At 70.5% G+C, this 57,051-nt stretch carries 49 protein-coding genes and 8 pseudogenes (2 of these 57 running past the window's edge); 29 read left to right on the forward strand and 28 right to left on the reverse strand.

Features of this window, described 5'->3' with window-relative positions:
• The 8 genes and pseudogenes from RKD23_RS00565 to RKD23_RS00600 form a co-directional block, all read right to left on the reverse strand.
• On the reverse strand, positions 1–779 hold the 5' portion of the coding sequence (locus tag RKD23_RS00565; RefSeq protein WP_424858128.1) for an alpha/beta hydrolase. It extends 97 nt beyond the left edge of the window; only the first 779 of its 876 coding nucleotides appear in the window; the start codon lies at positions 777–779; its stop codon lies off the left edge, out of view.
• A gap of 451 nt (positions 780–1,230) precedes the next feature.
• Positions 1,231–1,590: a M23 family metallopeptidase gene (locus tag RKD23_RS00570; RefSeq protein ID WP_424858129.1), complete on the reverse strand. Its 360-nt coding sequence runs from the start codon at positions 1,588–1,590 to the stop codon at positions 1,231–1,233.
• 42 nt (positions 1,591–1,632) lie between these two features.
• A pseudogene (locus RKD23_RS00575) lies at positions 1,633–1,875 on the reverse strand (peptidoglycan-binding protein); the annotation flags it as partial.
• Positions 1,876–1,945: 70 nt separating this feature from the next.
• Entirely contained in the window at positions 1,946–2,815 is an 870-nt protein-coding gene (locus RKD23_RS00580; RefSeq protein WP_424851717.1) for a peptidoglycan-binding protein, read from the reverse strand.
• Positions 2,816–3,358: 543 nt separating this feature from the next.
• Positions 3,359–4,501: an NAD(P)/FAD-dependent oxidoreductase gene (locus tag RKD23_RS00585; protein WP_424851718.1), complete on the reverse strand. Its 1,143-nt coding sequence runs from the start codon at positions 4,499–4,501 to the stop codon at positions 3,359–3,361.
• A complete protein-coding gene (locus tag RKD23_RS00590) occupies positions 4,498–7,479 on the reverse strand; it encodes a LodA/GoxA family CTQ-dependent oxidase (RefSeq protein ID WP_424851719.1) in 2,982 nt (993 codons plus the stop codon). Before RKD23_RS00590 ends, RKD23_RS00585 begins: the two co-directional genes overlap by 4 nt.
• A gap of 348 nt (positions 7,480–7,827) precedes the next feature.
• On the reverse strand, positions 7,828–8,079 hold the full coding sequence (locus tag RKD23_RS00595) for a hypothetical protein (RefSeq protein ID WP_424851720.1): 252 nt from the start codon (positions 8,077–8,079) through the stop codon (positions 7,828–7,830).
• A gap of 220 nt (positions 8,080–8,299) precedes the next feature.
• Positions 8,300–8,890 (reverse strand): TetR/AcrR family transcriptional regulator, encoded by a 591-nt coding sequence (locus RKD23_RS00600; RefSeq protein ID WP_424851721.1) that lies wholly within the window; start codon positions 8,888–8,890, stop codon positions 8,300–8,302.
• 130 nt (positions 8,891–9,020) lie between these two features.
• Between RKD23_RS00600 and RKD23_RS00605 the strand changes: the two genes are divergently transcribed.
• Positions 9,021–9,866, forward strand: coding sequence for an SDR family NAD(P)-dependent oxidoreductase (locus RKD23_RS00605; RefSeq protein ID WP_424851722.1), 846 nt, complete (start codon positions 9,021–9,023; stop codon positions 9,864–9,866).
• Positions 9,867–9,983: 117 nt separating this feature from the next.
• On the forward strand, positions 9,984–10,967 hold the full coding sequence (locus tag RKD23_RS00610; protein ID WP_424851724.1) for an aldo/keto reductase: 984 nt from the start codon (positions 9,984–9,986) through the stop codon (positions 10,965–10,967).
• Here RKD23_RS00610 and RKD23_RS00615 read toward each other — a convergent pair.
• Both RKD23_RS00615 and RKD23_RS00620 read right to left on the reverse strand, forming a co-directional pair.
• Positions 10,931–11,944 carry an IS630 family transposase gene (locus tag RKD23_RS00615; RefSeq protein WP_424851725.1) on the reverse strand — a complete coding sequence of 338 codons (1,014 nt, stop codon included), beginning with the start codon at positions 11,942–11,944 and terminating at the stop codon, positions 10,931–10,933. The genes RKD23_RS00610 and RKD23_RS00615 overlap by 37 nt on opposite strands.
• 44 nt (positions 11,945–11,988) lie before the next feature.
• A complete protein-coding gene (locus tag RKD23_RS00620) occupies positions 11,989–12,891 on the reverse strand; it encodes a hypothetical protein (RefSeq protein ID WP_424851726.1) in 903 nt (300 codons plus the stop codon).
• 170 nt (positions 12,892–13,061) lie between these two features.
• Here RKD23_RS00620 and RKD23_RS00625 point away from each other — a divergent pair.
• Positions 13,062–13,292, forward strand: a pseudogene (locus RKD23_RS00625) (wyosine base formation domain-containing protein); the annotation flags it as partial.
• A 136-nt stretch (positions 13,293–13,428) separates the two neighbouring features.
• Positions 13,429–13,710: pseudogene (locus RKD23_RS00630) on the forward strand (helix-turn-helix domain-containing protein); the annotation flags it as partial.
• A gap of 172 nt (positions 13,711–13,882) precedes the next feature.
• On the opposite strand, the gene RKD23_RS00635 reads toward RKD23_RS00630, so the two are convergent.
• Positions 13,883–14,503: a hypothetical protein gene (locus RKD23_RS00635; RefSeq protein WP_424851727.1), complete on the reverse strand. Its 621-nt coding sequence runs from the start codon at positions 14,501–14,503 to the stop codon at positions 13,883–13,885.
• A gap of 159 nt (positions 14,504–14,662) precedes the next feature.
• The gene (locus tag RKD23_RS00640; RefSeq protein ID WP_424851728.1) at positions 14,663–15,142 is read right to left on the reverse strand and encodes a hypothetical protein; all 480 of its coding nucleotides are present in this window, start codon (positions 15,140–15,142) and stop codon (positions 14,663–14,665) included.
• Between the two features lie 299 nt (positions 15,143–15,441).
• Between RKD23_RS00640 and RKD23_RS00645 the strand changes: the two genes are divergently transcribed.
• Positions 15,442–16,086 (forward strand): TetR/AcrR family transcriptional regulator, encoded by a 645-nt coding sequence (locus RKD23_RS00645; RefSeq protein ID WP_424851729.1) that lies wholly within the window; start codon positions 15,442–15,444, stop codon positions 16,084–16,086.
• A gap of 169 nt (positions 16,087–16,255) precedes the next feature.
• Here RKD23_RS00645 and RKD23_RS00650 read toward each other — a convergent pair whose 3' ends face one another.
• Positions 16,256–16,645 carry a hypothetical protein gene (locus RKD23_RS00650; RefSeq protein ID WP_424851730.1) on the reverse strand — a complete coding sequence of 130 codons (390 nt, stop codon included), beginning with the start codon at positions 16,643–16,645 and terminating at the stop codon, positions 16,256–16,258.
• A 68-nt stretch (positions 16,646–16,713) separates the two neighbouring features.
• Here RKD23_RS00650 and RKD23_RS00655 point away from each other — a divergent pair.
• From RKD23_RS00655 to RKD23_RS00680, 6 genes and pseudogenes are all read left to right on the forward strand, one after another.
• Positions 16,714–17,079, forward strand: a pseudogene (locus tag RKD23_RS00655) (IS982 family transposase); the annotation flags it as partial.
• Between the two features lie 1,127 nt (positions 17,080–18,206).
• Positions 18,207–18,659, forward strand: coding sequence for a hypothetical protein (locus tag RKD23_RS00660; RefSeq protein WP_424851731.1), 453 nt, complete (start codon positions 18,207–18,209; stop codon positions 18,657–18,659).
• Positions 18,660–18,991: 332 nt separating this feature from the next.
• Positions 18,992–19,831, forward strand: a complete 840-nt coding sequence (locus RKD23_RS00665) for an alpha/beta fold hydrolase (protein WP_424851732.1) — start codon at positions 18,992–18,994, stop codon at positions 19,829–19,831.
• A 63-nt stretch (positions 19,832–19,894) separates the two neighbouring features.
• On the forward strand, positions 19,895–20,716 hold the full coding sequence (locus RKD23_RS00670; protein WP_424851733.1) for an SCO6745 family protein: 822 nt from the start codon (positions 19,895–19,897) through the stop codon (positions 20,714–20,716).
• A gap of 362 nt (positions 20,717–21,078) precedes the next feature.
• On the forward strand, positions 21,079–21,537 hold the full coding sequence (locus tag RKD23_RS00675; protein ID WP_424851734.1) for a carboxymuconolactone decarboxylase family protein: 459 nt from the start codon (positions 21,079–21,081) through the stop codon (positions 21,535–21,537).
• The gene (locus RKD23_RS00680) at positions 21,530–22,333 is read left to right on the forward strand and encodes an SDR family NAD(P)-dependent oxidoreductase (protein ID WP_424851735.1); all 804 of its coding nucleotides are present in this window, start codon (positions 21,530–21,532) and stop codon (positions 22,331–22,333) included. The genes RKD23_RS00675 and RKD23_RS00680 overlap by 8 nt, the downstream gene beginning before the upstream one ends.
• A gap of 214 nt (positions 22,334–22,547) precedes the next feature.
• Here the strand turns inward: RKD23_RS00680 and RKD23_RS00685 are convergent.
• Positions 22,548–22,774 (reverse strand): annotated as a pseudogene (locus tag RKD23_RS00685) (YciI family protein); the annotation flags it as partial.
• 108 nt (positions 22,775–22,882) lie between these two features.
• Between RKD23_RS00685 and RKD23_RS00690 the strand changes: the two are divergent.
• The gene (locus tag RKD23_RS00690) at positions 22,883–23,464 is read left to right on the forward strand and encodes an AMIN-like domain-containing (lipo)protein (RefSeq protein WP_424851736.1); all 582 of its coding nucleotides are present in this window, start codon (positions 22,883–22,885) and stop codon (positions 23,462–23,464) included.
• A gap of 12 nt (positions 23,465–23,476) precedes the next feature.
• On the opposite strand, the gene RKD23_RS00695 is transcribed toward RKD23_RS00690, so the two are convergent.
• Positions 23,477–23,599, reverse strand: a complete 123-nt coding sequence (locus tag RKD23_RS00695; RefSeq protein ID WP_424851737.1) for a hypothetical protein — start codon at positions 23,597–23,599, stop codon at positions 23,477–23,479.
• Positions 23,600–24,240: 641 nt separating this feature from the next.
• Here RKD23_RS00695 and RKD23_RS00700 point away from each other — a divergent pair.
• From RKD23_RS00700 to RKD23_RS00710, 3 genes are all read left to right on the forward strand, one after another.
• Positions 24,241–25,602: a sugar transferase gene (locus tag RKD23_RS00700; RefSeq protein ID WP_424858130.1), complete on the forward strand. Its 1,362-nt coding sequence runs from the start codon at positions 24,241–24,243 to the stop codon at positions 25,600–25,602.
• 114 nt (positions 25,603–25,716) lie between these two features.
• Positions 25,717–26,307, forward strand: a complete 591-nt coding sequence (locus tag RKD23_RS00705; RefSeq protein ID WP_424851738.1) for a putative colanic acid biosynthesis acetyltransferase — start codon at positions 25,717–25,719, stop codon at positions 26,305–26,307.
• Positions 26,304–27,515: a glycosyltransferase family 4 protein gene (locus tag RKD23_RS00710; RefSeq protein WP_424851739.1), complete on the forward strand. Its 1,212-nt coding sequence runs from the start codon at positions 26,304–26,306 to the stop codon at positions 27,513–27,515. The genes RKD23_RS00705 and RKD23_RS00710 overlap by 4 nt, the downstream gene beginning before the upstream one ends.
• Positions 27,516–28,040: 525 nt before the next feature.
• On the opposite strand, the gene RKD23_RS00715 is transcribed toward RKD23_RS00710, so the two are convergent.
• Both RKD23_RS00715 and RKD23_RS00720 read right to left on the reverse strand, forming a co-directional pair.
• Positions 28,041–29,249 carry a glycosyltransferase family 4 protein gene (locus RKD23_RS00715; RefSeq protein WP_424851740.1) on the reverse strand — a complete coding sequence of 403 codons (1,209 nt, stop codon included), beginning with the start codon at positions 29,247–29,249 and terminating at the stop codon, positions 28,041–28,043.
• A 32-nt stretch (positions 29,250–29,281) separates the two neighbouring features.
• Positions 29,282–30,262: an NAD-dependent epimerase/dehydratase family protein gene (locus tag RKD23_RS00720; RefSeq protein WP_404044762.1), complete on the reverse strand. Its 981-nt coding sequence runs from the start codon at positions 30,260–30,262 to the stop codon at positions 29,282–29,284.
• Between the two features lie 262 nt (positions 30,263–30,524).
• Here RKD23_RS00720 and RKD23_RS00725 point away from each other — a divergent pair, with 262 nt between their 5' ends.
• From RKD23_RS00725 to RKD23_RS00745, 5 genes are all read left to right on the forward strand, one after another.
• Entirely contained in the window at positions 30,525–31,994 is a 1,470-nt protein-coding gene (locus RKD23_RS00725) for a hypothetical protein (protein WP_424851741.1), read from the forward strand.
• Positions 31,991–33,577, forward strand: a complete 1,587-nt coding sequence (locus RKD23_RS00730; RefSeq protein ID WP_424851742.1) for a hypothetical protein — start codon at positions 31,991–31,993, stop codon at positions 33,575–33,577. The genes RKD23_RS00725 and RKD23_RS00730 overlap by 4 nt, the downstream gene beginning before the upstream one ends.
• Positions 33,574–35,097 (forward strand): oligosaccharide flippase family protein, encoded by a 1,524-nt coding sequence (locus RKD23_RS00735; RefSeq protein WP_424851743.1) that lies wholly within the window; start codon positions 33,574–33,576, stop codon positions 35,095–35,097. Before RKD23_RS00730 ends, RKD23_RS00735 begins: the two co-directional genes overlap by 4 nt.
• An 86-nt stretch (positions 35,098–35,183) precedes the next feature.
• The gene (locus RKD23_RS00740) at positions 35,184–36,734 is read left to right on the forward strand and encodes a fibronectin type III domain-containing protein (RefSeq protein WP_424851744.1); all 1,551 of its coding nucleotides are present in this window, start codon (positions 35,184–35,186) and stop codon (positions 36,732–36,734) included.
• Positions 36,725–37,279, forward strand: coding sequence for an adenylyltransferase/cytidyltransferase family protein (locus RKD23_RS00745; RefSeq protein WP_424851745.1), 555 nt, complete (start codon positions 36,725–36,727; stop codon positions 37,277–37,279). Before RKD23_RS00740 ends, RKD23_RS00745 begins: the two co-directional genes overlap by 10 nt.
• On the opposite strand, the gene RKD23_RS00750 is transcribed toward RKD23_RS00745, so the two are convergent.
• Complete coding sequence (locus RKD23_RS00750; RefSeq protein WP_424851746.1) at positions 37,169–37,915, reverse strand: CDP-alcohol phosphatidyltransferase family protein; 747 nt, start codon at positions 37,913–37,915, stop codon at positions 37,169–37,171. The two genes, RKD23_RS00745 and RKD23_RS00750, sit on opposite strands and share 111 nt — an antisense overlap.
• 108 nt (positions 37,916–38,023) lie before the next feature.
• Between RKD23_RS00750 and RKD23_RS00755 the strand changes: the two genes are divergently transcribed.
• The 7 genes from RKD23_RS00755 to pqqE all read left to right on the forward strand — a co-directional run bounded on the left by RKD23_RS00755 (position 38,024) and on the right by pqqE (position 44,289).
• Positions 38,024–39,400 carry a glycosyl hydrolase family 28-related protein gene (locus RKD23_RS00755; RefSeq protein WP_424851747.1) on the forward strand — a complete coding sequence of 459 codons (1,377 nt, stop codon included), beginning with the start codon at positions 38,024–38,026 and terminating at the stop codon, positions 39,398–39,400.
• Between the two features lie 377 nt (positions 39,401–39,777).
• Entirely contained in the window at positions 39,778–40,857 is a 1,080-nt protein-coding gene (locus tag RKD23_RS00760; protein ID WP_424851748.1) for a PQQ-dependent sugar dehydrogenase, read from the forward strand.
• A gap of 82 nt (positions 40,858–40,939) precedes the next feature.
• Complete coding sequence (gene pqqA, locus RKD23_RS00765; protein ID WP_424851749.1) at positions 40,940–41,080, forward strand: pyrroloquinoline quinone precursor peptide PqqA; 141 nt, start codon at positions 40,940–40,942, stop codon at positions 41,078–41,080.
• 8 nt (positions 41,081–41,088) lie between these two features.
• Positions 41,089–42,003: a pyrroloquinoline quinone biosynthesis protein PqqB gene (gene pqqB, locus RKD23_RS00770; protein WP_424851750.1), complete on the forward strand. Its 915-nt coding sequence runs from the start codon at positions 41,089–41,091 to the stop codon at positions 42,001–42,003.
• Positions 42,000–42,764, forward strand: coding sequence for a pyrroloquinoline-quinone synthase PqqC (gene pqqC / locus RKD23_RS00775; protein WP_424851751.1), 765 nt, complete (start codon positions 42,000–42,002; stop codon positions 42,762–42,764). Before pqqB ends, pqqC begins: the two co-directional genes overlap by 4 nt.
• Positions 42,764–43,033 carry a pyrroloquinoline quinone biosynthesis peptide chaperone PqqD gene (pqqD, locus tag RKD23_RS00780; RefSeq protein WP_424851752.1) on the forward strand — a complete coding sequence of 90 codons (270 nt, stop codon included), beginning with the start codon at positions 42,764–42,766 and terminating at the stop codon, positions 43,031–43,033. The genes pqqC and pqqD overlap by 1 nt, the downstream gene beginning before the upstream one ends.
• A complete protein-coding gene (gene pqqE, locus RKD23_RS00785; protein WP_424851753.1) occupies positions 43,030–44,289 on the forward strand; it encodes a pyrroloquinoline quinone biosynthesis protein PqqE in 1,260 nt (419 codons plus the stop codon). Before pqqD ends, pqqE begins: the two co-directional genes overlap by 4 nt.
• Positions 44,290–44,515: 226 nt before the next feature.
• On the opposite strand, the gene RKD23_RS00790 is transcribed toward pqqE, so the two are convergent.
• From RKD23_RS00790 to RKD23_RS00820, 7 genes and pseudogenes are all read right to left on the reverse strand, one after another.
• Complete coding sequence (locus tag RKD23_RS00790; RefSeq protein ID WP_424851754.1) at positions 44,516–46,615, reverse strand: SpoIIE family protein phosphatase; 2,100 nt, start codon at positions 46,613–46,615, stop codon at positions 44,516–44,518.
• 519 nt (positions 46,616–47,134) lie between these two features.
• Positions 47,135–49,639: an ATP-dependent Clp protease ATP-binding subunit gene (locus tag RKD23_RS00795; protein WP_424851755.1), complete on the reverse strand. Its 2,505-nt coding sequence runs from the start codon at positions 49,637–49,639 to the stop codon at positions 47,135–47,137.
• A gap of 89 nt (positions 49,640–49,728) precedes the next feature.
• Positions 49,729–50,453 (reverse strand): annotated as a pseudogene (locus RKD23_RS00800) (pyridoxal-dependent decarboxylase); the annotation flags it as partial.
• Positions 50,454–50,528: 75 nt separating this feature from the next.
• Positions 50,529–51,161: a DUF1345 domain-containing protein gene (locus RKD23_RS00805; protein WP_424851756.1), complete on the reverse strand. Its 633-nt coding sequence runs from the start codon at positions 51,159–51,161 to the stop codon at positions 50,529–50,531.
• 13 nt (positions 51,162–51,174) lie between these two features.
• Positions 51,175–51,759 (reverse strand): thioredoxin domain-containing protein, encoded by a 585-nt coding sequence (locus RKD23_RS00810; protein WP_424851757.1) that lies wholly within the window; start codon positions 51,757–51,759, stop codon positions 51,175–51,177.
• Positions 51,760–51,901: 142 nt separating this feature from the next.
• Positions 51,902–52,150: a hypothetical protein gene (locus RKD23_RS00815; protein ID WP_424851758.1), complete on the reverse strand. Its 249-nt coding sequence runs from the start codon at positions 52,148–52,150 to the stop codon at positions 51,902–51,904.
• A 1-nt stretch (position 52,151) separates the two neighbouring features.
• On the reverse strand, positions 52,152–52,529 hold the full coding sequence (locus RKD23_RS00820) for a DUF1622 domain-containing protein (RefSeq protein WP_424858131.1): 378 nt from the start codon (positions 52,527–52,529) through the stop codon (positions 52,152–52,154).
• Positions 52,530–52,737: 208 nt separating this feature from the next.
• Between RKD23_RS00820 and RKD23_RS00825 the strand changes: the two genes are divergently transcribed.
• Positions 52,738–53,256, forward strand: a complete 519-nt coding sequence (locus RKD23_RS00825) for an SRPBCC family protein (protein WP_424851759.1) — start codon at positions 52,738–52,740, stop codon at positions 53,254–53,256.
• A gap of 40 nt (positions 53,257–53,296) precedes the next feature.
• A complete protein-coding gene (locus RKD23_RS00830) occupies positions 53,297–55,609 on the forward strand; it encodes an FdhF/YdeP family oxidoreductase (RefSeq protein WP_424851760.1) in 2,313 nt (770 codons plus the stop codon).
• 113 nt (positions 55,610–55,722) lie between these two features.
• Here RKD23_RS00830 and RKD23_RS00835 read toward each other — a convergent pair whose 3' ends face one another.
• From RKD23_RS00835 to RKD23_RS00845, 3 genes and pseudogenes are all read right to left on the reverse strand, one after another.
• Positions 55,723–56,178 (reverse strand): LysR family transcriptional regulator substrate-binding protein, encoded by a 456-nt coding sequence (locus RKD23_RS00835; protein WP_424858132.1) that lies wholly within the window; start codon positions 56,176–56,178, stop codon positions 55,723–55,725.
• A 43-nt stretch (positions 56,179–56,221) separates the two neighbouring features.
• Positions 56,222–56,508 (reverse strand): annotated as a pseudogene (locus RKD23_RS00840) (transposase); the annotation flags it as partial.
• 285 nt (positions 56,509–56,793) lie between these two features.
• Positions 56,794–57,051 (reverse strand): annotated as a pseudogene (locus RKD23_RS00845) (histidine phosphatase family protein) (its annotated part continues 354 nt past the right edge of the window); the annotation flags it as partial.

The raw sequence follows: 57,051 nt of genomic DNA on the forward strand, positions 1-57,051 counted from the left end.
GTGCGCGCGGCCCAGCCGAGGCTGATGTTGTGGCCGGCGCCGGGCAGGCGGTCCACGACCACGCGCGGCGCACCGGACAGCCTGCCGACGACTTCGGCGACGTCCTCGTCCCCGTGGCGCCACCACGCCTCGTGCTCCGCGAAGGTCAGCCGGACGGGCACCCGGACCCTCGGCAGCACCTGGGTGGACAGCCTCTCCCAGCCGCCGACCGAGTCGGCCTCGCGTTGCGGCATCGGCGCCACGACCGCCGCGCTCGCCTGGAACGTGCCGGAGGGATACAGGCTCAGTGGCCCCCAGTTGAGCCGTCGTACGCCTCCGCCCTGCCGCACCTGCTCCGGCGGTACAGCGAGCCGGGTGCCGCACCCGGAGACGTCCAATCCCAGCAGCCCCTCCGGTGCCTGCTCGGCCGCGAGCAGCAAGGCCAGCTTTCCGCCGAAGGAGTGACCGAGCAGCAGCACGCCTCCACCCACGGCCCCCTCGCAGGCCAACTGCCGTACGGCGGCAGCGACATCGGCCGCCTGCTCGGCGAGCGGACGGCCGTGGGGCAGCTGGGCGGCGGACCCGCCATAGCCGGGGCGGTCGAGAGCGACGACCCGGTAGCCGAGGTGCGCGCCGAGCGACAGCAGGGACAGGTCCGGATGGGCCTGGCCGTCGAAGTATCCCGCGCTCATGCCGCCACCGTGCAGGGCGACGATGAGGGCGCGCGGCGGACTGTGCGACGGCTCGCTCTGGAGCCCTGACAAGGTGACGGTCCCCGCCGGGACGGTGATGCGGCGCACGCCCGGCGAGACCGGGACGGCCGCCTGCGTGCCGAGCGTGCTGGCCGGGGCAACGACGGCCTCGGTCATCAGGCCTTTGTCTACGGTCACGGCTCTGCACTCCTCGTGCGGTGCGGCGGATCTTGCGGCCAGCATCCTTGGGGCGGGACGGCTGTTCAAGCACCCGCCGTCGCAGGCGTGTGCTTGCACAATGTCCCGGCGTGGTCGCGTCCGTCGTGGGCGTCGGAGACGTTCCTGACCGCATGGCAGGCGCGGGCACTGCTCCATGACGACGGGGGCTCTGCGTCCGTGGCTGCTGGGCATCGCCACCACCAGCCGCCTGGCCGCTGCGGCACAGCCGCATTCCGAGCCGGACCACCAGGTTGCAGCGGGGCACCGGGGCGCCAAGGCCGGGCAGTATCCGATGCCGTTCACCTCGGCGGCCGTCAGAACCGGGGGGCTTCTTCGACAGCTACCAGGTGGGTGTCACGTCGGACCCGAAGCCGCCGCCGGCCGGGCGCTTCTCGAAGTGGAGATGAGGGCCGGTGGAGTTCCCGGTCGAGCCGACTTCCCCGATCTTCTGGCCGGAGGTGACCGAACCTCCCTTGACGGTCTGTTCGGACAGATGGCAGTACCAGTAGTCGAAATTGCCGGCACGCAGCACGAGGAAGTTCCCAAAACTGCCGTCGAACCCGCTGCGGACCATGGAACCGCTGAGCACCGCGACGCAAAGGGTGCCCTTCGGAGCCGCGTAGTCCGCGCCGGTGTGATAGCCCAGACTCCAGTGAGGTCCCTTCACCCGGTAGGCGGTTGTGACGCCGTGATGCGGCACAGGAGACGCGACTCGGCCTCCATCGGAAACGGACGACGGAGCCGGGACGCGGAGCCGGTCCCAGGAAGTCTTGCCCGGCGTGCCGTTGGCGTCGGCCCCCTTGAATCCGATCTTGCGCTGCCAGGCGGCGTACGACTCTCGGTCCGCTTCCGTCCACTCGGGGCCCGGACCCGACCGGTACTTTCCGCACCCCTCCGCCACCAGGCGTTTGCCCATCGAGGCGATCAGCTGGCTGCGCTGTCCCTTGTGGAAGAACGCCGATCCTGGAAATGGTGCAAGGGCAGGCATGTCCTTTTCCCTCCGGTAAGAAGCCGGATCACTCACAGTCGACTCCGGCCACATCACTAGGAAATCCTCAGACGCTGGGGACCTCGAGCCTGTCCCAGCTGAACCGGCCGGGGACACCGTCGGCGGCGTCTCCCACGAGACCCAGCTTCTGCTGCCAGGCGGCGTACGACCTCACATCGCCCGCTCCCCACACGTCGACGGCGGCGCCGGACGTGTAGCGGTCGCAGCCCTCGGCGACGAGCCGGCCGTGCATCGCCCCGATGACGGGCGACTTACGTCCCGTCTGGAAGAACGACGCACCGGGGAACGGCTCGAACCGGGGCTCGGCAAGGGAAGGCCCGGCCGGCTGGGACACGAACTCCGGCCAGGAACCGGGGTCGACGTGGTCGTTCTCCGGAACATGCGCATGGGCATACCACCCTCCTTGCGTCCTCCACTTCTCGGCCGGACACGTATTGCGGGACAGGGAGGTCGGGCGGCCCATGGGCCAGACGTCCGGTACGCCCCACGAGCTGATCCATGCATGAAGCTCGTCCCAGCCCCGGCAGGGAGTGTCGACCAGCCTCGCGAACACCTTGCCGTTCACTCGGCAGTGCGGGAAGAACAAGGACTCGACCTGGATGACGACCTTGCCGGCCCGGTTGGTACGCGTACCACCGGTCGCGTCGAATACGGCTTTGCTGCGGGATGTGGCGGGGAAGAACTGGGCGAACGCTCCGGTGAAAGGATCCCAGAGAATGTGCGGAGCCTTGCCGCTGCCGCTGCCGGTGAAGAAGCCCTGGAGATTGGCGAACGGAAGCAGATCCAGCGGAGCCTCGGCGGTGGCCTTCCTGTCCGCCGTGATGTGCGCTATCGCCCTTGGGGGGAATTCTGAGTCACATGGGGCGTGGTCACCGATGTCCACCTTGAGGGCTTGGGGCATCCATGGATCAGGCATGATCAAATCCTTCCTGCCTGCGGATCGGTGACGATCCGGGACATCGGCTCGAAGGCGGGGCCGCCAGCAGGGTCGTGACCTGCTCGGCCGAAGCATGAGCATGCTCGAGCGTGCACACCGCCCCGTCGTGCCCTCTTGCGTCAGGTGCCCACCGGTCCACGACCGGCTTCCGGTCAGGCCCGATCTCGATAGACGTTCTTGCAACTCGCCTACATTGCCGGCGCCGCCGAAGATCCCGACATCGGAGGCGTGCCCGATGAAGTACCACGGGCGGAACCGTCGTCGCTCGGGTGTGCCGCTCATGGGAGCTCTCCGCCCTACGCCTGGTCCGAAGATACGAAAGCTGTGTCACTGCGGCGTCATTCGGTCGTCACCGGCAGACTCCGCGCGACAGACGGGCTTCGACGCGAACGCCGAGTTCATCGCCGTCGTCGACGGCACGTGGTCGGCGTACTCGCTGCTCGCCATGCGCGAGGGGTACATCAACCGGCTCGTCGTCCTGGACCAGGCGACCATGGCCGGCACCACGTGGAACATCTCCCCTCAGGCCTGCGTGATGGCCCCGGACAGGGCCACCACCGCCGGGCGGCGCCGCGCCCAGAACGGCGACGACACCCAGCGGGCTTCGTCGGCGTAGGCCCGGGCGTGCAGGGCGAGGTAGCGCGTCGCGATCCCGTCGACGAAGGCGCGGTACGCGGCCAGGGCGCCCGGCTCGCCGCGCAGGGAGCCGTCGACGGCCGCGGCCGCGCGGGCGCCGGTGTGCAGGGCCGTGAGGATCCCCTGGGAGGAGAGCGGATCGCAGGCGAGCGCGGCATCCCCGGCGGCCACCCAGCCCGGCCCGGCCGGCGGGGCGAGGCGCTGCCCATGGGCCGGCGCCCATCGCGGTTCCGCCGGCCGCCGGGCGTCGTAGCCGCCGAGCCGGGTCTGTACGTGCCGGGTGCCGGCCACCCCCTCCAGGAACCCGGCGGCGGTGCGCAGCCGGGGCTCGACCAAGTCGAGGTCGGTGAGGTGGGCGACCAGCCGCCCGGCCGGCACCCGCGCGGTGTACCACCAGCCGCCCGGCGCCGACTCGACGAGCGTGCGCAAGTCGTCGTCGGCCGGTACGGGGTCGGTCAGCAGGGCGTACGCGGCAACGAGCCGGTCCTGCCGCAGCCGTACGGCGCCCTGCCGGGCGATCACCGCGCGCCGGCCGGTGGCGTCCACCAGCCACGCGCAGGGCAGCTCGCGCTCCACCCCGCGCTCGCGGACCACCAGCCGCCACGCCCCCGGCCGGCCGGTCCGGCGCACCGCGACGCCGCACATGGGCCGGGCCCCGGCGTCCTCCGCCGCGGCGCGCAGGAACGCGTCGAAGCGGACGCGGTCCAGGTGCCAGCCGTGGCCGTGCGGGTCCATGACGTGACCGCGCCCATGCAACTGCTCCGAGCCCCAGGCGGCGTCGATGCCGGTGCAGGGCAGGTGCCCGTCGGCGTCGAGCCCGGCCAGCAGCCCGAGGTCGCGCAGCAGAGGCCGGGCGGCGGGCGGCAGGGTCTCGCCGATCCGGTACGGGCCCGCTCGCCGCGGCCCAGGGCGGTCCCGTGGCCGGGGGTCGAGGAGCAGGACCCGGCGGCCCGCGCGGGCCAGGCACAGTGCCGCGACCGACCCGGCCGGCCCGGCGCCCGCCACGACCACGTCGCAGCCGCCCGTCACCGGCGGCCCGGGAAGCGGGTCACCTTGTTGATGAAGCCGGCCGAGACCTCCTCGTCGGGCGGCTCGGCCATCGCCACGGCCGCGGCCACGGCGTCGGCCCGTACCTCGGGATCGGCGGCCTCCGGCAAGTGCACGGTGATCAGATTGCGTTCGCGGGGCGGTGCGGGCTCCGGAGCGAAGGTCACCTCGGACTCCACCAGCATGGTCTCCGGGAGCCCAGGGGTGTCCTGCGGTCCGGGACGGCGTTCGACGATCCCGAGCTTGCCGAAGTCCCGGACCATCTCGTTGATCTGATTCTGATAGCCGGTGGACAGCCAGCGCAGCCACGCGGACCTGCGCTCGAAGGCGAGCCGGCGCTCCTCCTGAGGCCGCGCCGGGTCCATCGCGATCGTGTACTCCTCCTCGGCCAGGACGTGATTGGGCACTCTGGCGGGCCAGAACGTGGGCAGGTACGGGTCGTAGCGGGGCCCGAAGCCCTGGTCGTAGCCGGAGCGGCAGCTCGCGGTGTCGGTGTGCCAGGGGACGGCCATCCACCGGGTGAGGTGGCCGGGCCCCTGCGCGTACAGCGGGCCGTCGACCCCGAGCGCGGCCTGGGGTGTGAGGACTCGGCCGTAGGTCTGGTCGGGCAGACTCGGGTCGCGGTGTTTGATCCGGAAGGGCGCCGAGTACATCGTGGCGTGCCGCATCGGCCAGGTGAGCTCGCAGCCGGGGTGGAAGGCGTCGGCGAGGCAGAACGACAGCGCTGCCCGGTCCAGCGTCGCGGGGCGCTCGGCGAGCGGAACGTCCTCCAGCCTGGTCACCGGCGTGGCGGCCGGATCGAAGTCCTCGACGAAGGCGCCGTCCATCCAGCGCGTCAGCAGGTCATATTGCAGGGGCGAGAGGGCGAGGTGCTGGCGCGGGGAGACCGGCGGCAGATTCATGGCGTCGCCGTACACCGAGGGCCAGGGGACGGTGGACATGCCGTCGCGGTCGAGGTGCCGCAACGATGCCCAGACCTGGCGCCGCAGCTCCTTGTGGACCGGGTCCTTGCTCGCCAGCCGGGTGAGCCGCTCGGGCGCCAGCAGATGGTCGCGGCCGCCGTGGCCGAACTGGACGGCGAGTCCTTGGTTGACCCACTGCAGGTCGCACAGCCGCCGCAGCACCGGCAGCACGTCGTGGGTGAAGGAGACCTGCTGCGGGCGTGGCAGCAGCCCGGCCGTCACGTAGGTGTCGCGGAGCAGGTCGTACAGCGTGCGGACCGACTTGAGGCCGGGCGCGTAGTCAGGGGGCGCGACCACGGCCCAGGCGGGCTCGACGGGGATGCTCCGGCCGTCGATCCGGACCTCGGCCCGCACCGGCCCGTCGGCGATGTCGTCGTGCCAGCCGTCGTTGTTGGCGAAGTCGGTGGCGGGGAGGTTGTCCGCCGATGCCGCCTTGCCCCGGCCGCCGAGGAACAGCAGCCGGCCGGCCCGGTCGGTGCGCAGTTCGCCCAGGTAGACGGGGGTGCCCATGAATGTGCCGGTGTCGAACCGGAGCTCGGGCAGTCCGGCCCGGTCGCGGCCGCGCACCGACCGGGCGCCGGGGTCGATGGCCAGCCGGCTCCGGGGCCGGACGGTGGCGTTGCGCAGTCTGCTCTCCGGGGCCTGGGCGGCCTCCGGGATGTCCAAGGCGAGCTGGAACTGGTACCAGGCGGCCTTCTTGTTGGCCACGTGCACGGTCCACCGCAGGTCGGCGTTGTCCGCGGTCAGCTCGGCGACCGGCTCCCCGGCGGCGTTGAAGCCGTACACCCGGAAGCGGACCGCCTGCCGCTTCAGGGCCCCGGTCGCGTCCTTGTACGACGCCTCGGTGGGCGCGTCGTCGACCTCGGGGGCGAGGAAGAAGCCCTCGGCGCTGTCGCCGACCCGGGCCACGCCGATCGCCGGGTGGATGGCGGCGCGGACGATCCGGGTGTCGCGGCCGGGCGGCTCGGTGGAGGCCGGCCGGGCGGGGCCGGGCTCGGTCGCGGGGACGCCGTTGGCGTCGCGCCGCCGGGCGGCCGAGGCGAGGTACACGACCCGGCGGGCGTCGGCGATGCTGCCGGCCGGGCGGTGCTCGGGCAGGGAGTGCCAGGGGTTGAAGGCGAGGTTCTCGCCGTACGCGGCCTGGCCGCGGGCCTCGGTGTTCTGCTGATGCAGGGTCAGCCTGGCCACCCGCACCGGAGCGCTTGCCGCCTCCTCCCAGCGGACCGTGGCCCGGTCCAGAGGCATACCGTCCGGGTCGGTGCGCAGCTGTACGAACAGGTCGAAGGCCGCCTCCCCGGCGGCCAGCCGGTGCCGCAGGTCGCCGCGGAAGAAGGACGGGTCCTCGTCGGGCGGCACGGCCTGCGGATCGCCGTCCGGGCAGCCCGCGGGGACCAGCTTGTACTTGACGTGCCGCTGGTCCCCGAAGGCGTACGGAAGCACGCTCCAATACGTGGCGGTCAGCGTGCTCTTCTCGTCCTTGGCCATGTCCTGGAGGACCGTCCGGGTGACCGGATGGCTGTCCAGATAGGCCTGGAGGGTGTTGTCGACCACCCCGGCCCGGGTGAACTCGCACATGTCGCGGGCGGTGTCGACGAAGAACACGTCATGGTTCTGGAGCACCAGGTCCTGGGTGTCCGCGGCGCTGTCGTCCGCCAGGAGCTTCACGCCGGGCACCCCGAAGAGTTTGATCCCGATGCCGAGGGTGGTGCGCAGGTCGGACCGGGTGGGCACGGTGTCGCTGGAGAATCGCACCCAGGCGGTCAGCCCGCCCTGGGCGCGGGCGGCCTCCAGGAAGCCGACGCGCAGCTCCTCGGGCAGGTCGGCGTCGACGGTGAGGACGCCCCGGGCGGAGCCGTGGGCCTTGAGGAAGACGGGCCGCAGCGCGGGTTCCTGCCCCTGTGTGATCCGCCTGCCCTGCACGAGGTCCACGAACATGGCGCGCAGTGCGCCGGTGGGGTCGTCGGCGCAGTCGGGCAGGGGTTCCACAGGTCCGGACATGGGTGGCGGGCCTTCCGGGCGAGGTCTTTCTGCCACTGTCCGTGGGGGTCGCGAGGGCCGCCAGTCCGCCGGACCCAGGGGGGTGAGGGGCGCTTCCGCCGTGCGGGGCACGCGAGTTGCGTACATGCCGGAAAAGGGGCAGGCCGAAACATTCGGGCCTGTTCATGGCCGACTCCCCGCACCGGTTTCTTCGTCGCGTCCAACCCGGTTTCTCCGTCGCGTCCGACGCAGGCCGCTGTGCGCCCAGCCATCCCTCTCAAGGGCTTCGAGGAGTCACCATGACCACGCACACCAAGCAGTACTGCGCGTGGCTCAGCTCGGTCAGGGCCGACGTACGGAGGTACCTGCTCACCGGCCCGTCTCCAGCCGGGCCCAAACGCCGCACGCGTCGGCGGTTGCCCCGGCGAGCGGGGTCGCGAAGAGCGCGGCATCCGAGTGCAGGACACGGATGTCCACCCTGCGCATCGGCTCCGACGTACCCGCCGTGCGCAACACCCGCCACATCACCGACACCGACCGCACCGTCGCAATCGCCCACCCCGTCGTCCGCCGCGGCGACACCACTGTGGCGTACCGGCGGCGCAGGACGCGGTTGGCCATGCCCCGGCTCCCGGTGGGCGCTTCAAGGTCAGCCGTTGTCCCCCGGGTTCGACCGCCCTCCGGTGCTCACTGTTCGGCGCGGCGCGGTGGCCCGCGCCGGTCCAGCCGTGGATGTACGCCGCCGAGGGGTGCGGCCGGTCGGGAGGGAAGGGGCCGGTTCGCGAAGCGGCGTCTGGAGCCGCCCGTCATGCGGGCGGGAACCGGCCGCTCGGGACCCGGGTCACGCGGTGGACGCCGGACGGTCCGCTCCGTACCGGAGGCCGTCGAGGAGCAGGTCGAGAAGGCGGCCGGCCCGTTCCCGCTGGTCGGGGGCGCTGGTGATCAGCGCGACGCCGGCCAGGCTGAAGCCGACATCGAAGGGGTCGATGTCCGGGCGCAGGAGACCGACCTCGGCGCCTGCGTGCAGCAGGGTGGTGAGCGTCGAGCCGAGCTTGTCGAGGGTTTCGGCAAAGGGGTCCGCGCCGGATGCGACGGCGGCGCGCAGGGCGTCCGCCATGCCCTGCTTGGCAGCCACGTAGTCGATGAAGTCGTTCATCCACAGGCGGAGCGCCCGGTCGGGCGCGTTGGCGGCGAGCAGCTTGGCGGCGCTGTCGCAGACGCGGGCCAGCTCATTGCGGTAGGCCGCCTCGACGAGCGCCTCGCGGGTGGGGAAGTGGCGGTAGAGCGTGGCCGAGCCAACGCCCGCGGCCTTCGCGATCGTGTCGATCGGCACGTCCGCGCCCTTCTCGGAGAAGGCGCGCACGGCTGCTTCGAGGATGCGTTCCCGGTTGCGGCGGGCATCGGCCCGCAGCACGCTCGGCTTGGTGGTCAAGGCTGCTCCCTTCATCGCGGTGCCAGTCTAACTGGACAACCGGGGAGTCCCCCGTTTACCGTCGTCGACAACCGGGGAACTCCCCGGTTACGGGTGTCGGCCCGTTGCACCCCAGGCAAGGAAGACCCCCATGACCTCCCCCAAGACGGTTCTGATCACCGGTACGTCCTCCGGCATCGGTCTGGCCGCCGCCGTCGGCGCCGCCCGGGCGGGATGGGCGACCATCGCCACCATGCGCGACACCGGCAAGGCCGAGACCCTGCACAAGGCGGCCGCCAAGGCAGGTGTCGCGGACCGGATCCAGGTCAAGCGCCTGGATGTGACGGACCCTGCCGGTGTCACCGCCTGCCTGGACGAAGTCGTCGCCGAGCACGGCCGCCTGGATGCGCTGGTCAACAACGCGGGCGCCGCCCAGGTCGGCACCATCGAGCAGAGCAGCGTCGACGACGTCCGCGCGGCCATGGAAGTCAACTTCTTCGGAGTGGTGGCGGTGACCCGGGCCGCTCTGCCGCACCTGCGCGCGTCGAAGGGGCGGGTGATCACCGTCAGTAGCGTCGGCGGTGCCGTCGGACAGCCCTTCAACGAGGCGTACTGCGCGGCCAAGTTCGCCGTGGAGGGCTTCATGCAGTCCCTGGCGCCGGTCGCCGCCACCGTCGGCGTCGACGTCACGGTGGTCGAGCCAGGCGCGGTGGCCAGCGAGTTCGTCGCCAACCTCGGCCTGGACGTCCCGGCCCTGCTCGCCGCCGCCGGAGCCTACGCCCCGGCGCTCGAGGCCTACATCACCCGCACCCAGCAGTCGTTCGGCAACGCCCAGACGCCCGACGAGGCAGCCGCGCCGATCGTCGACGCCCTGACCGCCGCCCACCCGCCGTTCCGTGTCCAGACCTCTCAGTGGGCGCGCGACTTCGTCGCCACCACGCTCGCCGACCTCGACGGCTCCGCCGTCCGGACCCTCACCGACACCTGGGTGCGCTGACCGCCCCGCGTCCCGCAGGGCCCGCCGCCGACATCGGGCGCGGCAACAGCGGCGCCCCCACTCGGGATCGACCCGTCACCCCTCGCAGTACGCCCCGCACCAGCAAGGAAGATCACCATGGAACTCCGCACCCTCGGCAGCCAGGGCCTGACCGTCTCCGCCGAAGGACTCGGCTGCATGGGCATGAGCGCCTTCTACGGCAGCACCGACGAGACCGAGTCCCTCGCCACCATCGACCGCGCCCTCGAACTGGGCGTGACGCTGCTGGACACCGCCGAGAGCTACGGCCCGTTCATCAACGAACAGCTCCTCGGCAAGGCCCTCGCCGGCCGCCGCGAGCAGGCCGTCGTCGCCACCAAGACCGGCATCGAGTTCACCGACGACGGCACCCTCGTCGGCCACAACGGGCGTCCCGAGTACATCCGTCGTTCCCTGGACCGCTCCCTGCGCCACCTGGGCACCGACCACGTCGACCTCTACTACCTGCACCGGGTCGACCCGCAGGTGCCCATCGAGGAGACCGTCGGCGCCATGGCTGAGCTGGTGGCCACCGGCAAGGTCCGCTACATCGGCCTGTCGGAGGTCGCCCCGCACACCATTCGCCGCGCCCACTCCGTCCACCCGATCACCGCCGTCCAGACCGAGTACTCGCTCTTCGAGCGGGGCATCGAGGACGACGGGGTCCTGGCGACCCTCAACGAGCTCGGGATCGGCCTGGTCGCCTACTCGCCACTCGGACGCGGCTTCCTGTCCGGCGCGATCACCAGCCCGGACGACTTCGCCGCCGACGACTTCCGCCGCACCGACCCGCGCTTCCAGGGCGAGAACTTCGCCCGCAATCTGGCCGTGGTGGACGAGGTCCGCCGTATCGCCGCCTCCAAGGAGGTCACACCGTCCCAGCTGGCGCTCGCCTGGGTGCTGCACCAGGGCGCGGTCGCCATCCCCGGCACCAAGCGCCGCCGCTACCTGGAGGAGAACGTAGCCGCCACCGCCGTGACAATCACCGATGAAGACCTCACCGCCATCGAAGCCGTCGCCCCGCGCGGCGTCGTCTCCGGCGACCGCTACGCCCCCGAGATGATGCGGAACCTGAACGGCTGACCCTCGGGCGTGTCGGGTCGCGTCGGGGTGTGTCGGGAAAAGGTCTTGGTCCATTTGAAGGGCCTGGCATCGTCGTTCCAGACCTTGATCCACTCTTCGAGTGCGGTCTTGAGGTCGTCGAGTGAGCAGAACACCCCGCGTGTGAGGCAGCGTCGTTCCAGCTCGGCGAACCACCGTTCGACCTGGTTGATCCAGGACGAGTAGGTCGGGGTGAAGTGGAGCTGGAAGCAGGGGTGCGCGAGCAGCCACTTGTGCACCACGGGCGCCTTGCGGGCGGAGAGGTTGTCGCAGATGACGTGGACCGCAAGGCTCTTGTCGGTCTGGCGGTCGATCTCATCGAGGAAGTCGCGGAAGTCGACGGCCCGGTGTTGGGCGGACAGTTTCGTGATCACCTTGCCCGTGGCGGTGTTCAGTGCGGCGAACAGGTCGACGGTCCCGTGCCGGACGTAGTCGAAACTCCGCCGCTCGGGCACTCCCGAAATCATCGGCAGGACCGGTGCGGTCCGCTCAAGAGCCTGGATCTGTGGTTTCTCGACCTTGGCCAGCTCCCGCTTCGACCAGTGCGTCCCGCCCGGTGGCGTCTGCTCCACGGTGCGGACCACGACCTCTTCCACCTGGGCATCGGTGATGGTCCGCGGCACCCCGGGCCGCGGCTCGTCGGCGAGTCCGTCCAGTCGCCGGGCAAGGAACCGTGTGCGCCAGCGGCGCACGGTATCTCTGCCGACACCGAGTCGCACGGCGACCACGGTGTTGTTCCAGCCGTTCGTGCACGCCCGCACGATGCGTGCGCGAACGGCCAGTTCCTGGGCGGTCGAGCGGCGCTTGGCCCAGCTCTCCAGCGTCAGCCGCTCGGCCTCCGACAACACGACAGGTTCCAGCCTGGTATCGCCTATCCACGCAGCACAGCGCGAGCGCGCTACCCCCCCCCAGCAGAACGCCGCATTCTGAAAGAGGGGACGCCTCACGTGGCGACCCACGACCTCAGAACCAGATCACCAGTACGTCCTGCGAGGCGCCGTTCCTAGCGCATCAGCAGTCCCCGCATCCCCAGCCCGTAGTGCACGCGCAGCCGGTGCAGCTCCCACAGGCCCACCGCCGTGACGGAGAGCGGGGCGCCCAGGATGAACACGTACCGGATCACCGTCGGCACGCCCTCGTGGGCGCCGGTGAACATGTCGATCAGTGCCATCTCCCACGCCAACGCCATGATCAGCAGCGGCGGCACCGTCTCGTGGATGTCCGCGGTGCGGAACACGTGCTGGACGGCGAGTCCCACGCCCCAGACGACGAACGGCGTCACCCAGAAGAGGACGAAGAGGGTGAACGCGAGGATGAGGCCCTTCGTCACGGTGAAGTGGCCCTCCACGAGGGGTTCCTGGCCCTCGTAGAACCCTGAGAGCACGGTGATCGGGAAGACGGAGGCCGCCGCCATCATGGCCACGATCGCGCCGAAGCACCGCCCCGCCCGGCGCAGCAGGTCCCGTCGCGCCGCCGGAGCGGCCAGGCCGTACAGGACACCGACGACGACCGGGAGAGTCGCCGCCAGCACGAGGGCGCTGGTCCACGACTTGTCGACCTGCTCGTCCGCCGCATCGCTCAGCTTGGGGGCGAGCTTGTAGGTGTAGGACATCCACAGGAACGCGCCCACGCCGACCAGGGTCCTGATCTTCCGCATCCGCGCCACCTCAGGATCCGAGACGATGCCCGGCCGTGACGGGGTGAAGACCCTGCGCGCGGTGTGGATGGGGCCGATCCGCCGCCGCAGCCGGGTGATCGGCCCGCCCGGCGGCGGCACCGGCCGCCCCGGGTAGGGCGGCTGGGGCTGTGGCGGCACGTAGGGCTGGGGCGGATAGGGCTGAGGCGGTTGCGGCTGGTAGGGCTGCAGCCCCTGGGGCGGCTGTCCGCCCGGGTTCCAGTTGCTCATCGTTCGTCCCCCGATAGTACGAGTGTGCGCCGCGATAGGCGCGATCGCCGAGTGTATTGAGCACACAGGGTCTGCGCAGCCCTCGCCCCGGGTCGTGCACCAAACGGCCGCAATTGTGCAGCATGCCTGCTTGTTTTCTTCGGTGCTGCCATGCCCGAGGGGGACGTCCCGTGTCCGATCCGACGCCCTTGTTCGACGACCTGCGCGAGGAGAGCGAGGAACTCGACCGGCTGGTGGCCGAGTTGAGCGCCGAGCAGTGGGCGCTCGCCACCCGGCGCCCGGCTGGAGCGTCGCCCCACCATTCGGCACTGCTGGCCGCGACCGACACGGACGCCTTCCGCGTCCTGGTGGAGAAGGCGCTGGTGTCGCCGGGCTCCTTCGTCGACGACGGTGCCGAGGAGGACCGCTACGCCGGGCCCTACCTCGGCAAACGCGAACTACGCGCGCTGGTCGCCAACCCCCGCCTCCAGGTCTACGAAGACCCGAAGGAGTTCCTGACCTGCAACCACTGAGCGGCTGACGTTGCAGAACTGGGCCATGCGGCGTTCGACGGCTCAGGGGTTGGCGAATCGGGCGCGGATCGTGCTCGCCTGTGCTGCGGGCGGCGACCACACGGCCGTTGCCGCGCGACTGGGGATGGACCGCAAGACGGTGGCGCGGTGGCGTACCAGGTTCCTACGCGACTGGCTGGACGGGCTGTCTGACGAACCGCGCCCCGGGGTCCCGCGCACTATCACCGATGTCCAGGTGGAAGAGGCGGTGGTGCGCACGCTCGAAGAGGTGCCCGAGGGTGCGACCCACTGGTCGAAGCGGGAGCCGGCCCGGCGGGTGGGGATCCCACATGCTCAAGCAGTGGCGCGGCCTGGCCACTCGCTACGACAAGACCGCCGCCTTCTACCTCGCCGGACTCCACATCGCCGCGATCTTCATCTGGTCCGCGAGATGATCCGGAAGGGGCGTCCAGCGTCGATGCGCTGTGCCAGTGGCCTGCTCAGTCGTCGAACCACACGACGAGCCGCACGTTGTCGTCACCGTGCTGTTCTGCGAGCTCTTTCATAGCTTTCCAGACTGGTTGCCACTCGCCGGTCTCGGTGACAGCATCTCTGCGACAGATGGTGACAGATCTGTAGAGCGTGTCCCCAACGAGCCATTCACTCCCTTCGGGCCACTCCCGAACCTCACCAGGTTTGAGACCGACAGCCTCGGCGAATGCGCCGCCATTCCAGGACGCTTTGCCCGTCATCACCAGCCCGTTCGGCGTCTGTCGGTATCGGTGAAGCCGACTGTCGGGCTTCTCCGCGGGCTCGTCCCAGTCGACGGCCTTCACCTCGGCCCACGTGATCCACGTGGTGCCGTGAAAGCCGTCTTCGCCGCACCACTCGGTCAGCTGGGCAAACCGCGCGCTCACGGTGGTCGAGGCGTCGTCGGGAAACCCCCGGCCTGCTGCCAAGGGAAGGAAGTTCGCGTAGTTGCGGACCCCGAAGAGACAACCGAACGCATCGTAGTTACGGACATCGTTGAGAGAGTTGAGATCGTGTGCGCAGTACCAGATCGACTCCTGATCGTCCTGCGGCGCTCGGTACTCGAGGAAGCCGCTTATGTCTGTACCCATGCCAGGCATTCTCCCCATGCCGTCAAATGGGTTTGCTGCACCGGACTGACGTCGTACGCATACGTGAGCTGCCCAGCCAAGAGGCTCTGTGGTGGGAACAGCGCCCAGATGGCCCTCCCGCCACAGCACGGGCCGTAGCTCTGATCCGAAGGAAACGGCCTAGAGCCGACTTCCGCTTCGGGCAGACCGCGCCGTAGGCTCGGGGTTGGAGCAGGCAGGGGAAAGCGCAGCAGCAACTCCTGGCATACGACTGAGGCGTCCGGCTTCTTCTGAGCCGGCCCGACGAGCGTCATTGTCGCGCCCCTGCCCGCGCCCCTCCCCGACATCATCGATCTGCCGCTCGGGCGTATAACCCTGCACAACTCCGTGGTCGCGGGAAGCACCGTCAACGGTGGCCGGCGCGATGTCGATTCCGCCCCCGCCGTCGCTGGAACGGTTCTGTGTGACGGTCGAGTTGAGGATCTCTACGGTCGCCAGGCCGCGAATGTCGATGCCTCCGCCGTAGCCGGCGGAGTTCCCGGTCACGCCGACCCGACGCAGCATCAGATGATTTCCATTGGCGATGCCGCCGCCATCGGTGTACATGAAGGGCGGTTCGCGCTGCCTGGCCCTGCCCCCGGCGATCGTCACATCGGCCAAGTCAGTCTGCGCCTGCGGCGGAAGACCCGGTCCTGACCGTCTGCGTCGATGACCGTGGTCCGCGCGCCGGCGCCTGTGATCGTGGTGGGCGCTTCGACGTTCAGGTCGCCGGTCGTCGCCGCGGATGCCGTCGCCCGCGGGTCTGTAGTGTCCAGGCACCGACAGGGAGAATGGCCGAATGAGGGCGGCGGCCGTACGGGACGGTCCGCTCGGGCACCGGCAGGCGCCGGGGCGGTCTCCGCAGGGGCCGGTCAGCGAAGCGTCGGTGGCATACTGCAGGTCCGATGAACGAACCAACCGTGGCGTCCCACCGCTCCCCGACCAAACGCGACGACCAGCGGGAGGCCTCCCGCCGCAGGCTCCTGAACGCAGCGCTGGAGATCCTCGCGGAGGAGGGTTACCGCGGGCTGACGGTGAAGACGGTCGGCGAGCGCGCCGGAGTCAGCCGGGGCATGGTCAACTACCACTTCATGTCCAAGGCGGGGCTTGTCGAAGCCGTGGTGGCCGATATCCGTGAGATGTTCATCGACCGGCTCCGGGAGCAGCCCGGGTACGTCCGGATGAGCGGGCTCGACGCCGTGCTGGCCAAGCTCGACCAGTTCTTCGTCCGGCTGGCGCAGCCGGAGCCGGGGGTTCGGGCGCGGGCGTTGCTCGTGCTGCTTGTCGAGGCTGTCGGCAGCGCCGACGGGATGAAGGGCGTGATGGCCGAGCATCTCAGTCTCGTGCGGGCCGGTATCGAAGAGGACATACGACGGGGTGTCGCCGACGGGAGCATCCGGCCGGACGTCGATGTGGTCGCGCAGGCGTTCTTGGTGGAGAGCATCGCCCGGGGCGTGCTCCTGCAGTATCAACTGGACTCCGCCCGCACCCGCTTGACGGAAATCGCACGAGCCGCACGCGAGACGTTGGTACTCGGTCTCACCTCCACACGGGGCGACGTCTGAGCCGTCACAACGTGCGGGACAGCCTCCGCGACCTCCTGCGGCGGTGCCCTGGCGGCCCAACAGGATGCCCGATGTGCAGTCGTCCGCCGCCCCCACGTGCACCGGGCCCGGTGTTGCAGGAGGGCTAGATCTGGCTGCCGGCCCTGGTTGTCGAGGTGGCAGCGCTCGGTCAGGCCTCAGGGTCGACTTCGGGGTGCGTGAACCGTACGGGCTTGCCCAGCGACCGGGCGTAGGCGATCTCGGCTCGGGTGCTGTCTCCGATGTAGTCGCCGACCACGAGCACCTCATCAGCGAGCCGGATCTTCGCCCGGTGCAGATCGTCGAGTCGAACCTTCAGCGCCTCGGCCTCGACAGGATCGGACCACAGTTCGTGCGGCGACTTCATGTCACAGCCCGGTTTGACGACAATCTTTCCGGCTTTGCTCTCCCGCAGATCGGCCTCGTTCATCTCGGTCATGAAGCGGGTGGAGCCGCAGATCACGACGATACGCGGGAGGCCCAACTGCTTCTTCGCGTCGGTGAGCTTCTCCGCGGGGGTGAGCAGATGCGGCTGTGACACCGGTTCCTCCTGGTGGTGCGATCCAAGGGCGCCTGCGGAGACGAGAACGAGGTGCCCACGATCGTTTTGTGACGAACGACATGGACACCCTCGCGACAGCACTCTATGCGACGACCGACGACATGCTGAAGGAGCATCCCGACCTGGCGCCGTGGCGCCCGCCGGTCGGCATTACGCCCCGCCAGAGCGATGCCGAACTGGTCATCCTCGCCACGGTGCAGGCCATACCCGGCTACAACAAGCAGCTGCGTCGGCCACAGCGCTTCTTCTGGGGCCTGTGCCTGCCCCTGGTCCGCACCCTTCAGGGCCTGCCTATCGCCTTCGCCCTGACCGGCGCCAAGGCCGACGAACGCGACACCCTCCTTGAGCTCCTGGCAGCCGAATGTGAGCTTCTGCGAGAGCGCCCCCGTCAGACTCTCATCGGCGACACGAACCAGAGGCCGGGATGACGCACAGCGTCGTGAAGATGTCCGGGACCCGACCGCCGGGGTGGCGGGGCACGACGGCGAGCGGCTTCCGCGGCCTTGGATCGCCGTGCGCGCCGCAGGCCGGACACGCAGCGAACCGGACCTGCGATGCTCGTCGACGGCCTCCGTCCTCGGCCGCCTGCACAGGCGCATGAACACCCCGGGTTCGCGGCGAACTCGGTGTCCGCCGGCGCCTCGGCCACTGTCCGCACCGCGACCGCCGCCCGGCGCTCGGCCCGGGACCGTTCGCGGCACAGCAACGGCTGACTCACCGCTCAATTCCGCCGCGAACCGGTGAAGTCACCGGTGTTGCACCGGCCTGCGGGGCCGGCGTCACGAGGAGACGCTGGTCAGCAACTCACCGGGAATTTCGCCCTGTTCACTGCGGCGAAGACCGGTTGACAGCGGAAAGGCCGCACGCCACTCTACGGTCAGTCAAGCGGGGCGATTACCCGAGAGGGACCCTCTCGATATGCACCGTCCGCTCTGAGGCGTTGACCGTCATCCGCTCCGATGCAGCGAAAGATCGCCTGTCTTTGCGATGCCGAATCGAGCCTCCCGACACCCTTGCCATCGCGAGACGGGTGAACACGCCCCAACTCCCTGCACACCAACCGACTCCGAGAATTTCTTTCCGGCGAAGGAGAAGAAAATGCTTCGGAGAAATCTCGCGTTGACCGCTGTCGGCGTCGCCGCCGCACTCGCGGCCGGCGCCGTGCCCGCGGCCGTCTCCGCGGCGGCATCCGCTCCCGACACGTCGTGGCAGCTCCGCGGCCCGCAGACCACGACCGTGTGGTACGGGCCGTTCACCATCCCGGCCGCGTCCGGACACGACCACGGGGAGACGGGCAACCGGCTTTCCCTGAAAGTCCAGAAACCGTGCGTGCAGCATCGTCGCGGAGGAAGGCGGCAGCCCCGAGTTCATCGACCTCCACGGACACACCGAGATCTCGGACATGCCGCCCTGCGGCGGTCCCCCCTCGGTGAGATCCACCGAGGAGACGTCCTGCAGGTCACGAGCAGGTACGAGATCGACGGGCACTCGCACGACGACGTCATGGGGATCATGGTCGGCTCTGGCATGGGCAGACAGCGTGTGGGCGGCGTCCCAGGTGGAGGCCGACCCGGCGGTGCGTACGGTCGCGCTGTTCCTGCATCTGGGGGCGCTGGTCATCGGGCTGGGCTCGGTGCTCGCCATCGACCATTACGGCCTGCTGTGGCTCCTGGGCAAGCGGAGCCTGCGTCAGGCGCTGGAGTGCGCGGGGCCACTGCACGTGCCCGTGTGGACGGGACTGGCCGCCTTGGTGCTGAGCAGAATCGCCCTCGATCCCGACCCCTGGGCACCCCTCACACACATCAAGCTGGTACTCGTCCTCCTGATCGCGCTCAACGGCGTCCACGCGCAAGCCCTGCACCACACCCTGGTCCACCAGGAAGGCGCGGGGCCACCGCGTCGCCTGCTCGTGCGGGGAGTGATCTCGGCCGTTCTCTCCCAGCTCGGATGGTGGGGTGCGGTGACGATCGGATTCCTCAACAGCCGGCCATGACCGGAGGAAGAGCATGACGGAGCGGCTGCGCCGGGGCTACGCCGGGGTCAGGCGGGCGGCCAGCCGCGTGCAGGTCTCCTTCGACGACGGCCGGCTCGCACGTTCCGCGCACGCCGCGGCCCGGGCGCGGAACGCCGATCCAGGTGCCGAAGCCCGCGACGCGGCTTGTGCCGTGCGGCCGGTCGCCGGTCGAGCCGGGCGAGCAGGCAGCTGGGGCCGGGCTTGCGACCGTTTCAGTCGAATCCGACGCCAGGGCCGGTCACGCGCCGACCCTTGACAGTCTGTCCTCTCCACCTGAAGGGTACCGACCAGTCGGTACGAAGGGATGGGCCGTGACTCAGCTGAGCATCTCCACGGGCGCGGGCGTGTTCGACGCGATCGCGGCGGGTCCGCCGGAGGGCCGCCCGGTGCTGCTGTTGCACGGTTTCCCGCAGACGGGGAGGGTGTGGCGACGGCAGATCGCGGCATTGGCGGTGCACGGCTACCGGGTGGTGGCCCCAGACCAGCGCGGGTACTCCCCCGGCGCCCGGCCCCCGTCGGCCGACGACTACCGCTTCGGCCTGCTCGTGGACGATGTGGTCGCGATCAGCGAGCAGCTGGGCTGGCCGGCGTTCGATCTGGTCGGCCACGACTGGGGAGGCGCGGTGGCCTGGTGGACCGCGCACGCCCACCCCGGCCGCGTACGCACGCTGACGGTTGTCTCGACCCCGCACCCCGGCGCTCTGGCCACCGCCCTGCGCACCGATGAGGACCAGCGCCGACGCTCCCGCTACATGATCGACTGGCGCGAGTCACCGGCCACCGAGGAGCGCATGCTCGCCGACGACGCCCGAGAGCTTCGCGGCTTCTTCGCCGGAAAGGTCCCGCGGGACAGCGCCGAGGCCTACGTACGCCACCTGTCCCGGCCGGGCGCTCTCACCGCGGCGCTGAACTGGTATCGGTCCGGCCGCCCCGACAGCGCGATCGGCGCCGTCGACGTGCCCACGCTGTACGTCTGGAGCACCCAGGACAGCGCGTTCGGTCCGGCAGCCGCACGGGAGACCCGACGGTGGGTAGACGGGCCGTACCGCTTCGAGACCCTCCAGGGCGTCAGCCACTGGGTCCCCGAGGAGGCGCCCGAAACGCTGAGCCGCCTGCTGCTCGAACACCTGCGAGCGCACGGCGAGTTCTGAACCGTCGGCGCATCTCCCCTCCAGCGCATACCCCGTTCCTCCACTCTCCGAAGAGGTGACCCCATGAACACAGCGCGCGCGGCCTGGCGCCGTCTCGAGCCCGTCCACGCCATGATCTACTTCGTCCCCGAGGGAAGGCGCCGGTACGCGGACCTCGGCCTGGGGGGACGCGCCGGGTACTTCACGTCCCGCTCCGCCGCATTCGGCCGGGCCTCCGCCGAGCTGGTCATCTCGACCTTCTACAACTTCAACCCCGACATCGTACGGCGGGCGGTGGACGGCGCCTGGGACTCGGTGACGCCGCAGCAGGTGCTGGACGCGCGGTACGCCGCGGCGCACGAAGCCCTGCGGCGGGTGGGGATCCACGAGTTGCCCGGCCTGGACGAGGTGCTGGCGCTGACCCGCCGCGCCGCCGAGGCGGCGTGCGAACACCCACAAGGCCGCCCGCTGTTCGCCGCTCATGCCGCGCTTCCGTGGCCCGAGGAGCCGGTACTGCGCCTGTGGCACGCCCAGACACTTCTCCGGGAGTTCCGTGGAGACGGCCATATCTCGTGCCTGCTGAGCGAGGGAGTCGGGGGCTTGGAGGCGCTGATCCTGCACGCCGTGACCGGTGATGTTCCCGTCGGCTTCCTCAAGGCGAGTCGCGGCTGGCCCGAGGAGGAGTGGGCCGACGCCCAGGAACGCCTGCGCGAGCGAGGTCTCCTCGAGGGCGACTCCCTCAGCCCGGAGGGCGTACTGCTGCGCCGGCACATCGAGGACCGCACCGACCGTCTGGCCCTTCCCGCCTACGCCGCCCTGGGTGACGCCGGCTGTGAGCGTCTCGCCCAACTCGCGAGCCCCTTCGGCCGTGCCGTCGTCGACGCCGGCCTTCTCAACCCGGGCTGACCGGGTCCGGCCGTCCAGGACAGCCGGAGGCTCTGCCGGACGGCCCGGCTGCCCCGTTCCCGCGAGGTTCGGGGCAGCCGCCCGGCGCCACACGGCCAGCGACGAGCGGTGCCACCGGCACCGTGCCCGGCACGGACTGCCAACGCTTCGGGCTGATTCACTTGCTAAGCATCAAGCCAGTTTCCTAGGGTGAGCGCCTCACGTTGGAGGACGCCATGTCAGAGCGCCACGAACACGCAGGGCAAGCTCGTCCGCGGCTGAGGCCGCTCCCCGCGGACCACGGGGACGCAAGGATTCGCGAACTGCTGGCCACCGCACCCCGCGACCCCGGGGGCCGGATCCCTAACGTCTTCACAACGCTGGTGCGCCATCCCGACCTCTACGAGCGATTCCTGCCCTTCGGAGGCCAGTTGCTCCGCGGGGGCCGACTGCCCGAACGGCTCCGCGAGTTGCTGATCCTGCGCACCTCCTGCAACACCGGGGCCCGGTACGAGTGGGGACGCCACTTGCCCTTGGCCAAGGCCGCGGGCGTCACGGACGCGGACGTCGTCCGCATCACCGAGGGAGCGGAAGCGCACGGCTGGACGGACCTGGAGAGGCACCTGATCCGGGCGGCAGACGAACTGCACAGCCTTGCAACGCTGTCCGACGCGACCTGGCAGGCCCTGGCCGGGCACTTCGACGACGCCGAGCTGATCGAGATCGTCATGCTGGTGGGCCAGTACCACATGGTGGCCTTCTTCCTGAACACCGCAGGAGTGGAGCTGGACCCGGGTTTCGACAGCACGGGGTTTGCGGAAGGCAGCCGGAGTCATGAGTGAGGGCCACCTCGGCCAAGCGGCGCGTCGCCTCGCCGGCCGCAAGGTATTGGTCGTCGGCGCGGGTACCCGCCCCGACAAGGACCCAGGGGCACCCGTCGGCAATGGCCGGGCCATCGCCGTCCTCGCCGCCCGGGAGGGCGCCGACGTGGCCTGCAGCGACATCTGTGCCGCGGCCGCCGCCGCGACCGCCCAACTGGTGGAAGCAGAAGGCGTTCTGAGCGTCACGGTCGCGGCGGACGCCACGGATGCCGGCCAGTCCGCCGCCATGGTCGCCCAGGCGGTCCACGGGCTGGGCGGACTGGACGCGCTCGTGGTCAACGTGGGCGTGGGTCTCGGCACCGGGCTGGAGGACTCGTCCCCCGAAGACTGGGATCAAGTCCTCTCCCTGAATCTGCGTGCACCCTTTCTGGCCGCCAAACATGCCCTGCCCGCATTGGCCGACGGCGGCGCCATCGTCTTCATCGGGTCGGTCGCGGGACTGCGCGCCGCCACGAACTCACCGGCTTACGACAGTTCCAAGGCCGGTCTGTTCGGGCTCACCCGCCATGTCGCCAAGGAGGCAGGCGCCCGCCGCATCCGTGCCAACCTGGTCGTCCCCGGCCTGATGGACACCCCCATGGGCCGGCAGGCCTCGGCCGGGCGGGCATCCCGCACCGCCTCGTTCGAGCGCATCCCGCTGGGCCGCCAGGGCACCGCCTTTGAGGTCGCGGAGGCCGTCACATTCCTGCTCTCGGACCGCGCCTCCTACATCACGGGCCAGAGTCTGGTGGTGGACGGCGGCCTCAGCGCCGTATGACGCACTGAGTCCTGGCTGCTGCCGAGTGCCTTCCGCGCGCGACCCGTTCACCAAGGAGGACTGGACCGACCTCGGCAGCGACATTCTGCCCAGCGGTACAAGTGCCTTGCCGAGCAGGCCGCCTGACGATTCATCAAGGAGAGGGTGGCGCTCTGGAGCTGGCGGCTGACGCTCGGTGCGAGGCGCCGGGACCGAACCTCGTCCGCCGGAGAGGTCACGCCGTGATCGTGGGCGGCACGGTCAGGGCAGGGCACAGTTCGAGCCACTCTAGGATCGGCTTGCCGCCCGCGCCGGGGCGGCCGGCCGCGATGTCGGTGATCATCCAGCAGGCGATGAGGTCCCTGGCCTCGTCAGGGGGCTGCCGGTGACCGGCGGGCGCCCCTTCACCGTCGTACCAGACCCACGCGCCCTCCGGGCCAGCGCCTGACCGTCGACGAACTCGCGGCCGGACAACTGCAGGTACCGAGATGACCGGCCAAAAGCCGGAACCATTCACTCATCCCTTATGTCTTATCCGATATCAGCACCAAACCTGCCTCAGGGGACGTCATGGTACGGAAAAGCAGAATATGGGCCACACTCCTGGTAGGCGTCACCGCACTGGGAGTGACCACACTTCCGGCGGAGGCCGCGCCGGTCACCGCCATGCAGAGCACCGCCTGCCCCACCGGCTGGGGAAGCCTGGCCAAGACACGCACCGCCGGTACGGCGACGCCGGTGACCAACGTCAGGACCGGCCGCCACGCCTGCTACGACCGGATGGTCATCGACATCCCCGGCGCGAGCAGGAGCCACCTCGGTTACTCCGTCAGGTACGTCAACCACCTCTACCAGGACGGATCAGGTCGCCTCATCCCCGTCGGCGGCGGAGCCGTCCTGGAGGTGCGGGTGACAGCGCCCAGCTACGACCCCGACACCGGGGCGCCCACCTATCCCGCGAAGGCCGGCCGCTCGCTGCCGGGCGTCAACCTCACCGGATACCGCACCTTCCGGGACGCCCGCTTCGCCGGCAGCTTCGAAGGCGACACCCAGCTCGGGCTCGGCGTCCGGGCCCGGCTGCCGTTCCGGGTCCTGCTGGTGGACGGCCACGTGGTCGTGGACGTGGCCCACACCTGGACCGGAGCACGCTGAGTCACGTCGGCGTCAGACCTGGAGGGAGGACAGCCAGTCAGACAGCAGCCGGTCGCCCTCTGCGGGGCGTTCCTGCTGAATCCGGTAGTCGCAGCCGCCGAGGGTCCGGGAGGAGGTCAGACCGGGAATCGCCACCGGCTCCCTCGGCACTCCCCCGGCCGGCCGGGCGTGGCCGACGGCGAGCGAACTTCCGCAGGAGTGAAAGCGCCGTGTGCTCCCGCGACGTACAAGATCTGGCCGGCCTCCTCACAGGCGCCGGCGTCGACTAAAGGCGGCCGCGCTACGGCAATCCCCGCGCGGCCGGGACGTGGGCGCTGCTGCGCCGTTCGACCGCCTCCGGTTCACCAGCGACGGACGCCACTGGTCGCGCGAGGTGCACAGCCACGTCGACCGTGCCGGCACGTCGAACCGTCCGACCCGCAGCCCCCCACGATCGCCATGCCCGCGTCCGTATCGAGCAGCGGGCGGCGAGGCCACACATTTCCCGGGCAGGCGGTCCCTGATCGGAGCGACCCGCCCCTCGTTCGGAATGACCGGAGAATGGGTGACAAAGAGGACATACGTGCCTATTAGTTGATATACATCTTGCGTGAAGATGCGACGGGCCCTTGAGCGGGCGGTGCGGCCGCGTCGGTTGTCTGGGATTGGAGCTTCCGAGGAGAGGCATGCGGCCCTTCAGTACCGCGGCGACCCGGCAGACGCCGGGGTCCGTTCCACGTCGGCCAGCCCATCCCGAAGGCACCCGGGCACGTTGGTACGGCCCCGTGTCTGTCGGTGTGGATCTGGCCGGCGCGGCACTGCCGGTCGCGGCGGCGATCGTGCAAGTGCACGAACCCCACCCCCTGCGCCTGGCAGCCGTCGCCGCCCTGCTGTGGCCGCTGATCAGAGTGGTCGGCAAGCGTTACACGCCCTCCGCCTGGGGTGACGGCGGCGGCCTGAGAGCCGTGGTGAGCGACTGGCTGGTGCTCGTCGGTGCGCTGGCGACGCTGCGTGTGCTGTGCGGACTGCAGAGCGTGCCGGCCGAGGCCTTCACGGCGCTGAGCCCCGCGCTGGTCCTCACCGCGGCCTGCCACCAGATGATTCACCGTCATCTCCTGGCCGCCCGCCGCGACGGCCGCGCGCTGCGCCACGTCCTTGTCGTCGGGGAGGGCCCCACCATCGACGCGGTGGTCGGACAGCTGGCCCAGCGCACCGACCACGAATACGTGATCGTGGGCTCCTGCCCGATCGGGGAGGACGAAGTGCTCTCCGGTGTCCCGGTCTACGTGCGGCTGCCCCGCGAGGAGCCCGAGACTCCCGAGCAGGACGCCGTGACGGTGCTCGGGGCGGCCGACGAACTCTGCGCCGACCTGGTCTTCGTCGCGCCGGGCCGGCACCTGTCGGGCGAGCGGTTGCGCCGGCTGTCCTGGGCGGTGCACGACCGGGGGTGCCCGATCGTCGTCCTGCCCGGCATCGTCGAGGTCGCCCGCCGGCGGGTCCGGCTCACCTCGGCGTCCGGGCTCACCCTGCTGCACATCGCGCCGCCGTTGCGCCATGGCGTTCCGGCCCTGCTCAAGGAAGCCGTGGACCGGGTGGGCGCGCTGCTGCTGATCCTGTTGCTCTCACCGCTGCTGCTCCTGCTGGCCCTGGCCGTGCGGCTCGGCTCACCCGGTCCCGCCTTCTATCGCCAGACGCGGGTCGGCCAGAACAACACGCCCTTCCCGATGTGGAAGTTCCGCACGATGGTCGTCGACGCGGACCGCCTCAAGAGCGAGCTGGAGGCGGCGAACGAGAACGACGGCCACATGTTCAAGATGCGCCGCGACCCCCGGGTCACCCCCCTGGGACGCCTCCTGCGCCGCTACTCGCTGGACGAGCTGCCTCAACTCTTCAACGTCCTCCTCGGCCACATGTCCCTGGTCGGCCCGCGCCCTCCGGTGCCGGAGGAGGTCGTCAGGTACAACGCGGTCGAGATGCGCCGACTGCACGTCAAGCCGGGCCTGACCGGGCTGTGGCAGGTGAGCGGGCGGTCCGACCTGTCCTGGCAGGAGACGGTCTCGCTCGATCTGCGCTACGTCGACAACTGGTCCCCGTCCATGGACGTCAACGTGATGGCCCGCACCGTACGCGCGGTGCTGAACGGGCAGGGCGCCTACTGAAGCTCGTCCATCCGGGCAAGCCTGCCGCCAACACGCCTGGATCGCGGGTGATCCGCCCGGCAGGACGTGAAGGATCACGGAGCTGAACGCCTCTGCCTCGGAAAGGACACTGTCATGGCGCAGAGCGCAGTCGCCGCACAGCCCGGTGACTCCGGTCCGGCCACCCCGCCCAGACCCGTCGTGGAGCGGTCCCTGCGCGGCTTCACCGGCGCCGGATACGACAAGGGACGCCCCCTGCTCGTACAGGCCGCCTGGTTCGCCGTCCTCCACCTGGTCTTCGTCAAATGGTGGTGCCCGCACCGCTGGCGCCCGGTGCTGCTGCGCGCCTTCGGCGCCCGCGTCGGACAGCGGGTGCTGATCCGGCACGGAGTGCGGGTGCACTGGCCGTGGAAGCTGGAGATCGGCGACGACGTGTGGATCGGCGAGGGCGCCTGGATCCTCAACCTCGAGCCCGTCACGATCGGCCACGACTGCTGCGTCTCCCAGAGCGCGCTGCTGTGCACGGGCAGCCATCGCCCCCGCTGCGCCACGTTCGAGTTCGACAACGGACCCATCCGGCTGGAGCCGGGCAGCTGGGTCGCGGCCCGTGCCATCGTCCTGCGCGGTGTCACGGTCGGCCGGGGCGGCGTCGTGGGCGCCGGCGCCGTCGCCCACCGGGACCTCGCGCCCGGCACGGTCCTGACGTCGAAGGGACGTACGGCATGAGGCTCCTCCACGTGGTCACGCTCATCAGCGACGACGGTGCCTTCGGCGGCCCGCCGAGCGTGGCGGTCGCCCAGTCGCAGGAACTGGCCGCACGCGGTCACGACGTCACGCTGATGTCGCTGTGGCGGGGCAGCCGCCGGGCCCCGGAGCGCATCGGTACCGTCCGGCTGCGCTCGCGTCCGGCCCGTTCGCTGCTGCCGGGGCGGGGCTTCATCGGCCTGCTGCACCCCCTCCTCCTGCGCGATCTGTGGCGGGCCATGGGCGGCGCCGATGTCGTGCACGTCCACGCGGGGCGCGACCTGGTCTCCCTCTCCGCCCTCGCCGTCGCCGCCCTGCGCCGCGTGCCCTGTGTGGCGCAGACACACGGCATGGTCGAGCCGCGCACCGCGTTCCCCGTCCGGCTGTTCGACGTGCTGTACCTGCCGCTGCTGCGCCGGGTGCGCGCGTGCTGCGTCCTGACCGAGCAGGAGCGCCGGCTGGTGGCGCGGGCGCTGGGGGCGGCCTGCCCGCCGCTGCGGGTTCTTCCCAACGGCATCCAGCCGGGCCCGCCCGAACCGGCGCCACGGCAGCCGCGCGAGCCCCATGTGCTGTTTCTGGCCCGGCTGCATCCTCGTAAGCGTCCCGAGGCCTTCGTGCAGATGGCCGCGCTGGTGCACCAGCAGCTCCCCGAAGCCCGCTTCACGCTCTACGGCCCGGACGACGGGTCGCTGGCCGCCGTACGCCGGCTCATCGACGAGGGGCCTGCCGGCGTGGTCCGCTACGGCGGGGCGCTGGATCCCGCCGAGACGCGCGAGGCCTATCGGACGGCGGCCGTCCATGTGCTGACGAGCGTCAACGAACCCTTCGGCATGACCGTCATCGAGGCGCTGGCCGCCGGCACGCCCGTGGTCTGCACCGACACCTGCGGCATCGCCGACGAACTGGCCCGCCGTGGCGCCGCCCTCGTCACCGACGGCAGTCCCGAGTCCATGGCGGCAGCGGTCTGCCGACTGCTCGTCGACCCCGAACTGTGGGCCCGGACGGCGGAGGCGGGCCGCCGCGTGGTCGAGGACGTCTATTCCATCGGCGCGGTGGTGGACCGGCTGGAGGAGCTCTACCGGGGCAGCCGCCGGGAGGAGCCGTCCGGCCGAGGCGGTGCGCATCACGGCGCACGTCCGGCGGGCGGCCATCCCCGGCAGGAGCCGGCCGCGACGGGCCCGGCCGGCTGATCCTCCGAGCCCGGCCACGGCACGGCCGTCCCACCCGGCCCCAACTCCTGGCTCGGCCACGCACCTCGCCTTCCAGCCCGACCCCACCTCCTGGCTCGGCCACGCCCCTCGCCGTGCGGCCCGACCCCACCTCCTGGCTCGGCCACGCACCTCGCCTTCCAGCCCGACCCCACCTCCTGGCTCGGCCACGCACCTCGCCGTGCGGCCCGACCCCACCCGCTGCTTCGGCCCCGCACCGGGCCGTCCAACCCGCCCCATCCCCGAACCGGCCACCGCCCCGGGCCATCCAGCCCGCCCTCACTGAGCCCAGCCACCCCACCAGGCCGCCCACCCCAGCCCCTCCACCGACCCCAGCCACCCGATCGCCGCCCGCGACGCGGGGTGCGCAGCCGCGGCGCTCCGAGGCTGTGCAGGCCTACGACGCCGCGGCACCGGTCCGCCGGCGCTTCGGCGGCACTCCCCGAGCGGGAAGGCCGCCCGTCCGGCCGTGGCCGGCGGTGCGGGGCCGGCCACGTAAGACGCCCGTCAGGGCCGGCGGCGTCTCGCGCCGGCGGTCACCCGGTGCAGGATGTCCTCGAAGCGGGAGGCGCAGCCCTCCAGGGCGAACTCCCGCTCGGCCAGGGCGCGGCTCTCCTTGCCCAGCTGCTCGGCCCGGGTCGGGTCGGACAGGACCTCCCGGACCCAGGCGGCCGCACCGTCCAGGGCCGACTCCTCCGGCGGGAAGACCGCCGATCCCGCCTGCCGGAGCAGCTTCGCGGCGAGGTTGTCGGCGGGCATCAGGCCGAGCACCGGCCGCCCGGCGCACAGATAGGACAGCGTCTTGGACGGAACCGAGAACTGCCCCGCCTCCGGGCCCAGCAGGACGACGAGGACGTCGCCCGTGCCGAGCACCTCGGGCAGCCGCTCGTAGGGCTGGAAGGGCAGCAGGGTGAGTTCGACGCCCCGCGCCGCGGCCGCGTCCCTGAGGACGGGTACGGCAGGGCCGTCGTTGACGACGACGAGGCGGACCGGGCTTCCCTGTTCACGCAGCCGTTCTGCCAGCCGCACCAGCAGCGCCGGGTTGTGCTTCAGCCCGAGCGTGCCCGAGTACAGCACCGTTCGCACGTCGTTCAGTCCGTGCTCCGCCGACCAGGCGTTGGCCCGTGCCATCGGGACGATCTCGTCCAGCGGCGCCCAGTTGGGGATGACGGTGACCTTGCCGGCGGTGCCCCACTCCTCGTGGACCCGCACGAACGAGTCGGCGATCACCACGACGGCCGCGGCCCGCCGCGCCGACCACTTCTCGGCGGCGCCGAACACCTTGGCCGCCAGGCCCATCGACTTGGCGACCTCGGCGGCGGCGAAGCTCTTCAGCGCGACCGCGGTCACGTCCTGGTGCCACAGCACCCAGGGGATGCGCAGCCGGTTCAGGACGGCCGCGGTCGCGACCAGGACCGGGATGGGCAGGTTGGACAGCAGTGCCACGTCGGGTTTCTCGCGGCGGACCTGCCGGGCGAGTTCGAGTCCCAGCAGGGTCTCCTGGCCGAGCCGGCGGAAGTAGGCTTCCTTGCGCAGCCTGACGCCGTCCCCGATGGTGGTGAAGCGCAGGCCCGGGGTGGGTCCGGCGAGGTCGCCCTTGCCGGAGACGTAGGCCGTGCACGTCGAGTGGACGACCTCGTGACCGCGGCGTGCCAGCTCCCGGCTCAGCTGGGCCTGGAACGGGTGGCCGCTGTAGTCGTGGACGAGGATCCTCATCGTCCCGCCGCTTCCTCGCAACGCTTCGGGCGTCACTGGTGGGAGCGCTTGACCTGGTCGTAGACCCATGCGTAGGTCTGTTCCAGTCCGTCGGTCAGGGAGACGGAGGGTTCCCAGCCGTAGATCTCGCGGATCAAGGTGTTGTCGGAGTTGCGGCCGCGCACGCCCTGGGGGGCGTCGAGCCGGTAGCTGCGCTCGCAGCGGATGCCGGCGATCTGCTCGACGATGTCGACGAGTCGGTTGATGGTCACCAGTTCCGAGGAACCCAGGTTGACCGGTTCGCCGCTGTCCCCGTTCATGATCATCTGGGTGCCGTGCAGGCAGTCGTCGATGTACATGAAGGAACGGGTCTGCAGGCCGTCGCCCCAGATCTCGATGCGGTGGTCGCCGGAGAGCACGGCCTCGGCCACCTTGCGGCACACCGCGGCGGGGGCCTTCTCCCGGCCGCCGTCCCACGTGCCGTGGGGGCCGTAGACGTTGTGGTAGCGGGCGACGCGGGTGAGGAACCCGTAGTCCTCGGTGTAGTGGCGGCACATGCGCTCGGAGAAGAGCTTCTCCCAGCCGTAGCCGTCCTCGGGCTGAGCCGGGTAGGCGTCCTCCTCGCGCAGGGCGGTGACGTCCGGGTCGGTCTGCCTGGCGGCGGCGTAGACGCAGGCGGAGGAGGAGTAGAAGTAGCGCTCCACTCCGGCCTCTTGCGCGGCCTGCAGCATGTGCGTGCTGGTCAGGACCGACATCATGCAGGCGGCCTTGTTGTTCTCGATGAAGCCCATGCCGCCCATGTCGGCGGCCAGCATGTACACCTGCCGTGCGCCCCGCACGCCCGCCCGCGCGTTCTCCAGGAGCGACAGGTCGGCGATCACGTTCTCCGCGGCGTCGTGGACCTGGTACCACTCGTCCCGGGGCTTGATGTCGATGGAGCGGACGGTCAGCCCCTGGGCCAGGAGGGAGCCCACGAGATGCCCCCCGATGAATCCCCCACCACCGGCGACGACGACGTCGACCTGCTTGCCCATGCGCAACTCCTTTGTCCGAAGATCGGATGGTCCGGTGACCAAGGAATGCACATTTGTCCTGTTTATCCATGAATGGCACGCCGTCCGGCGTCCCCGCATCACCCGATGACGGTGCTGAGCGGACAGCCGTCGCGGGGCCCCCGGATTCGCGCGCGCCTGTACGGATTGGCGGGATACAGGCGTTATAACCCTGTTGATGAACTTTCAGGCGAAAAACCCGACTGGCGAAGACTGTCGGGGGGGAGAGGTTCCCGTTCGCAGCGTGGCCGCGGTCTCCCTCTGGGCCGTGGTCCTCCTGGTCCTGCTGCCGGGGCTGATCCTCCAGTCGGACGGCACGCACCTGTCGGTCGCACTCGCCGTGCAGGGCGTGGTGCTGGTGCACACCGGTGTGGCCCTCGTCCGCGTGCTCACCGCGACAAGGGTGCAGCTCGTCGCCCTCGGCTTCTGGGTCTTCGCCTACATCTGGCTCGGCCTCGCGCCCCTGGCGCAGCTCGCCACCGACGCCTTCCCATGGTCCTACCGGGCAGACGAGGGGACCGCCCTCACGGCCGTGGCCGTCATCGAACTGGGGCTTCTCGCGCACAGTGCGGGAACCGCCGTCGCCGCCCGCCGGGAGCGCACCCGCGCGGCCAGGTCCGCCGCCTGCTCGCCGGGGCTTGTGGAACGGCTGCTGTCCCGTCGCCTCGCGCCCTGGCGCCTGCTGTCGTTGTGCGGGCTCGCCCTCGTCCTGGCGGTCCTGCTCGTCCCCGGCCAGCCAGGAGGCCTCTCCGCGTACTTCACGAGCCGTCAGGCGCTGCGGGAGGCGGGCTCCGCCGACGGCTCGGGCGACGCCTTCCTGTCGGTCCTGCGCAGCTGGTGCCTGTCCGTGCCCGCGCTCTGGGCCCTGCTGGGCCTGCTGCACGTACCGCGCGCGCCCGGTGGAGACCGTCTGCTGCGCGCCGCCCGCCATCTGCTGCTGCCGCTGCTCCTCGCACTGAACGTCGTCGTCAACAACCCCGTCAGCAAGCCGCGGTTCTGGTTCGGCACCATCGTGCTGACCCTGCTGTTCGCCATGCCCCGGCTGTGCCGGCCCCGCGCCTTCCGCGTCATCGCGGCCACGCTCATCACGACCGTGCTGCTGGTCTTCCCGTACAGCGACTACTTCCGCTACAGCGACCGGGAGCAGTTCACCGTCGTCTCCCTTTCCGCACAGTTCACCACCAACGGCGACTACGACGCCTTCCAGCAGGTGCAGACGGGCATCGACTTCGCGCGGGGCCAGGGGTTCTCACCGCAGGACGTGCTGGGTCCCGTGCTGTTCGCGGTCCCGCGCTCGGTGTGGCCGGACAAGCCCGGGGACACCGGCATCGCTCTGGCCGAGTACGCCGGCTACGACTTCGTCAACCTCTCCGCCCCCCTGTGGATCGAGAGCTACCTGTGGGCCGGCCCGCCCGCCGTGGCCGCCGTGTTCTTCCTGCTCGGCGCGGTCGGACGGCGTCTGGACGACGTGCACCACCGGCTCCGCGACCGGGCGGGCACCCTCGCGACGCTCCTGGTCCCGGCTCTGGCCTTCTACCAGATGATCTTTCTGCGCGGCAGTCTGCTCGGGATCGTGGGCCCGCTGGCGCTGCTGGTGACCGTTCCCCTGCTCATCACCACCCCCACCGCCCGCGCACCCCGGCTTGTCCCGTCGGCGCCGCCGACCGCACCCACCCGACCCGCACAGCTCCCCGCGACAGGAGGGCCCACGTGACCGCCCCCATCCACTCCTACGACCGGTACGACGAGCCGGACCAGCTACGCGACCAACTGCGCCGACTGCTGCGCCACCGCGCCGTCATCGCCCTGGGCGTCGTCCTGGGACTGCTCGGCGGCGTCGTCCTGGCCCTGTCCGGCGCGCACACCTACACCTCGACCAGCGAAGTCCTCGTACGCTCCACCGCCGACCCCTTCGGCATGGTCAGCGTGTCCGCCGACAACCAGGTCAGCATGGGCACCGAGCGGCAGATCGCCGCCAGCGCCGCGGTCGCCGTCCGCGCGGCCCGCATCCTGGGGCAGGCCGACGGTGCGGCCGCGCTCGAGGACGATGTGCGGATCACCAACCAGACGAAGTCCCAGGTCTTGCGCTTCGAGTTCACAGCCGACACCCCGGGGCGTGCGGCGCGCGGCGCCAACGCCTTCGCCGAGGCCTATCTGGCCGACCGCAAGGCCCGTAACGAAGCCGCCGCGCAGCGGGCCACCCGCACAGTGGAGCAGCAGATCAAGACGGTGGAGGCGGCAAGGAAGCAGAACAAGGAGGACGAGGTCACCAAAGCGGTGCAGAGCCAGCTGGACTCGCTGCAGGAGCGCATCGTCGAGATCAACTCCCGGGACACCGACGGCGGCGACATCGTCCGTCGCGGCGAGGCGCCCGCCCGGCCCTCGGGGCCCGGCTGGCCGACTCTGCTCACGCTGGGACTGGCGGTCGGACTGGCCCTCGGCATCCTGCTGGCCTGGCTGCGCTCGGCCCTCGACAGCCGCGTCCGGTCGGCGGCAGATGTCCGGACCGCGCTGGGCAGCCCCGTGCTCGGTCTGCTGCCCCGCGGGCGCGACGAGCACGAGGACGACGCCCTGCTGACGGTCGGCCGCCTGGGCGGTGACCGGGCCGAGACCCTGCGCGCCCTGGCCTACCGCCTGCGCCGCTCGGGCCCGCCCGCCGACACCGGCCGGATCCTCGTCGTGGCCCCCCGCCGCGACGCCGCCGCCGAGGGCGTCGCCGTGAACCTGGCCGCGGCCCTCGCGGAGTGCGGCGAGGAGGTGCTGCTGGTGGACACCGACCCCGACACTCCCGCGCTCACCGCCCGGCTGCCGCTGCTCCCGGACGACGCACACACACCCGCGGAGGGCGACCTGCCCCACGGGAGCGTCCTCGTCGACGCCGGCACCGCCGGGCGGTTCGCCTGCTGCTCCACCGGCGGCACCGGTTCGCCCGCCCCGGCCGGCGTGTCCGCCACCGTCGACCGGCTGCCGGCCGGGTTCGACGCCCGTACCGCGGTCGTCGTCAGCCGGCCGCTCCTGGACCACGCGGACGCTCTGGCCATCGCCCAGCGCGTCGACGCCGTCCTGCTGGTCGTCGCCCTCGACACCACCCGGCGGGACGATCTGCAGCGGGTGCGCGAGCTGATCGACTGTTCCGGCGGCACCCTGCTCGGCGCCGTGCTGGACGCCGGCCACCGGCGCGGACGTCTGCGTGCCCTCCTGCGGCGCCGCCCGGGCAGCGCCGGGGAGGCGGAGGCCACCACGCCGGTCGTGGAGCTTCCCGCGCAGGACGACACGCTCTCGGCCTCTCGCGGGTGACCGCCCCGGAAGCGACCGCCCCCGCCCCGAACAGCGTGGCCGCCGCCGCGCGAGGCGGGTGGTGGGGGGCGGCCGGTTCGGCGACCAACGCCGTCCTCGCCTTCGTCTTCGTCGGCCTGATCACCCGTGCGCTCGGAGCGCAGGGAGCAGGAGCGGTCTTCACGGGCGTGGCGCTGTTCACCATCCTCAGCCACACCTGCAAGCTCGGCGCCGACACCGGGCTCGTCCGCTTCGTCTCGCGCGACATCGCGGTGGGCGGCGGGCGCTCGGTGGGCGGTCTGCTGCGCGCGGCCCTCGTGCCAGCGGTCGTGGCCAGTACGGCGGCCGCCCTCCCCCTGCTGCTGTGCCCCGCGGTGGCCACCACGCTCCTGCCGCATCTGCGGCCGGCCGACGCGATCACTCTGGTACGGCTCTTCGGGCTGTTCCTGCCCGTCGCCACCGTGGGACTGGTCCTGCTCGGCGCCAATCAGGGCCACGGCACCGTGGTGCCGTTCGTCGGCGTCGAGCAGATCGGCAAACCCGTGCTGCGGCTGCTGATCGCCGTCCCCGTGGCCGTGTACGCGCCGGGCATGCTGCCCATGGCCGCGGCCTGGCTGCTGCCCGCCCTGGCCGGCACCGTGGCCGCGTGGCTGGCCCTGCGCCACTGCCGCGCCGCCCGCGGCACCACATATCCGGCCGTGCGCGGAGCCGTTCCCTGGCGTGCCTTCTGGAGCTTCGCGGCGCCTCGCGCGATTTCGTCGGTGTTCGACTTCAGCGCGGTGTGGGTCGGCGTCATCCTGCTCTCCGCGCTGGCCACCAGCGCCGACGCGGGCGTCTACACCGCCATCGGCCGCGTGGTCACGGCGGGCACTCTGCTGCAACTGGCCGTCCGGCTCGCCGTGGCGCCACAGATCAGCCGGCTGCTCGCCGTCGAGCAGATCGCCGAGGCGCGCCATCTGCACCGGGTGTCGACCTGCTGGGTCGTGCTCTTCTCCTGGCCGCTGTTCGCCGTCGTCGCCGGCTTCCCGGGGACCGTGCTGTCGGTGTTCGGTCCGGAGTTCGTCCAGGGCGCGCCCGCCCTCGTCGTACTGTGCGGTGCCTCGATGGTCAACGTCGCGGTGGGCAACGCCCAGACCGTGCTGCTGATGTCCGGCAGGAGTTCCTGGCATCTGGCCGTCACCGGGGCGGCGTTCGCGGTGCAACTGACGGTCGGGCTGCTCACCGTGCCGAGGTGGGGGGTTCTGGGGGCTGCCCTGTCCTGGGGCGCGGCCATCGTCGTGGAGAACCTCTCGGCCGCCCTCCTCATCCGTTTCCGGCTCGGCTTCACGACCGTGGACCGCGGCTACACCGTCGCACTTTGCGCCGGACTCGCCGTGTCGGTGGTGCTGGCGGCCGTGCGCTCACTGACCGGTGACACCACGTCAGGACTCGCCGCCGGGATGGCTTTGGGAATGTGTGTATTTGCTACTAGTTTGTGGTGGTATCGCAGGCCGCTGGGAGTGAGCGAGCTGGTCGGAGTTCTGCGCCGTCGCGCTGCGTGAGCCCAGACAGGGTCGTACGGTCCGGGCTCAGCAGGCATGTGTCATTCCCCGCGTGTCGCCCACACCACTGCCATCCGGGGTGTCCATTGCGCCTGAGAAAGCTCCCGCCGAGGGCGGCCACCACTGCGGTCGCCGCCGCCCTCCTGTGCTCCGCCGCCCTGTTCCGTCCCACTCCCGCCCTGGCCGCCGGCGAGGCCGGGGCGGCGTTCACCGCCGATCCGCTGACCACGTGGCAGACGAACGGCATCGTCTGGTCGATGGCGTACGCCCGTGGTGTCGTCTATGTCGGGGGAACCTTCGACTCGGTGCGTCCGCCGGGCGCGGAACCCGGCGTCCAGGAGGTCCCGCGCCGCAACTTCGCCGCGTTCGACGCGGCGACCGGAGCCCTGCTGCCCTGCGCGCAGTCGTTCACCGGAGGGGCAGGCACCGTCCGCGCCCTCAAGGCCTCACCGGACGGCCGGGTGCTGTACGTGGGCGGCTCCTTCAGCCGTGTCGGACCGACCGGCGTGGCGAGCGCCGTCGCCCTGAACACGGCCGACTGCACGCTGCGCAAGGACTTCCGGCCTGAGGTGTCCGCGACCGTCCGGGCGATCGACGCCACGGACCGCACGGTCTATCTCGGCGGTGACTTCCGCCGGGTCGACGGCCAGATCAGGCAGCACATCGCCGCCTTCACCCCCAAGGGCGCCCTGCAGACGTTCCGGGCCGACGTCGACGCCTCGGTGCGCGCCCTGTCGGTGGTGCCCTCACGTCAAAAGATCTACGTCGGCGGGGACTTCGAGCACGTCGACGGTCACCGCGCCCGCTCGCTGGCCGCCCTGAACAGCACCAGCGGCGCCCTCGTGCGCTCCTACCCGGGCTGGCTACCACCCCGCTCGGTGGTGAAGTCGATCGCGCAGGACGCCACCCGCTTCTACGTGGCTGCCGAAGGCCACGGCTGGGGCATTTTCGACGGCCGTATCGCGGGCCGCCTGGACGACGACAGCATGGTGTGGAAGGACGACTGCCTCGGCGCCACGCAGGCCGTCCTGCCGTACCGCGGCGTCCTCTACAGCGCCTCGCACGCCCACGACTGCAGCAAGACACCGGGCGGGTTCCCCGACCGGCAGGACCGGCAGCACCTGCTGGCCCAGTCGCCCCAGGACAGCAGCATCCTGCACTGGTTCCCCGACACCAACGAAGGGATCGGGGAACAGGTGGGACCGCGCGCGCTGACGGTCGGCCGAGGAGTCATCTGGGTGGGCGGAGAGTTCACCCGGGTCAACGGCACACCCCAACAGAGCCTCACCCGCTTCGGCTCCGGTCCCGACACCGAGGCACCGGCGGTTCCCGCCCTCTCGCTCGCCGCGCAGCAGTCCGGACAGGTCACCCTGCGCTGGAAGGCCTCGTGGGACCGGGACGACGCGTCACTCACCTACCGGCTCTACCGCAACGACCGCCTGATCTCCACGCAGCAGCAGTCGTCCGTCTACTGGGACCGCCCGTGGATGAGCTTCACCGACTCCGTGGCCGCCGGCACCCGTCAGAAGTACCGGATCGAGGTGACGGACGGGACCAACACCTCCATGAAGTCCGAGCCGTTGCAGGTGACCGTGCCCGCGAGGGCGACGACCGTTGCGAGTGCCCCATGGACATGACCCGCATCGGATTCGCGCCCGGCGTCTACGACCTGTTCCACGTCGGCCATCTCAACATCCTGCGCCAGGCGCGCCGGCATTGCGACCGCCTCATCGTCGGGGTCACCACGGACGACCTCGTACAGCGCCTCAAGGGCAGACCGCCCGTCGTCCCGTTCACCGAGCGCCTGGAGATCGTCAGCAACCTGCGCTGCGTCGACGTGGCCGTCGCCGAGTCGGAGGAGGACAAGCTGGAGACGTGGAAGCGCCTCGGTTTCCACGTCATCTTCAAGGGCGACGACTGGCGGGGAACCCCGAAGTGGGTGGAGCTGGAACGGCGTTTCGCACGGGTCGGTGTCGAGGTCGTCTACTTCCCCTACACCATGCACACCTCCAGCACACTGCTGCGCGACTCCCTGGAGCTGCTCTCCCGGCACCAGCCCACGGAGTTCCCCTCAGCGCAGCTCGCGGAACCACTTGACCAGGAAGGCCGCCATGAACAGGAGGTGGGCCAGCAGCAATGTGCAGTAGACGGAAAGGAAGACGTGCTGACTGCCAAGGAATAGGAAGCTGACGCAGGTCACGCCGTAGTCGACCGGCAGCAGCAACACGGACCGCAGGGCCGGTACGGGCTCCGCCAGCATCGGGGCCGCGGGCGACACGTCCGCCGACGCCGGGGCCGCCGGCCACGGGGACCCCGCTTGCCGCTTGAGCTGCTCCGTCAGAATCCCGGCGAAGAAGATGACCACGGCCGCCAGCTCGAACAGCATGGGGGCCAGCAGGAAGACCTGGCTGGGCAGGGCGAAGAAGCGGTAGAACGACACCAGGACGACCAGGTGCACCGTGACCAGTTTGACGCAGTCCAGCACATGGTCCAGCCACTCACCGGACGGACTGCCCGAGCGCTGCGTGCGGGCGAGCTGTCCGTCCGCCGCGTCGAGGGCGAACCCGACGGCCAGGGCCGCACAGACGCACACCGACAGCCCCGGACCGGGTCGCACCAAGGCCACGGCGGCCAGGGCGGGAAAGGTGAACAGGGCGCCGAGCACTGTCAGTTGATTGGGCGTCGCACCGACGCGATAGGCCAGCGCCGCCAGAACGCGGCCGGCCGGACGGTTGACGAACAGGGTGTAGACCGACACCCCCTTCGCGGGCTTCTGTGCGGCCGACATATGCCGGAGCACCTCAACGAACCCGGTCATGTCCCTCCTTGACGATGAAAGCGCTGAGAAGCGAACAAAAGTGCTTAAAGGGTTGGAAGGGATGAAACAGGTGGAAAGAAGGAGATTATGACAGAGTGGGGAGGTTCGATGTCCCGTGTCACCCGTCGGCATCTTCTGCGTGGCGGCGCCTCGCTGCTGGCTGCGACGGCCTTGTCCACCCGCAGCGCATGCGCCCTCCCGCGCACGTCGGCCAAGCCGGACACCGTGGTCAACGTGGCCGATCTGGGCGCGGTGGGCGACGGGCGGACCGACGACAGCGCAGCCTTCGAGATCGCCTACTCGTTCGCCGCCGCGCGCGTCTCCGAGGGCGCCGGCCGTGTGGTGATCGAGATCCCCGCCGGCGAGTTCCTCATCACCCGCCCGCACGCGCTGCTGAACGGTGTCGCTCCCTCGCAGCCCGCGAGCGGCCTGCGGTTCTCCGGCGCGGGCCGCCGTATGACCAGTCTCGTCTTCCGTCCCAAGACCGGCCCGGGCTCCTATCTCTGCCGGAACGAGGACCTGTGGTCGAACATCTCCTTCGAACGCATGCAGTTCAACTCGGCCACACCAGGCGCCTCCTTCTTCGACTCGTACTCGACCGGGCAGGCGCAGGACTACCGGTTCTCCGAGTGCGAGTGGATGGGGGAATGGGAGTACGGGCTCGCCCTGAGCGGCACGGACACCAACTCGGAGATGCGCTGGGAGGCCTGCCGGGTCGGCGGCCGCTATCGCCGGGCGTTCCTGTACTCCGGGCTGACGCGGGACGGACAGCAGGACCCGAACGACCAGGACCAGTTCCTCAACTACTGGTTCACCGACATGAAGGTCGAATACGAGTGGGGCAATTTCCTGGAGTTCCCCTACGGCGGTTCCATCACCTGCCGGGGCGGCTCGTACATCATCACGGGCAGACGTCCCACGAGCACCCCCGAGTACGGCACCACCAGCACGTTCTTCCGCTTCCCCGTCGCCGAGCACCACGACTCCGTGCAACGGTTCCACGCCCAGGACATCCGCTTCGAGGTGCGCAACCCCGACGTGGTCGTCATCGACTGCAGATGGAACGGCGGCATCGTCCACTTCAGCGACTGCGACGACACCGGGCTCGCCTACCAGGACTTCTCCAACGATGTCCGCTCGCACCGCTACGCCGTGGGTCCGCGCGGGCCGCTGATCCGCTACGACTCCTGCCAGTTGGTGGGCCGGCACGAATACCGGCCGGTCACCGCGACAGACCCCCTCCCGGTCCGCGCCCGCTACGACATGTGTCTGCTCCGCAGCCATACGGCAGGTGACTTCGCGGTCGACGACGGTACGGGCCGGGTCCCCTTCGTGCAGTTCGTCAACTGCATCGACGCCGGCGTCACGGACGCCTCGCCCGCGCCGACGTCCCCCTCCGCCCCGCCTACGCCGTCCCCCTCCACCCCGCCTACGACGTCCCCCTCCACCCCGCCTCCGAGCCCGACCCCTACGCCGACCCCGTGACGACTTCAGCCACCCGCGCGGCATGGGGTCACCCGTGGGAGGGACTTCTCGGCGCCGGTGGGACGACGGCGGTCGAGTGGGCGCACAAGCTCACTGATATCCGCAGTCCCGACGCCGGAAACGGCCCGTCAGCAAGATGGACCGGTCCCGGTGGCCATTGCCTCAGGGGGCGCCTGATACTCCAGAAAAGAGGCATTGCCACGCTCCGGCCCACGCCCTTTTCACCGGGTTCACCACGGTGCGGCGCAGCGATGAGCACCCCCTCGTACCGCAGTCGGCCGCGCCGTTTCCCCGGAATCACGCGGCCGCGCCACCACAGGAAAGGCATCAGGATGTCACGCTTGGCGCATTCGGCGCTGCCTCGGGTCCGTCCGGGCATGGCCGCGTTCTCCGCTGCCGCCGCCGTCATGACCCTCGGTCTGTCCGGGCCGCCCGCGACGGCCGCGGAACCGCCCGCCGTTCCCCGTGCGCAGGGCGCACCGTCAGGAATCAGCACGCTCGCGGACGGTCTGACGACTCCCTGGGGGATTTCGTTCCTCCGGGGCCACAAGGCGGCGCTGGTGACGGAACGCGACACCGCCGTGGTCTGGAAGATCGCCCTCGACGGCGCCAAGCAGAACGTCGGCACGGTGCCGAACGCGGTGTGGAGCGAGGAGACGCAGGACAAGGGCGGCCTGCTGGGTGTCGCGGTGTCACCGACCTGGAACGGGACGACCGACCAGGACGTGTTCTTCATGGAGACCACACTCGAGGACAACCGGGTGGTCAAGATGAAGTTCGACGGCACCCGGCTGAGCGGCTACACCCCCGTCCTGACGGGCATCACCCGGGACAACCAGCACAACGGCGGAAAGATCGCCTTCGGGCCCGACGGATATCTGTACGTCACCACCGGTGACGCCTCGCAGAAGAAGCTGGCGCAGGACAAGACGTCACTCAACGGAAAGATCCTGCGCATCACCAAGAACGGTGCCGCGGCTCCCGGAAACCCGTTCGGAACACGCGTCTACAGCTACGGTCACCGCAACCCCCAAGGACTGGCCTGGGACAGCGCCGGACAGTTGTGGTCGACCGAGATCGGCGCGGAGGCCTGGGACGAACTCAACCTCGTCGAGCCGGGCGGGAACTACGGCTGGCCGACCTGTGAGGGCTCCTGTTCCGTCGCGGGTATGACGAACCCGAAGATGGTCTGGGACCCCGACGAGGGAGGCGTGCCCGCCCAGATCGCGGTCGTCGACGACGTGGTCTACGCCTCTACGCTGAGCGGCCGCCGACTGTGGCGCATTCCGATCGACGCGACCGGCGAGGACGTCGGACCCGCGACAGCCCACTACAACGGCACCTACGGCCGGTTGCGCGCACTGGCCAAGGTCCCCGGCGCCGACCAGCTGTGGCTGGGCACGAGCGACCGCGGCAACGAGGACGACCTCATCCTCAAGGTGACCGTCGAAAAGTGACCGTCGGACAGTGACCGTCGACCGAAAGGCTCCTCCCGCACCCGGGAGGCGAACACCCCTCGCCGAAAGGAAGGTACGCACCATGACCGAAGCCGTCGAACAGGCCGAGCAGCCCAGCCGGGCCACCTCCGAGGAGACCGACCGCACCGCCTGGCAGACCCCCGGGTACGCGGTCGTCGACACCGCACTGGAAGTCACCGCCTACTCCCTCAGCGTCCGCTAACCGCCGTCATGCTGCTGCAGGTGCTCGGTACCGCGGCCGGCGGCGGCATCCCCCAGTGGAACTGCGCGTGCCCCGGGTGCTCCGGGGCACGCGCCCACCCCGGGCGGAGCCGCCGACACGCCTCGCTGGCCGTCCGGGCCGACGAGGGCCGCTGGTACCTCGTCAACGCCACCCCCGACATCGGCGACCAGATCGAGGCCCACCCGGAACTCCACCCCGGACCCGGGCCCCGGCAGACACCGGTCGCCGGAGTCGTCCTCACCGACGCCGAACTCGACCACACGCTGGGAATCGGGCGGCTGCGCGAGGCGGACGGCCTGGAGATCCTCGCCACGCCCCCGGTCCGCGAGGCGGTGGAAACCCGACTCGGTCTCGGCACGGTCCTCGCCCCGTACACCACCCTGAGCTGGCGGGAGCTGCGGTCCCGGGGGACACAGCCGCTCCTCGCCGACGCGAGCGGCCCTGCCGGATCCGGCTTACGGATCAGCGCCGTGCCCGTCTCCGGCAAACGCCCGCGCTACGCCGCCGACGCCCCCGAGGACGACGCCTGGGTCGTCGCGCTGCGCCTGTACGACCCGGTCACCGGCCGGACCGCCCTGTACGCCCCGGCAGTGGCCACCTGGTCCGACGCGCTGCACCAGGCCGCCGCCGAGGCCGACTGCGTCATCGTCGACGGCACGTTCTGGGACGAGGAGGAACCCCGCCGCGCCGGCATCTCCTCCCGCACCGCCACGGGCATGGGGCACCTGCCCATCGACGGACCGGACGGCACCGCCGCCGTCCTCGCCTCGCTGCCCGCCCGCTGCCTCTACACCCACCTCAACAACACCAACCCCCTCGTCGACCCCGCCGCGCCGCAGCACAAGCGGCTCGCCCGGCTGGGCCTCGAGGTGGCCGACGACGGAATGGTGATCGAGCTGTGACCACGACACTCGCCCCGCCGGCGAAGCCCTGGAGCCGCGCGGAGTTCGAGGAACGCCTGCGCACGGTGGGCCGGGACCGCTACCACGACCGCCATCCCTTCAACATCCGCATGCACCAGGGCGGCCTCGGCCCGGACGAAGTGCGCTGCTGGATCGCCAACCGCTTCCACTACCAGCGCCACATCCCGGTCAAGGACGCGCTGATCCTCGCGAAGCTGGACTCCTCGCGGCTGCGCCGCATGTGGCTGCGGCGGATCGAGGACCATGACGGTCGTGCCGACGGCGAGGGCGGCATCGAGCGCTGGCTGCGGCTCGGCGAGGCGGCCGGCCTGGACCGCGAGACGCTGTTGTCGGGCGAAACCGTGCTGCCGGGTGTCCGGCTGGCCGTGGAGGGCTACGTCAACTTCTGCCGCCTCCGCTCCCCCCTGGAGGCCGTCGCCGCCTCGCTCACCGAGCTGACCGCTCCCGATCTCATGCGGCTGCGGATCGAGGCGTTCGAGCGCCACTACCCCTGGATCGCGCCGGACGGGCTCGCCTACTTCCGCACCCGCGTCGACCAGGGCCGGCGTGACAGTGCCGAGGCGCTCGACCTCGTCATGGAGTGGGCCCGAACCCGCGAGGCCCAGGAGCGGGCCGTGGCCGCGCTCTCCTTCAAGTGCGATGTGCTGTGGTCCCTGCTCGACGCCGTCCAGCAGTACGTGGGAGGGCCCGGGCAGGACGAACGGGCGCAGGGTCGGGACGACGTACGGGAGCGCGTGTGATGCCGCAGAGCGCGGACCCGTGGCGCCCGGCGCTCGCCCCCGCGCTGATGCTGCGACACGACGCCGTGCGCGGCACGGCCCTGCTCGTCCTGCCGGAACGCGTGGTCGTCCTCCAAGGCCAAGGCGGCACGGTCGTCGGCCTGTGCGACGGCACGCGCACGGTGGCCGGGATCGTCGGCGAGCTCGCCGAGCGTTTCCCCGGCGCGCCGGTGGCCGACACCGTCCCCGCCTTCCTCGACAGCCTGCGGCAGGAGGGCTGGCTGACGTGACCGCCGCCGTGAACACCGGGCCGGCCGAACAGCCCGCACCCCCTTGGGCCCTGCTCGCCGAACTCACCCACGCCTGCCCGCTGCACTGCCCGTACTGCTCGAACCCGCTGGAACTGGCCCGTCGCTCCACCGAGCTGAGCACCGACGAGTGGACCGACGTACTGCGTCAGGCCGGCGAACTGGGCGTCGTCCACACACATCTTTCCGGCGGCGAGCCGCTGCTGCGCCCGGACCTGGAACGGATCGTTGCCGCCGCCGAGGCCGCCGGCATCTACACACAACTGGTCACGAGCGGCGCCGGCCTGGACGAAGCCCGGCTCGCCGCTCTCATCGCGGCCGGGCTGCGCAGTGTCCAGCTGTCCGTCCAGCACGCCGACCCCCGGGCCGGGGACCGCATCGCCGGACGCCCGTCCTCCTTCTCCGCCAAGGAACGGGCCGCGGCGCTCGTCCGCCGGGTCGGTATCCCGCTCGGCCTGAACGTCGTGCTGCACCGAGACAACCTCGACTCCGTCGACGCCCTCATCGACCTGGGCCTGACCTGGGGTGCGGACCGCATCGAACTGGCCAACGCGCAGTTCTACGGCTGGGGCCTGCTCAACCGGGCCGCGCTGCTGCCCACCCGCGAGCAGCTGGCCCGCGCCCGGGAGACCGTGGAGCGCCGCCGCGAGCAACTCGCCGGGCGGATCGACCTGGTGTGGGTCGTCCCCGACTACTTCGACGGCATCGCCAAGCCCTGCATGGGCGGCTGGGGAGCGGTCTCGCTCACCGTCGCGCCGGACGGGACGGTGCTGCCCTGCCCGGCAGCCGCCTCCCTGCCGGACCTTCACCCGCCCAACGTCCGCGACCGCCGGCTCGCCTGGATCTGGAAGCACTCCCCCGCGTTCAACCGCTTCCGCGGCACCGACTGGATGACCGGCCCCTGCCGGGGCTGTCCCCGCCAGGAGGAGGACTTCGGCGGCTGCCGCTGCCAGGCGTTCGCCCTCACCGGCGACACCGCCCGCACCGATCCGGCGTGCGCGCTCTCCCCCGACCACCACCTCGTCCGCGAGCCGGCCGACGACAGCGGGTCCGAGGCACCGCCGTACGTCTACCGCCGGCCGGGGGCCGTACCGGCTCCGAGCCGGCACCTGCTCGACCGCGGCCTCTCCCACCGCGACACGGGCCTGCCCCCGGCGGCCGACGGCAGCCCTGGCGGTGGCCAGGCGCAGGTGGAGCCAACTGGCCCCAGGACACGGCCCGGTGAGCCACCGCCGTAGCGGCGTAGGTCCGACCCATCGTGGGGTTCGCAGTCAGTCCCCTCGCGCAGGCGGCCTTGTTGCTCACCGGGTGGCTTGCTCAGCTTGCTCCTTGCTTTCAGCACGCCGACCCCCGGGCCGGCGACCTCCCGAACCAGAAAGCGCTGACCTGCAGTTTCGTATGCCGGTGGAATAGCTGGATGCCCGTGGACGGTCGTTACAACCTTTGCTGTGCGGTCCGATCCGTTCAGGAGTTCCTGCGCCCAGTCTCAGCTGGGCGAGCCTCGGCGATCAAGAGCGCCACGTCGTCATGGTCGTACGGGTGCCGCAGCGTGTTCAGGAGCCAGTCGCAGGTCGCGTCCAGTGGCCGGCGCCGGCCGTCCAGGGCGTTCAGGAGGGCGGTCAGGCGTACGTCGATGGGGTCGTCGCGGGTCTCGACGAGGCCGTCGGTGTACAGCACGAGCCGGTCGCCCGGCCGCAGGTCGAAGGAGGTCGTCCGAAAACGGACCCCGCCGACGCCGAGGGGGGCACCGGCGGGGAGGGTGAGCAGGGAGGGGGGCCGGCCGTCGGGCAGCACGGCGGGGGGCAGATGTCCGGCGTTGGCGATCTCGACGCGGTGCCGGTGCGGGTCGTACACGGCGTACACGCAGGTGGCGATGAAGTGCTCGAGCCCGCAGGTGATCTTGTCGACGTGCTGGAGGATCTCGTGCGGGGCCATGCCGAGGTCGGCGTAGGCGCAGGTGGCGGCGCGCAGGCGGCCCATCGCCGCGGCGGCGTCGATGCCGTTGCCCATGACGTCGCCCACGACGAGCGCGGTCTTGTCGCCGGCGAGCGGGAGTACGTCGTACCAGTCGCCGCCGATCTCGCTGGAGGCCTGGGCGGGCTCGTAGCGCGAGGCGACGTCCAGTCCGGCGAGCCGGGGCGGATGGTGGCCCGGCAGCAGACTGCGCTGCAAGGTCTCGGCGGAGTTGCGGACGCTCTCGTGCCAGCGGGCGTTGTCGATGGCCACGGCCGCTCTGGCGGCCAGTTCTCGGGCGAGGACGACATCGTCGTCGTCGAAGGGGACGGGGTTGCGGGCGCGCAGCACGTCGAATGCGCCGAGGACCTCGTTGTGGGCGATCAGGGGCACGGCCATGTAGGAGTGCACCCCGGCGGCAGCCAGTACGTCGGCCGCCTCGCGGTCCCGGGCGATGCGCAGCAGATCCTCCCGCCCGACGTGCGGGACGACGACCGGCTGTCCGGTACGCACGCACTGTGTGACGAGCCGGTCGGCGCCGTAGGAGGCGAGTTCCCCGACCGGGTCCGCGGCGCCGGTCACTTCGGTCGGGTACGCCGCGGCCACGGCGAGCGCCCGGAACAGCTCCGGGCCGACGCCCGGCTTCGCGGCACGGCGGCAGGACAGGACCGCGTCGAGAATGTCCACGGCCGCCACGTCGGCCAGGTCCGGTACCGCGACCGCCGCGAGTTCCTGGGCGGTCCGCGTCACCTCCAGAGTGGTCCCGATGCGCGCCGAGGCGTCCGCGAGCAGCGCCAGGCGGCGCCGGGCACGTTCCGCCTCCGCCGCGGCCAGATGTCGTTCGGTCACGTCGACGACCGAGTTCGCCACGCCGATCACCCGGCCGTTGGGCCCGGTCAGCCGGTAGTAGGACACGGAGTACGCGTGATCGTGGTCGGGGTCGGCGCTGGTGCGGCCGACGACATGGCGGTCGATCAGTGGCGTGCCGGTGGTCAGCACCTGCCGCAGCGTGGACTCGATGATCTCGGCGTATCTGGGGTGGATGTCACGAGGCCGGCGGCCGACGTGCTCGGCGGCCGGTACGCCGTTGATGCGGGCCAGTGCCGGGTTGACCAGCAGATACCGCAGGTCGGTGTCGAGGAGCGCCACACCGACGGGCGACTGGGACACCAGGTGGTCGGACAGCGCCAGCTTCGTCTCCAGGTCCTGCACCATGGCCTGGTCCGCCGCGATGCCGAGGACGTAGACGTCTCCCAGGTCGTCCAACAGCCGCATGTTGCGGAACTCCACCACGCGCGTGCTGCCGTCCTTGTGCCGGACGGGAAACGCACCCGCCCAGCTCGCCCCGGCGTCCCGGATCTCGGAGAACCACCGCATCACCCGGTAGCGATGCTCCTTGTGCACCAGCAGGCGGACCGCGTACTTTCCCAGCGCCTCCTGGGCGGTGTAGCCGAACACGTCGTCGGCCTGCGGGCTCCAGAACACGATCCGTCCGCTCCTGTCCAGGACGACAGCGGACACACCGAGCAGGTCGAGCAGCACGCCCGGCGGCGCCGCCTTCGGCTCCTCGTCCCTGCCCTCGACGGGGAAGGCGGTGTCTGCCTCATCCATCGTGCAGGTCCTTCCCCGGCCGCCCGGCTACCGCCGTACCGTCCAGCACCTCCCTCCGCACAGAGGCGTCATGAAGGCCGTGGTCAGCACTGGGGCCGACGTCCATGGTTCGCGGCTTTGTTCCGGCGCGACTTCTTCTTCCGGCGTCGCTTCGAGGACATGAAAGCCTCCTCCGGGGGTGAGATCCGCATCATTCGGGTGAGCGATTTCGGATAAAAGTACGGTACCTCCAGAGATCTTCCCTATCCACCGGTACCGTCTCAGCCCCAGCCACCTTGCGCTTTCGCCGTCTCAGCTGTTGCCCGCGGCCTCGTCGTGCTCGTCCGCGGAGCTGTCCGGCAGACCCGCCTCGCGGCGCTCCCACACGGTCCGTGCCTGGAGCTCGTCTGCGTCGGGCCGACGTGGCATGCCCCTTCCGTGACCGGTGTCCGGATTGCCCTCGACCTGCTGATTGGTTTTGTGATGGTGGACCATGCCTTCCACCTCCGGTCGTCCAGCGGCCGACGTCACGTCGCCGCCTCAGATGTCCTTGTCGCGCTTCTCCTTGGAGTCCTCCTTACGCACGGTGCAGTGCAGGGAGTCGTCCTTCAGGTCGGCGACGATGGTGTCGCCGGGTTCGGCGTCGCCGGTGAGGAGGATCTCGGCGACGCGGTTGTCGAGTTCGGTCTGGATCGTGCGGCGCAGCGGCCGGGCACCGAACTCCGGCTGGTAGCCGTGCGCGACGAGCAGCTTCTTCGCCGCCTCGGTGACCTCCAGCGTCATGCCCTGTCCGTGCACCTTGTGCTTGCTGCGGTCCAGGAGGTGGTCGACGATCTCGGACAGGTCCTGCTCGGTGAGGCTGTGGAAGACGATGATGTCGTCGATGCGGTTGAGGAACTCCGGCAGGAACCGGGCCCGCAGGTCCTCCATCAGCTCGTCCTTCAGCTCGGCGGCGTCGCCCTCGTGCGCGAGGATGCGCTGGGCGCCGATGTTGGACGTCATGATGACGACCGTGTGCCGGAAGTCGACCGTGCGGCCCTGGGCGTCGGTGAGCCGGCCGTCGTCCAGGATCTGCAGCAGCGTGTTGAAGACGTCGGGGTGCGCCTTCTCCACCTCGTCGAACAGCACGACGCTGTACGGCTTGCGCCGCACCTTCTCGGTGAGCTGACCGGCCTCGTCGTAGCCGACGTATCCAGGCGGGGCGCCGACCAGCCGGGCGACGGTGTGCTTCTCCTGGAACTCGCTCATGTCGAACCGGATCATCCGGTCCTCGTCGCCGAACAGCAGCTCGGCGAGGGTCTTGGCGAGCTCGGTCTTGCCCACACCGGTCGGCCCGAGGAACAGGAACGACCCGACCGGCCGGTTGGGGTCGCCCATGCCCGCGCGGTTGCGGCGTACGGCCTGCGAGACAGCGGTGACGGCCTCGTCCTGGCCGACGATCCGGGCGTGCATCTCCTTCTCCAGCTTCAGCAGCCGCTCCTTCTCGTCTGCGGTGAGCTGGGAGACCGGGATGCCGGTACGGCGCGAGACGATGTCGGCGATGTCGGACGCCGTCACCGACACCACCCCCTCACGCCGCTCCTCGATCCCGGCGAGCTCGCCCTCCAGCTCGACGATCTGCCGCTTCAGCTCCGACGCCTTCTCGAAATCCTCGCCGGCAACGGCCTGGTCCTGCTCGCGCCGCAGCTTGGCCAGCCGGTCCTCGCGGCTGACGACCTCGGTGGACCGCGAGGCGCTGCGCAGCCGCACCCGTGCGCCCGCCTGGTCCATGAGGTCGATGGCCTTGTCGGGCAGGAAGCGGTCGCTGATGTAGCGGTCGGACAGCTCAGCGGCCGCGGCCAGCGCGCCGTCGGCGAAACGGACTTGGTGGTGCGCCTCGTAGGCGTCCCGCAGCCCTTCGAGGATCTGGACCGTCTCCTCGACGGTCGGCTCCGGGATCATCACCGGCTGGAAGCGGCGCTCCAGAGCGGCGTCCTTCTCGATGTGCTTGCGGTACTCGTCGATCGTCGTCGCGCCCACCACATGCAGCTCACCGCGCGCCAGGGCGGGCTTGAGCATGTTGCCCGCGTCCATCGAACTCTCGCCACTCGCACCTGCCCCGACGACGGTGTGCAGTTCGTCGATGAACAGGATGATCTCGCCCTCGGCCTGCTGGACGTCCTCGATGACCTTCTTCAGCCGCTCCTCGAACTGACCCCGGTACTGCGCCCCCGCCACCATCCCCGACAGATCCAGCGAGACGACCCGCTTGTCCTTCAGCGTGTCCGGGACCTCACCCGCCACGATCCGCTGCGCCAGGCCCTCCACGATCGCGGTCTTGCCGACACCGGGCTCACCGATCAGCACCGGGTTGTTCTTCGAGCGCCGCGACAGGATCTCCACCGTCTGCTCGATCTCCTCAGCCCGCCCCACCACCGGGTCCAGCCTGCCCGCCCTCGCCTCCTCGGTGAGGTCCCGGCCGTACTCGTCCAGCGTCGTGGCAGGCGCCTTCGGCGCGGCGGCGCTCTCGGCGCGTGCGGCCTGCTCGCTGGCGCCGCGCAGCTTCCGTACGTCCAAGTCCTCGGCGCGCAGGAACCGGCCCGCGCCGGAGTCCGGGTCGGACAGCAGCGCGCCGAGGATGTGCTCAGGGCCGATATACGAGACACCGGTTGCCTGCGACTCACGGAAGGCTGCGGCCAGGATGCGCTTGGCCGCCGGCGTGAGGCCGGGCTCGGCAGAGGGCTCGCCGGACTCGCGGGGCAACGCCTGGGCGATCGTGGCGGCGAGTTTCTCGGGGTCCACCCCACCCTGGGCCAGCACTCTGCGCGCGGGATCGACCTGGGTGGCAGCCCACAGCAGATGTTCGGTGTCGAGATCCGAGGTCCCGTCCTCCACGGCCCTTCGCGCCGCCAGATTCAGAAGTTCCTGGGACGCATCCGTCAGCAACCGGCCGATCGGCACCCGCTGCACTGCCGGGGGCGACGACGCGGGCGACATACCGAAGAAGCGGTTCAGCATCTCACTGAACGGATCCGACGACCCGAACCCGAAAGGCGACGTCGACATGAATACTCCCGGTTTCTCGGCGGTGGTTCAACGAAAGCGCTATGCCCGGCAGCCTGCAAACGGAGCGGTGCATCTGTCAGCGGTCCGCTTCAGCGCTCGGCATGGTGGAACGTCGTCTCGGCGGCACGATCGAGGACCAGCGGGTACGGCTGGGCTCTCAATTCCGGCAGCAGTCGACTCAGATCCTGGATCAGCAAATTCGCCAGGTCTGACGAGAATTCGTTGCGGCACACGACTCGCCACACGGCGAGGTCCTCCCGATGTGGCGGAAAGGTGTACGCGGGGACCAGCCAGCCGTACTCACGCAAACGCCGGGAGACGTCGAACACGTCGTACGCCCGAATGTCCGTGCGGTAGTGAACGTCGGCGCCGGGAGCTGGGTGCCGCGAGTGAGCAACCAGAAATCTCCCAGGGCTTCGATTCCGTCGGGGAGTTGGCCGGCCACGTCCCTCGCGGCCTGCTGAACCTCCCGATGGCCATGGCGTCCGAGTCGCAGGAACGTGCAGTACTGGGCGACGACTTGTGCGCCTGGCCGGGAGAAGTTCAGGGCGAAGGTCGGCATGTTGGGATCCAGGAACGGTGCCACCATGGCGCCGGAGGCACCGTCGACGTGGACAGGGATGTCGAGGCCCGTGCGTTCCTGCAAGGAGTCGAGAGCTGCACAGAGTTTCGCGCTCGGCTCGTAGGAGCCGTCATACGTCGAGCCGAGGATGCCGACGACGCCGATGGTGTTCTCGTCGCACAGCTCGGTCGCTGCCTGCGGGTCGATGTGGAAGCGGTCGCCCTCCATGGGGATCTGGCGCGCCTCGACCTCCCTGGACAACCCGCCCACCGCGCTGAACATGCTGTTTCGGCAACTCGACGCCGATCCTGACGGTCGGCGTCGCGGTCAGCCGGTGAACAGTTCGGCCACCAGGTTGATCGTCGTCGCCAGGACGGTCGTACCGAAGACGTACGACAGCAGGCAATGCCGCAGGACGATCGAGCGGATCGCGGAGTCCGACACGTTGGTGTCGGAGACCTGCCAGGTCATGCCGAGGTTGTAGCTGAAGTAGAGAAAGTCCCGGTACGCCGGTGGGGCCTGGGAGTTGAAGTCGATGCCGCCGGAGGTCGTGTCGTAGTACTCGTACGCGTAGCGCGCCGCGTACATCAGGTGGACGGCGGCCCAGGCCAGGAAGACTCCGCCGAGGGCGGTCGCCGCGGCCGCGTGGCCCTCGTCGTCACCCGCCAGGAGCACGACCACGATGGCGACGAGTGCGCCGAGTGCAGTGAGCACGACCACGAGTTCCTCGGCGACGGGGCGGAAGCTCTCACGGCGGGCGTTGCGTCGGGTGGCGTCGGCGTCCATCGGCCACAGGACGGACCAGCCCGCGAGGACGAACGCCAGCTCCGTGACGGCCATGGCCGTGAGGGTGCCTTGGGGAGCGTCGGTGAGGACGCCGACGATCACGCCGGTTGCCGCCCCCATGAGCACGGCGACGGCGAGTCGGGGGACCGCGGACATCGGGAGCCGTCTGCTCATGGGCCGGTCCGGTTCACTTGTGGGTCTGGGCGAGGAACTCCTGCGGCGTGATGGCCGGGCCGCCGTCGATCTTGACGACGGGGATGACCTCGTCGTCGTACCAGAACACGGGCGTCCCGACGACACCGAACGACGAGAAGTCGCCCGCCACTTCGCCGGCCCAGGTCAGGTACGTGTCGTCGGTGACCTTCTGGTCGAACTCCGCGGACCGCAGGCCGGACACCTGTCCGGCGAGGGTGAGCAGTTCGGAGGTGTCCGAGAAGGTGTCGTTGCCCGGCGGGAAGGGCTGGGCCGCGAACAGCGTGCCCAGGTACTCCATGAACTGCTTCTGCGCCACGTCGCTCGCGGCGGCGAGCGCGCTCAGGGCGCGGCGCGAACCGTTCCCGCCGATGGTGTCGTCCAGGATCGCCGCGAAATGAAACCTCACAACGAACTTCCCCTCGTCGGCGCCCTGCCGGAGCGTACCGAGCAGGCTCTCCGCCATGCGGTGACTCGCGCGGTCCCGCATCTCGAGGAAGACCTGGAGCACATGGGGTGCCTTCAGGTCGCCGTAGTACAGGATCGTGCCGTCGGCACCGGTGGTGTTCGCAGGAGCCATGCTGCCCAGCCTGGCACGGGTGGTCGGATGCCACGAATGGAGAGAAGTGCCTCCAAGGGCATAGGAGCTGCGCCGAGGACGGACAGCCAACAAGCGGACTGCTGACCCACCGGTTCTGCCACTGCGTCGAACCGGGAGTCTCCTACCTGAGGTCATCCCTGACAAAGCCGATGGCGACGATCTTGCGGATCGAGATGACGACCGTCACCAGCAGCAGGTTCGTCCATGACGACGGGGCGACAGCGAGGCGGATCAGCCCAGCCGCGGTGAGGAAGTCCAGCAGCACGGGCAGCGCCGAACGGATCGCCCGTCCAGCCGTAAGGGCCACCGCGAAGGATGCGATACCGATCATCGTCACGAGCAGTGCCGCGAACTCGACCGCCGCGTTCACGCTACGACGCCTTCATGTCGCGTTCGAGCGCTGCGCGGTCGGCGGCGATCTCGCGACCCAGGAAGTAATTCAATGCGGTACGGATGGTGGCGATGGCAGCGAGCTGCCCGATCTGGGCGAAACTCGGCGCCACCGCCGTGCGCAGTACATCTCCTGCCAGCTGGAACTCGAGCCCCAGAACGAGAAACCGTCCCAATGTCAATCGGATCCGGTCGAACCCTTTTCCCTGGCCGCCGCCTCGCACCACAGTCCCCGCAAAGCGCACGAACGCCCAGATCGCCCCCACGAAAATGATCAACGCGCCGGTCAGCTCCACCACACGCACCAGGACACCGATGGCGTCCTGCAGGTCCGCCTCCGGCAGCACCTCCCACGAAATGGTCACGGGTGGCCGCTACCCGCCCGTCAACGAACCCTCACGCGGCACTCTCAGAGTCCTCCTAATGGCGGTGACCACCGGCCTTCGCCCAGTCGGCGAGCCCCGCCACGATCCACCGCGGGGGCTGCGAGAGCCCCGAAGTCGCATGGCGGCTCGCCGGGCGAGCGGTGACACTGGGGCGATGGAGCGCCCGAAAGCAGGTGGGGCCATGAGTACCGTCGAAGAGACGATCGACGTCGCCGTGCCGGTAACTACCGCCTACAACCAGTGGACACAGTTCAAGAGTTTTCCGCGGTTCATGTCCGCCGTGCGGAGCGTCGAGCAGGTCCGGCCGAATCTCACCCGCTGGGTGATCGGATTCGGTCCGGTGCGACACGAGTTCGAGGCCGAGATCGTGGATCAGGTGCCGGACTCGCTCGTCAGATGGCGCAGCCTCGGCCGGCGTGCCGGCCACCGTGGTGAGGTGTCGTTCCGCCCGTCGGCGTCTGGCCGTACGACGGTTGTCGTACGCATCAGCGTCACGCCCCGTCGTGTCACGGACCGCCTCGTCCATGCCTGCGGGTTCCCGCGTCGGGTGGTCCGCGCCGAACTCGGCCACTTCAAGGAGTTCATCGAGGGGCTGGGACAGGAGGGCGGGGCATGGCGGGGGGTCATCCGCGGCGGGCACGTCGAGCCCTTGGAAGCAGAGCCTCCCAGAAGCCGGGTCCCCCACTGGCCGGTCGGTTGACCCCGGCTGCGCGAGAGTGAGAGAGCGAGAGACACTCCCGATGAAGAAGCCCCCGAGCCAAGAGCCGGAAGAGCACCTGACCGTCACTCCGCCCAAGACGTGGGCGGCCGGCGTGCCGGCGGTGACCCACGCTCTGGAGTACTCCCTCGACGAGACATCGGTCAGGCGAACCGGTGTGACGCTGCTGTCCATGAACCAGGTGGGCGGAATCGACTGCCCCGGCTGCGCCTGGGCGGATCCGTCTCCCGGCCACAGGCATCTGAACGAGTACTGCGAGAACGGCGCCAAGCACATCAACGACGAGGCGACGACACGGCGCATCACGGCTGACTTCTTCCGCCGCTACCCGGTCTCCGAACTGAGCCGGCGGTCCGATCTGTGGCTCAACCAGCAGGGCAGGCTCACCGAGCCGATGGTCAAGCGTCCCGACGCGGACCATTACGAGCCGATCAGCTGGCATGACGCCATCGGGCTGCTGGCGGACGAGCTGAAGGCACTGGGCTCCCCCGACGAGGCGGTCTTCTACACCTCGGGCCGGGTCGGCAACGAGGCCGCGTTCGTCCTGCAGCTCTTCGCCAGGGCCTTCGGCACCAACAACCTGCCCGACTGCAGCAACATGTGCCACGAGTCCAGCGGCTTCGCTCTGCACGAGACGCTGGGCACCGGCAAGGGGACGGTGAGCCTGGAGGACATCCACCACGCCGACCTGATCTTCCTGGTCGGGCAGAACCCCGGAACCAACCACCCCCGCCAGCTCTCCGCACTGGAGCAGGCCAAGCTCAACGGTGCCCGCATCATCGCGGTGAACACCCTGCCGGAGGCGGGCCTTCTGCGCTTCAAGAACCCGCAGAAGGCCCGCGGGGTGATCGGCCGCGGTATCCAGATCGCCGACCTGTTCCTCCATATCCGCAGCGGTGGCGACCTCGCACTGTTCCAGGGCGTGAACCGGCTCCTGCTGGAGGCGGAGGACACCCGCCCGGGCACGGTGCTCGACCACGACTTCATCCGCGCCAACACCACCGGCTTCGAAGAGTTCGCCGAACACGCCCGCGGCGTTGCCTGGGAGGACATTCTCACCGCGACGGGACTGACCCGTGACCAGATCGAGAACGTACGGGACGAGGTCCTGCGCAGTGAACGCGTCATCGTCTGCTGGGCGATGGGCGTGACGCAACAAAGGCACGGGGTCCCCACCATCAGGGAGATCGTGAACTTCCTTCTGCTGCGCGGGAATCTCGGCAAGGCGGGCGCCGGAGCCTGCCCGGTGCGCGGGCACAGCAACGTCCAGGGCGACCGCACGATGGGCGTCTGGGAACAGATGCCGGACTCCTTCCTCGACGCCTTGCGGGACGAGTTCGGTTTCGAACCGCCTCGCGCCCACGGGCTCGACTCGGTGAACTCGATCAAGGCCATGCACGAGGGCCGGATCAAGGTCTTCCTCGGCGCCGCGGGAAACTTCGTACGGGCCGCCCCGGACAGCGAGTTCACCGAGGAGGCCATGCGGAAGTGCCGCATGACCGCGCACATCTCCACCAAGCTCAACAGGTCCCATACGGTCTGCGGCCGGACCGCGCTCATCCTGCCCGCCCTGGGCCGCACAGAGGTGGATGTCCAGGCCACGGGCGAGCAGTTCGTCACCGTGGAGAACTCCATGAGCGAGGTGCACTCCTCCCGCGGCCGTCTGGAACCGGCCTCCAAGGTGCTGCTCAGCGAGGTCGCCATCCTCTGCCGGCTCGCCGACCGGACCCTTGACGGCAGGACCGCGATTCCGTGGGGCGAGTTCGAAGCGGACTACGGCACCATCCGTGACCGGATCTCACGCATCGTGCCAGGACTCCAGCACTTCAACCGGCGGGTTGCCCGCCCCGGCGGCATCCGGCTGCCCAACCCCGTCAACGAAGGGGTCTACCCCACGCCCGTCGGCAAGGCCCTGTTCACCCGCAACGACTGGGAGATGCCCCAGGTCCCCGAAGGCCACCTGCTGCTGCAGACGCTGCGCTCCCACGACCAGTGGAACACCATCCCCTACACGGAGAACGACCGGTACCGGGGGATCCACGGAAGCCGCCACGTCGTCCTGGTGAGCCCTCAGGACGTGTCCCGGCTCGGACTGTCGCCGGGGCAGCGAGTCGACCTCGTGAGCGTGTGGAACGGCACGGAGCGCCGCTCGAAGGACTTCGAGGTCGTCCCGTACCCGACGACCCCCGGCTGCGCCGCCGCGTACTACCCCGAGACCAACGTCCTGCTACCCCTGGACAGCGTGGCCGAGACCAGCAACCAACCGACCGCCAAGAGCATCGTCGTACGACTGGAGCCCACCGCCGCCGCGCTCGATGACGTCATGGCCGAGTAGCTTCCCGGCGCGGGAGACCCGCAGGGTCCCCATGGAGGCCCATCACCAGCTTCGGCCGGGCCTCGCGCGAGGATGCCTCGTGAAGAAGTGGGTCTCCCCCGGAACCGGAAGAGTCAGCCGACCAGCTGGTCTCCGGGCAACCGGTCCAGCAGGGCGGCCACATCGGTACGGCGCGCGACCTCCGTGAGGGCGCGCGCCATCACGGAGCCCGGCTCACGGGCCGAGACCACGAGCCCGACCGGCACCGCCCGGTCGGGCTCGGTCATCGGCACCGCCCTCATGCCGTGCGGCACTCCGAACACGTGCAACCAGGCGTGCGGCACGATGCTGGCCCAACGGCCGGTACGGACATGGGCGAACAGGGCCGCCACCGAATCGGTCTCGACCCGTGGCGACGGCCGCACCCCGGCCTCGGCGAACTGCTCGTCCAGCACCCGCCGCCCCTGCATGGCCTCCGTCAACAGGCACAGCGGCAGCCGGGACGCCTCCGCCCAGGTGGCCTCGGTCGGCTGGTCGAGACCGTGGGCGACGTCGGTGAGCAGCACGTACCGCTCCTCGTACAGGGGCACCGCACGGAAGCCGTCGGGGAGCTCGCGGTGCAGGTAGGTGATTCCGGCCCAGGGCCCCGCAATACTGCGGGGCGACGGCGACCGACGTTCTTCCGTCCTGGGCAACGAGCGGCAGCATGCGTTCGCAGATCCGACGCTGCACGGGCACGGGGTCCGGTTCTGCTCGTTGCCGTCCGGCAGCCGAGCGGCCGTGGCCTGGGTCGACTTGCGGCGGCCGCCCAGCATCAGTCCCCGCAGGTAGCAGTCGCCCTTGGCCCGCTGGTCCTTGCGCGGCACCCAGGCGAACACATCAGCCACGTATAACGCCAACCTGGCCCGTACGCGCTTCACCGCCGAGAAGGCGACGAACCGGCTTCTCTGCTGGAGGGGCGGTACACCTCATGCCGGGCCCCAGTTGGCCTGGCAGGACAGGCAGCATGCGCTGGGCGGACCGACCGGCCTGGCCGCCGACGCGGCCGGCTCCGATCGCCACCCGCTTCTACGGGGCTCGGTCGGCGGAGGACGGTTTCCTCCACACCTCCGCGCGGCGCACGCCCTCCACCTGATCGCCTCTGGACTACGAAGCGCGACAGGACCCGGCACGCATGACGGGTGCCGGGCCCCTTGGCGGGCAGGTCAGTTCAAGTGATGGGTGTCGTTGAGGGCCTGCACCGTGGCAGTGCCGTCCTCGTCGTACGTCACCGTCGACAGGGAAGCCGCCGCGACTTCCATGCGGAACAGACTGTGCGGTGGTGCCTGAAGGGCGAGGCGGATCAGGGTTCTGAGGGGGCCGACGTGGGAGACGACCAGAACCGTGCTGCCGGCGTGCCGGGCCAGGAGACCGTCTCGTACGGCGGTGACGCGGCGGGTGACCTGTTGCATGGTCTCGCCTCC

It is taken from the genome of Streptomyces sp. SAI-170 (assembly GCF_049739565.1).
Taxonomy (GTDB): domain Bacteria; phylum Actinomycetota; class Actinomycetes; order Streptomycetales; family Streptomycetaceae; genus Streptomyces.

What these genes read in the sequence shown, in the direction of transcription:
- RKD23_RS00580 (WP_424851717.1), bottom strand. Translation starts at nt 2,815, where the DNA reads ATGCCTGATCCATGGATGCCCCAAGCCCTCAAGGTGGACATCGGTGAC.
- RKD23_RS00590 (WP_424851719.1), bottom strand. Translation starts at nt 7,479, where the DNA reads ATGTCCGGACCTGTGGAACCCCTGCCCGACTGCGCCGACGACCCCACC.
- RKD23_RS00595 (WP_424851720.1), bottom strand. Translation starts at nt 8,079, where the DNA reads ATGGCCAACCGCGTCCTGCGCCGCCGGTACGCCACAGTGGTGTCGCCG.
- RKD23_RS00605 (WP_424851722.1), top strand. Translation starts at nt 9,021, where the DNA reads ATGACCTCCCCCAAGACGGTTCTGATCACCGGTACGTCCTCCGGCATC.
- RKD23_RS00610 (WP_424851724.1), top strand. Translation starts at nt 9,984, where the DNA reads ATGGAACTCCGCACCCTCGGCAGCCAGGGCCTGACCGTCTCCGCCGAA.
- RKD23_RS00620 (WP_424851726.1), bottom strand. Translation starts at nt 12,891, where the DNA reads ATGAGCAACTGGAACCCGGGCGGACAGCCGCCCCAGGGGCTGCAGCCC.
- RKD23_RS00635 (WP_424851727.1), bottom strand. Translation starts at nt 14,503, where the DNA reads ATGGGTACAGACATAAGCGGCTTCCTCGAGTACCGAGCGCCGCAGGAC.
- RKD23_RS00670 (WP_424851733.1), top strand. Translation starts at nt 19,895, where the DNA reads ATGAACACAGCGCGCGCGGCCTGGCGCCGTCTCGAGCCCGTCCACGCC.
- RKD23_RS00680 (WP_424851735.1), top strand. Translation starts at nt 21,530, where the DNA reads ATGAGTGAGGGCCACCTCGGCCAAGCGGCGCGTCGCCTCGCCGGCCGC.
- RKD23_RS00690 (WP_424851736.1), top strand. Translation starts at nt 22,883, where the DNA reads ATGGTACGGAAAAGCAGAATATGGGCCACACTCCTGGTAGGCGTCACC.
- RKD23_RS00705 (WP_424851738.1), top strand. Translation starts at nt 25,717, where the DNA reads ATGGCGCAGAGCGCAGTCGCCGCACAGCCCGGTGACTCCGGTCCGGCC.
- RKD23_RS00710 (WP_424851739.1), top strand. Translation starts at nt 26,304, where the DNA reads ATGAGGCTCCTCCACGTGGTCACGCTCATCAGCGACGACGGTGCCTTC.
- RKD23_RS00715 (WP_424851740.1), bottom strand. Translation starts at nt 29,249, where the DNA reads ATGAGGATCCTCGTCCACGACTACAGCGGCCACCCGTTCCAGGCCCAG.
- RKD23_RS00720 (WP_404044762.1), bottom strand. Translation starts at nt 30,262, where the DNA reads ATGGGCAAGCAGGTCGACGTCGTCGTCGCCGGTGGTGGGGGATTCATC.
- RKD23_RS00745 (WP_424851745.1), top strand. Translation starts at nt 36,725, where the DNA reads ATGGACATGACCCGCATCGGATTCGCGCCCGGCGTCTACGACCTGTTC.
- RKD23_RS00750 (WP_424851746.1), bottom strand. Translation starts at nt 37,915, where the DNA reads ATGACCGGGTTCGTTGAGGTGCTCCGGCATATGTCGGCCGCACAGAAG.
- RKD23_RS00755 (WP_424851747.1), top strand. Translation starts at nt 38,024, where the DNA reads ATGTCCCGTGTCACCCGTCGGCATCTTCTGCGTGGCGGCGCCTCGCTG.
- RKD23_RS00760 (WP_424851748.1), top strand. Translation starts at nt 39,778, where the DNA reads ATGGCCGCGTTCTCCGCTGCCGCCGCCGTCATGACCCTCGGTCTGTCC.
- pqqA (WP_424851749.1), top strand. Translation starts at nt 40,940, where the DNA reads ATGACCGAAGCCGTCGAACAGGCCGAGCAGCCCAGCCGGGCCACCTCC.
- pqqB (WP_424851750.1), top strand. Translation starts at nt 41,089, where the DNA reads ATGCTGCTGCAGGTGCTCGGTACCGCGGCCGGCGGCGGCATCCCCCAG.
- pqqD (WP_424851752.1), top strand. Translation starts at nt 42,764, where the DNA reads ATGCCGCAGAGCGCGGACCCGTGGCGCCCGGCGCTCGCCCCCGCGCTG.
- RKD23_RS00790 (WP_424851754.1), bottom strand. Translation starts at nt 46,615, where the DNA reads ATGGATGAGGCAGACACCGCCTTCCCCGTCGAGGGCAGGGACGAGGAG.
- RKD23_RS00795 (WP_424851755.1), bottom strand. Translation starts at nt 49,639, where the DNA reads ATGTCGACGTCGCCTTTCGGGTTCGGGTCGTCGGATCCGTTCAGTGAG.
- RKD23_RS00805 (WP_424851756.1), bottom strand. Translation starts at nt 51,161, where the DNA reads ATGAGCAGACGGCTCCCGATGTCCGCGGTCCCCCGACTCGCCGTCGCC.
- RKD23_RS00810 (WP_424851757.1), bottom strand. Translation starts at nt 51,759, where the DNA reads ATGGCTCCTGCGAACACCACCGGTGCCGACGGCACGATCCTGTACTAC.
- RKD23_RS00825 (WP_424851759.1), top strand. Translation starts at nt 52,738, where the DNA reads ATGAGTACCGTCGAAGAGACGATCGACGTCGCCGTGCCGGTAACTACC.
- RKD23_RS00830 (WP_424851760.1), top strand. Translation starts at nt 53,297, where the DNA reads ATGAAGAAGCCCCCGAGCCAAGAGCCGGAAGAGCACCTGACCGTCACT.